General features: G+C 45.4%; 49 protein-coding genes, 3 pseudogenes and 1 riboswitch (2 of these 53 running past the window's edge). Of the genes and pseudogenes, 11 read left to right on the plus strand and 41 right to left on the minus strand.

What is annotated here, in order from left to right; all coding sequences use genetic code 11:
• From DMB88_RS22755 to DMB88_RS22775, 5 genes are all read right to left on the minus strand, one after another.
• A protein-coding gene (locus tag DMB88_RS22755; RefSeq protein WP_128103182.1) for a GNAT family N-acetyltransferase crosses the window boundary here: on the minus strand, nt 1–505 show its 5' portion. Its footprint begins 254 nt before the window's first position; 505 of the gene's 759 nt are visible here — the first part of the coding sequence; the start codon lies at nt 503–505; its stop codon lies off the left edge, out of view.
• A gap of 158 nt (nt 506–663) precedes the next feature.
• On the minus strand, nt 664–1,296 hold the full coding sequence (locus DMB88_RS22760) for a stalk domain-containing protein (protein ID WP_128103183.1): 633 nt from the start codon (nt 1,294–1,296) through the stop codon (nt 664–666).
• Nucleotides 1,297–1,450: 154 nt separating this feature from the next.
• Nucleotides 1,451–2,674, minus strand: a complete 1,224-nt coding sequence (locus DMB88_RS22765) for an amidohydrolase (protein ID WP_128103184.1) — start codon at nt 2,672–2,674, stop codon at nt 1,451–1,453.
• 234 nt (nt 2,675–2,908) lie between these two features.
• Nucleotides 2,909–3,463: a methylated-DNA--[protein]-cysteine S-methyltransferase gene (locus DMB88_RS22770; RefSeq protein ID WP_128103185.1), complete on the minus strand. Its 555-nt coding sequence runs from the start codon at nt 3,461–3,463 to the stop codon at nt 2,909–2,911.
• A gap of 46 nt (nt 3,464–3,509) precedes the next feature.
• The gene (locus tag DMB88_RS22775) at nt 3,510–4,208 is read right to left on the minus strand and encodes a DNA alkylation repair protein (protein ID WP_128103186.1); all 699 of its coding nucleotides are present in this window, start codon (nt 4,206–4,208) and stop codon (nt 3,510–3,512) included.
• 234 nt (nt 4,209–4,442) lie between these two features.
• On the opposite strand from DMB88_RS22775, the gene mgtE reads away from it, so the two are divergent.
• Entirely contained in the window at nt 4,443–5,813 is a 1,371-nt protein-coding gene (gene mgtE / locus DMB88_RS22780) for a magnesium transporter (RefSeq protein ID WP_128103187.1), read from the plus strand.
• 194 nt (nt 5,814–6,007) lie between these two features.
• Here the strand turns inward: mgtE and mmsB are convergent, their stop codons facing one another.
• The 6 genes from mmsB to DMB88_RS22810 form a co-directional block, all read right to left on the minus strand.
• Complete coding sequence (mmsB, locus tag DMB88_RS22785) at nt 6,008–7,171, minus strand: multiple monosaccharide ABC transporter permease (RefSeq protein WP_128103188.1); 1,164 nt, start codon at nt 7,169–7,171, stop codon at nt 6,008–6,010.
• Nucleotides 7,146–8,705 carry a multiple monosaccharide ABC transporter ATP-binding protein gene (mmsA, locus tag DMB88_RS22790; protein WP_128103189.1) on the minus strand — a complete coding sequence of 520 codons (1,560 nt, stop codon included), beginning with the start codon at nt 8,703–8,705 and terminating at the stop codon, nt 7,146–7,148. The genes mmsB and mmsA overlap by 26 nt, the downstream gene beginning before the upstream one ends.
• A gap of 21 nt (nt 8,706–8,726) precedes the next feature.
• Nucleotides 8,727–9,812: a multiple monosaccharide ABC transporter substrate-binding protein gene (gene chvE, locus DMB88_RS22795; RefSeq protein ID WP_128103190.1), complete on the minus strand. Its 1,086-nt coding sequence runs from the start codon at nt 9,810–9,812 to the stop codon at nt 8,727–8,729.
• 325 nt (nt 9,813–10,137) lie between these two features.
• Nucleotides 10,138–11,391 carry a response regulator gene (locus DMB88_RS22800; protein WP_128103191.1) on the minus strand — a complete coding sequence of 418 codons (1,254 nt, stop codon included), beginning with the start codon at nt 11,389–11,391 and terminating at the stop codon, nt 10,138–10,140.
• A complete protein-coding gene (locus DMB88_RS22805) occupies nt 11,388–13,262 on the minus strand; it encodes a cache domain-containing sensor histidine kinase (RefSeq protein WP_128104569.1) in 1,875 nt (624 codons plus the stop codon). Before DMB88_RS22805 ends, DMB88_RS22800 begins: the two co-directional genes overlap by 4 nt.
• Before the next feature lie 91 nt (nt 13,263–13,353).
• Entirely contained in the window at nt 13,354–14,361 is a 1,008-nt protein-coding gene (locus DMB88_RS22810; RefSeq protein ID WP_128103192.1) for a substrate-binding domain-containing protein, read from the minus strand.
• A gap of 206 nt (nt 14,362–14,567) precedes the next feature.
• On the opposite strand from DMB88_RS22810, the gene DMB88_RS22815 reads away from it, so the two are divergent.
• A complete protein-coding gene (locus tag DMB88_RS22815; RefSeq protein ID WP_128103193.1) occupies nt 14,568–15,152 on the plus strand; it encodes a LysE family translocator in 585 nt (194 codons plus the stop codon).
• A gap of 15 nt (nt 15,153–15,167) precedes the next feature.
• Nucleotides 15,168–15,944 (plus strand): AraC family transcriptional regulator, encoded by a 777-nt coding sequence (locus tag DMB88_RS22820; protein WP_128103194.1) that lies wholly within the window; start codon nt 15,168–15,170, stop codon nt 15,942–15,944.
• Nucleotides 15,945–16,000: 56 nt separating this feature from the next.
• On the opposite strand, the gene DMB88_RS22825 is transcribed toward DMB88_RS22820, so the two are convergent.
• Both DMB88_RS22825 and DMB88_RS22830 read right to left on the minus strand, forming a co-directional pair.
• Nucleotides 16,001–16,564: a hypothetical protein gene (locus DMB88_RS22825; protein ID WP_128103195.1), complete on the minus strand. Its 564-nt coding sequence runs from the start codon at nt 16,562–16,564 to the stop codon at nt 16,001–16,003.
• A gap of 174 nt (nt 16,565–16,738) precedes the next feature.
• A pseudogene (locus DMB88_RS22830) lies at nt 16,739–18,153 on the minus strand (glycoside hydrolase family 1 protein).
• 117 nt (nt 18,154–18,270) lie between these two features.
• On the opposite strand from DMB88_RS22830, the gene DMB88_RS22835 reads away from it, so the two are divergent.
• The 3 genes from DMB88_RS22835 to DMB88_RS22845 all read left to right on the plus strand — a co-directional run bounded on the left by DMB88_RS22835 (nt 18,271) and on the right by DMB88_RS22845 (nt 20,805).
• On the plus strand, nt 18,271–19,218 hold the full coding sequence (locus DMB88_RS22835; RefSeq protein WP_254438315.1) for a helix-turn-helix transcriptional regulator: 948 nt from the start codon (nt 18,271–18,273) through the stop codon (nt 19,216–19,218).
• Nucleotides 19,219–19,307: 89 nt separating this feature from the next.
• Nucleotides 19,308–20,123, plus strand: coding sequence for a class I SAM-dependent methyltransferase (locus DMB88_RS22840; protein WP_128103196.1), 816 nt, complete (start codon nt 19,308–19,310; stop codon nt 20,121–20,123).
• A gap of 64 nt (nt 20,124–20,187) precedes the next feature.
• Nucleotides 20,188–20,805 (plus strand): hypothetical protein, encoded by a 618-nt coding sequence (locus DMB88_RS22845; protein ID WP_128103197.1) that lies wholly within the window; start codon nt 20,188–20,190, stop codon nt 20,803–20,805.
• A gap of 376 nt (nt 20,806–21,181) precedes the next feature.
• On the opposite strand, the gene DMB88_RS22850 is transcribed toward DMB88_RS22845, so the two are convergent.
• Nucleotides 21,182–21,976: a hypothetical protein gene (locus tag DMB88_RS22850; protein WP_128103198.1), complete on the minus strand. Its 795-nt coding sequence runs from the start codon at nt 21,974–21,976 to the stop codon at nt 21,182–21,184.
• A 101-nt stretch (nt 21,977–22,077) separates the two neighbouring features.
• Nucleotides 22,078–22,494, minus strand: coding sequence for a hypothetical protein (locus tag DMB88_RS22855; protein ID WP_128103199.1), 417 nt, complete (start codon nt 22,492–22,494; stop codon nt 22,078–22,080).
• Between the two features lie 304 nt (nt 22,495–22,798).
• Nucleotides 22,799–22,880: riboswitch (ZMP/ZTP riboswitch) on the plus strand.
• 59 nt (nt 22,881–22,939) lie between these two features.
• On the opposite strand from DMB88_RS22855, the gene DMB88_RS22860 reads away from it, so the two are divergent.
• The gene (locus DMB88_RS22860; protein ID WP_128103200.1) at nt 22,940–23,536 is read left to right on the plus strand and encodes a DJ-1/PfpI family protein; all 597 of its coding nucleotides are present in this window, start codon (nt 22,940–22,942) and stop codon (nt 23,534–23,536) included.
• A gap of 18 nt (nt 23,537–23,554) precedes the next feature.
• Entirely contained in the window at nt 23,555–24,028 is a 474-nt protein-coding gene (locus tag DMB88_RS22865) for a GNAT family N-acetyltransferase (protein ID WP_128103201.1), read from the plus strand.
• Between the two features lie 159 nt (nt 24,029–24,187).
• Here DMB88_RS22865 and DMB88_RS22870 read toward each other — a convergent pair whose 3' ends face one another.
• A complete protein-coding gene (locus DMB88_RS22870; protein ID WP_128103202.1) occupies nt 24,188–25,468 on the minus strand; it encodes an XRE family transcriptional regulator in 1,281 nt (426 codons plus the stop codon).
• A gap of 201 nt (nt 25,469–25,669) precedes the next feature.
• Here DMB88_RS22870 and fabV point away from each other — a divergent pair, with 201 nt between their 5' ends.
• Entirely contained in the window at nt 25,670–26,860 is a 1,191-nt protein-coding gene (gene fabV, locus DMB88_RS22875) for an enoyl-ACP reductase FabV (RefSeq protein WP_128103203.1), read from the plus strand.
• Nucleotides 26,861–26,981: 121 nt separating this feature from the next.
• Here the strand turns inward: fabV and DMB88_RS22880 are convergent.
• The 6 genes and pseudogenes from DMB88_RS22880 to DMB88_RS22900 form a co-directional block, all read right to left on the minus strand.
• Nucleotides 26,982–28,042 (minus strand): annotated as a pseudogene (locus tag DMB88_RS22880) (NAD(P)/FAD-dependent oxidoreductase).
• A gap of 27 nt (nt 28,043–28,069) precedes the next feature.
• The gene (locus DMB88_RS22885) at nt 28,070–29,053 is read right to left on the minus strand and encodes an ABC transporter substrate-binding protein (RefSeq protein ID WP_164848775.1); all 984 of its coding nucleotides are present in this window, start codon (nt 29,051–29,053) and stop codon (nt 28,070–28,072) included.
• Nucleotides 29,054–29,149: 96 nt separating this feature from the next.
• Complete coding sequence (locus DMB88_RS30345; protein ID WP_164848776.1) at nt 29,150–29,314, minus strand: hypothetical protein; 165 nt, start codon at nt 29,312–29,314, stop codon at nt 29,150–29,152.
• Nucleotides 29,311–30,786 carry a helix-turn-helix domain-containing protein gene (locus DMB88_RS22890; RefSeq protein WP_128103205.1) on the minus strand — a complete coding sequence of 492 codons (1,476 nt, stop codon included), beginning with the start codon at nt 30,784–30,786 and terminating at the stop codon, nt 29,311–29,313. The genes DMB88_RS30345 and DMB88_RS22890 overlap by 4 nt, the downstream gene beginning before the upstream one ends.
• A 23-nt stretch (nt 30,787–30,809) precedes the next feature.
• Entirely contained in the window at nt 30,810–31,052 is a 243-nt protein-coding gene (locus tag DMB88_RS22895) for a hypothetical protein (protein WP_128103206.1), read from the minus strand.
• Nucleotides 31,053–31,195: 143 nt separating this feature from the next.
• On the minus strand, nt 31,196–31,801 hold the full coding sequence (locus DMB88_RS22900) for a restriction endonuclease (protein ID WP_128103207.1): 606 nt from the start codon (nt 31,799–31,801) through the stop codon (nt 31,196–31,198).
• Between the two features lie 441 nt (nt 31,802–32,242).
• On the opposite strand from DMB88_RS22900, the gene DMB88_RS22905 reads away from it, so the two are divergent.
• Complete coding sequence (locus DMB88_RS22905; RefSeq protein WP_128103208.1) at nt 32,243–33,511, plus strand: outer membrane protein assembly factor BamB family protein; 1,269 nt, start codon at nt 32,243–32,245, stop codon at nt 33,509–33,511.
• 182 nt (nt 33,512–33,693) lie between these two features.
• Here DMB88_RS22905 and msrA read toward each other — a convergent pair whose 3' ends face one another.
• From msrA to DMB88_RS22930, 5 genes and pseudogenes are all read right to left on the minus strand, one after another.
• Nucleotides 33,694–34,209 carry a peptide-methionine (S)-S-oxide reductase MsrA gene (gene msrA, locus DMB88_RS22910; protein ID WP_128103209.1) on the minus strand — a complete coding sequence of 172 codons (516 nt, stop codon included), beginning with the start codon at nt 34,207–34,209 and terminating at the stop codon, nt 33,694–33,696.
• Nucleotides 34,210–34,432: 223 nt separating this feature from the next.
• Nucleotides 34,433–34,690 (minus strand): GlsB/YeaQ/YmgE family stress response membrane protein, encoded by a 258-nt coding sequence (locus DMB88_RS22915; protein ID WP_056701367.1) that lies wholly within the window; start codon nt 34,688–34,690, stop codon nt 34,433–34,435.
• A 314-nt stretch (nt 34,691–35,004) separates the two neighbouring features.
• Complete coding sequence (locus tag DMB88_RS22920; RefSeq protein WP_128103210.1) at nt 35,005–36,312, minus strand: AAA family ATPase; 1,308 nt, start codon at nt 36,310–36,312, stop codon at nt 35,005–35,007.
• Nucleotides 36,312–37,774 (minus strand): annotated as a pseudogene (locus DMB88_RS22925) (RtcB family protein). The gene DMB88_RS22920 and the pseudogene DMB88_RS22925 overlap by 1 nt, the downstream one beginning before the upstream one ends.
• A gap of 586 nt (nt 37,775–38,360) precedes the next feature.
• Nucleotides 38,361–39,179 (minus strand): TerC family protein, encoded by an 819-nt coding sequence (locus DMB88_RS22930; protein ID WP_128103211.1) that lies wholly within the window; start codon nt 39,177–39,179, stop codon nt 38,361–38,363.
• 422 nt (nt 39,180–39,601) lie between these two features.
• On the opposite strand from DMB88_RS22930, the gene DMB88_RS22935 reads away from it, so the two are divergent.
• Complete coding sequence (locus DMB88_RS22935) at nt 39,602–40,702, plus strand: glycosyltransferase family 4 protein (RefSeq protein WP_128104571.1); 1,101 nt, start codon at nt 39,602–39,604, stop codon at nt 40,700–40,702.
• Nucleotides 40,703–40,760: 58 nt separating this feature from the next.
• Here DMB88_RS22935 and DMB88_RS22940 read toward each other — a convergent pair whose 3' ends face one another.
• From DMB88_RS22940 to DMB88_RS23005, 14 genes are all read right to left on the minus strand, one after another.
• A complete protein-coding gene (locus DMB88_RS22940; protein WP_128103212.1) occupies nt 40,761–41,123 on the minus strand; it encodes an HIRAN domain-containing protein in 363 nt (120 codons plus the stop codon).
• Between the two features lie 43 nt (nt 41,124–41,166).
• Nucleotides 41,167–42,132: a helix-turn-helix transcriptional regulator gene (locus tag DMB88_RS22945; RefSeq protein ID WP_128103213.1), complete on the minus strand. Its 966-nt coding sequence runs from the start codon at nt 42,130–42,132 to the stop codon at nt 41,167–41,169.
• 258 nt (nt 42,133–42,390) lie between these two features.
• Nucleotides 42,391–42,912 (minus strand): hypothetical protein, encoded by a 522-nt coding sequence (locus DMB88_RS22950; protein ID WP_128103214.1) that lies wholly within the window; start codon nt 42,910–42,912, stop codon nt 42,391–42,393.
• A 240-nt stretch (nt 42,913–43,152) separates the two neighbouring features.
• Complete coding sequence (locus DMB88_RS22955; protein WP_128103215.1) at nt 43,153–43,785, minus strand: 50S ribosomal protein L25; 633 nt, start codon at nt 43,783–43,785, stop codon at nt 43,153–43,155.
• Nucleotides 43,786–44,004: 219 nt separating this feature from the next.
• Nucleotides 44,005–44,508 (minus strand): hypothetical protein, encoded by a 504-nt coding sequence (locus DMB88_RS22960; RefSeq protein ID WP_128103216.1) that lies wholly within the window; start codon nt 44,506–44,508, stop codon nt 44,005–44,007.
• 248 nt (nt 44,509–44,756) lie between these two features.
• Nucleotides 44,757–47,630, minus strand: a complete 2,874-nt coding sequence (gene pulA / locus DMB88_RS22965; RefSeq protein WP_128103217.1) for a type I pullulanase — start codon at nt 47,628–47,630, stop codon at nt 44,757–44,759.
• 341 nt (nt 47,631–47,971) lie between these two features.
• On the minus strand, nt 47,972–50,038 hold the full coding sequence (pulA, locus tag DMB88_RS22970; RefSeq protein ID WP_128103218.1) for a type I pullulanase: 2,067 nt from the start codon (nt 50,036–50,038) through the stop codon (nt 47,972–47,974).
• A 183-nt stretch (nt 50,039–50,221) separates the two neighbouring features.
• A complete protein-coding gene (locus DMB88_RS22975) occupies nt 50,222–51,736 on the minus strand; it encodes an extracellular solute-binding protein (protein ID WP_128103219.1) in 1,515 nt (504 codons plus the stop codon).
• 302 nt (nt 51,737–52,038) lie between these two features.
• The gene (locus DMB88_RS22980) at nt 52,039–53,148 is read right to left on the minus strand and encodes a glycoside hydrolase family 88/105 protein (RefSeq protein ID WP_128103220.1); all 1,110 of its coding nucleotides are present in this window, start codon (nt 53,146–53,148) and stop codon (nt 52,039–52,041) included.
• 23 nt (nt 53,149–53,171) lie between these two features.
• On the minus strand, nt 53,172–54,671 hold the full coding sequence (locus DMB88_RS22985) for an extracellular solute-binding protein (protein ID WP_128103221.1): 1,500 nt from the start codon (nt 54,669–54,671) through the stop codon (nt 53,172–53,174).
• 69 nt (nt 54,672–54,740) lie between these two features.
• Complete coding sequence (locus tag DMB88_RS22990) at nt 54,741–55,613, minus strand: carbohydrate ABC transporter permease (protein ID WP_128103222.1); 873 nt, start codon at nt 55,611–55,613, stop codon at nt 54,741–54,743.
• 44 nt (nt 55,614–55,657) lie between these two features.
• Nucleotides 55,658–56,611: an ABC transporter permease gene (locus tag DMB88_RS22995; protein ID WP_056701329.1), complete on the minus strand. Its 954-nt coding sequence runs from the start codon at nt 56,609–56,611 to the stop codon at nt 55,658–55,660.
• A gap of 348 nt (nt 56,612–56,959) precedes the next feature.
• Nucleotides 56,960–57,472, minus strand: coding sequence for a helix-turn-helix domain-containing protein (locus DMB88_RS23000; RefSeq protein ID WP_164848777.1), 513 nt, complete (start codon nt 57,470–57,472; stop codon nt 56,960–56,962).
• Nucleotides 57,439–57,671, minus strand: partial view of a PDC sensor domain-containing protein gene (locus DMB88_RS23005; RefSeq protein ID WP_128103224.1) — the 3' end only. It continues 1,624 nt past the right edge of the window; 233 of the gene's 1,857 nt are visible here — the last part of the coding sequence; its start codon lies off the right edge, out of view; it ends in the stop codon at nt 57,439–57,441. Before DMB88_RS23005 ends, DMB88_RS23000 begins: the two co-directional genes overlap by 34 nt.

Consider the following 57,671-nt stretch of genomic DNA (forward strand, 5'->3'; position numbering starts at 1 on the left):
CAACTATACGTTCCGTATCTTGCTCAACCAAAATAGAAGAAGCACCGCGCAGTTCATCCTGCTCATAATGATCAAAATAATATGTGAGGTCATTCTGACAATGATCCATTGACTGTTCTTCTACTCCGCCGCGATAAGCCTCGATCATGATCTCAGCTAGTTTGGGCATGTGAACTCGTTCAGGCCGGATACGTTTTAACTTCGATGTCAGAGGGTTTTCCAATGTCTCAGTGGGTCTGATCATACATTTTCGAGTGCTCAGCTTGTTGAATTCAGCATGTTCAAATAACGAAATATGTTCAGGCATAACATTATAGACATGTAATTGATCAGGTTTGCTCTTCTTGCGAATCATATAATCTTTCAGAAATTCAACAGTTTCCTTCGTTAACGTATGCGGTGGAATCATAAATAAGGAACCTAGCTCATCATCAACCAAAGAAATTCCAGCAATCCGATGCTCTGCACTATAGATCCAATAACAATCCGTTGCTTCAAGCATCATAGAATGAATGTCCGACCAGCTCGGTCTGAACCAGACATTTTTGCGATATGTGGCGAAGTACGCTGCATATGTAGATGAGTCTGCTTGGATTAAACGATAGGGTATGTTCGGTCGTATGCTGCACCTCTCTTAAGATTTTATTTGCAAACGTATTTCTTCTACCCCTCAGGGTAAGTCACAATGTGATGACCGGGAAAAATATCATATGCTTTAATCCAGTGCGTTCCAGCTCCTGCGACAGTAATGATCTCCTTGATTTTGTTCTGCTCTCCATCTACTATGACATCCATCCAGCTTGTGTATAAGGTGTTACTGTCCTGATAATAGATCACACAGCTTACTCTCACCCGATAATCAGAACCTTCCATCGTCACATCCTGATAAGTCAGATCATGAAATTGCACGGCACCCTCACCGTAGGTACTCTTAAATTCTTTTGTCGTATACTTCCCGATCTCCGGATCGTTTTCTTCCAAAGCCATAAAATATTTGGCAATCACATTTCTGAGCTTAATCCATTCCTCTTCGTGAAACTTAAAATAATCCCCATCCCAGATGTTAGGCTGTAGCTGTACAACACCTTGGTTCCGATCATACTTAAAATCCATATTTAGCGCCTTGGCTACTTCATTCAATGGAACCATCACTCGGCCATCTACAATCTTTGGCTCGACATTAGGTCGCTCCATCCCTTTAATGACTAGCTTCAAATGGGTCTTGGCTAACGTAATCGTCGAGATGCTTAGTAACAATACAACCAAGAATGAAGTTAATATCATTTTTTTCTTCACGAAGATTCCAGCTGCCTTTCATTGAAATATTTCATATACTTCCATCATAACCCAGATAATCATTTATGGACATATAATATATGGAACAAAAAAACCACGGTTTCCCGTGGCTGATGCATTCTCCATCTCTATATCATGCGTTGATCATTTTTGTTTATATCGATCCACTCACCAATTGCCCTTCATACCATACGGTCTGCCGTTTGGCTCTTCGAGCAACCGCCTCGGCGGAACAACTCGCGTGAACCAGCATAAAGCTGGCTGTATCGCCTACCTTCGGCCAAACCTGATTCCCTTGAGCATCAATTGGAGTTATGCCACCCGTAACGAATCCTAGCGATTGAGCTAAGGAAAGTTCATCCGAATATCCGTACAATTCTGCGTAACGTCCCGCTTTCTCCAATTGATCTCCATTTCCAAAAGGTGACCAGTGATCCGTCAAACTATCGGTTCCCAGCTTGACCTTCACCCCATGGCGGTGAAGCATCGGGAGAGGCATCATCGTTCTGCCGATTGGCACAGTAGATGCCACACTCATACCGAGGGATGCCATCTGAATGGCCATCTCTTCCGCTTCCTGCACGTCAGCATGAGCGAACCAGAACGCATGACTCACCGTGACTTTTCCATGAAGCCCTGCCTGTTCGGTTAGCTTAACTAATTGTTGCAACGTTTGTTGCCCAGCTTCATTACGTTCATGCAGATGGATATCAATACCTGCCTGATAACGAACAGCCAGCTCGACCATCGTATGCAACGATCTCTCAACATCTCCGTCCACAGTAGCTGGATCTAGTCCACCTACATGCGTTGCGCCTTCAGCCATGGCCTGATCCATCCATCCAACAGAATCGGAGCGAAGAAGTCCATGTTGTGGAAAAGCTACAATTTCGGAAGAAAGCTTGCTCGAGAATGCATCCAATGCCTGCTTGGTTGCTTCTAATCGTTTCAGTCCACTCACCGGCTCAATGTTACAGTGACTCCTTACATGCGTAGAGCCTAAGCGCTGAATAAGCTGTAAAATATGCTCTGCCTGACTTCTAGCTTCAGGCAGTAGTTTCGGGAGCAACTGCCGCTCCTCCTCAATACGCTCGAAGATGCTGCCTATCCGCTTAACCGCCTGCCACGGTTCTCCGTAATAGGTTTTGTCCAGATGAATATGAGCCTCTTCGAACGAAGGAAGCAACAACAGACCGTGACAATCGTATTTGGGTAGTGCACTTTGAAGCGCTGTTTCAATACCTCTGATCTCTGCAATAACTCCGTTCTCAATGCGAAGGTGACATAAGCTTGTCCGTGTTCCGGTCACTTCTTGTCCATCCATCACATAACTCTGCTCCAAATTTACGTTCGTTAACCAATAGGCATGATTCAACATATGACGCTTCACTCCCACTCAATTTTATGTAATATTTATCGTAGCATAATGGTTAACGCAGCAAAAATATGTATAACGTTGGCATACCATACGTTTAACGTTTGGAGTTAGAGTCACTCTTAATAGACAGAAATACAGGCATGATTCATGCCTGTATTTCTAATTATTCATCCTATTTTTCTAGTGGATATATCTCATGTCTAACTCCGATTATGCACACACCAGCATAACGATCTAGAACCTAAACCTCGCATGACCACCGTCAGATACACCCTCGATCTGTTCAATATCCAGCAGTCTGCGTTTCATGTCTAGCCCGCCACGAAATCCTGTCAACTTGCGGTTTGCACCAATAATGCGATGGCATGGCAATAGAATTGGAATGGGGTTAGCTCCGTTCGCTGCACCGACTGCACGAACTGCCGATGGTCTTCCGATCGCAGTCGCAATATCACCATAAGTTCGAGTCTCACCATAAGGAACTTGTCCAAGCTCTGTCCATACCTGCTGCTGAAATGCTGTTCCAATCAGGTCCAATGGAATGTCAGCTGTGAATGCTACCTTTTCGCCGGCAAAGTACGATGTCAGCCACTCGGTAATACCTGTCTGCTTGATCGTCTGTTCATCCTCTATTAATTCAACTCCAGGAGCTATACGAGCAATCCAGCCTTCCCAATCCTGCAATGTTTCATTAGGCATAATAATACGACCTACGCCCTTCTCTGTTGCAAGTACGATCCAGGGCAGACCATCTAGTTCCAGCGGGGTCCACATGATCTTTTGCCTCATATCCATCATCCTTCCGTATCATGTTCCAATTGTATTCTTATGCGAATCAAACTGACCGCTTCAGCTTACGCTTCATCCCACGAATAACTTGTTTCGTCTGCGGATCAATACGAGTAGATTCCGTTATTTTCTGGAGTGCTTTGTTATACGTAAAATCATCGAGCGTATTGTCCTTAAGATAACGCATCGTAATATCGGGCAATTTAATGTAAGCAATCGAAATCGCCCATGCAACAGCCATTTTCACATAATATCCTTCATGTCTGATTTGATCCAACGAAGCAAGCATCTTATGGATATACGGTTCTTCCATATAATAGTTTAAGCACATCACAACGCCGAAGCGAATATCGTACTCAAGCTCGGACGCCAAGTAAGGCTGTATAAATTGCCACACCCGTTCTTGTTCTTTCTTCGTAAATTTCAATCCACCACAGAAGCTATCGCATACAGACCAGTTATTGATTTTGGGGACAAACCAAGCAATATGCCGTAGCCATTCTTCTGGATCTGTGCGGATATAGCCAATAACCAGTGCCTGCAACATCACTTCTTCAAAGTAGTCATCGTCTGCGTTCTCCAGATAGACACGCCAATCTGCTGCAACAATCTGTTTCGCCAGCTTACGTAGTGCGGGTATTCTAACACCCAACAGATTCGTAATGTTAGGAATGAGTGCTGCCGTAAATTTCTGATACTCTGGCTCAGCCAGGCTGAGCAACTGTGTTCTAATATCTGCTTCCACTAGTGCATGTCCCCCTCGTTTGTTGCTATACATCAAGTATATCCTTGCAACGCATGTTTGTAAGCCCATATTGCATGTTTGAGCAAGATTTCCATATCCTAAGACATCCCCTGAGGACTTCGGTTTCCCTGATCTGTTCCAGACAAAACGTTTCCTTTTTATTCATGCCTTGTTTAACTGCCAATCTATTTCGTTTAAAAATATGAAGTTGACCATACAGAAAGGAGTGTCGATATGAACGGAGCTCATACCAAGAAAGATTTCTCCGTAGAGGAGATCACCGGACAACTTGTCCATCATGTGCAGTCCCAAAATCTACCTGAATTCTATAAACTGGTGAAGGAACTGCATCCCTATGATCTTTCACTTATATATAAAAAGTTCCCTGAAGAAGAGAGAAATCGGTTTCTGTTGCTGTTCAAACCTGATGCGCTAGCCGATCTGGCGGAGAACCTGAAGCTGCATGAACAGATTCAGCTGTTCGAACGACTCGGGCCAGAACGAACGCTTGAAGTCATGCAACAGATGGACAAAAGCGACCTGATCCGGTTCATGCACGATATCCCAGCCAAACGTAGGGAAGAATTGCTGTCGGATATGAATCTCGATCACTCTGCCATCATCCGGTCTGTGTTGAATTATCCGCCGGAGACGGCTGGCCGGATTATGACAGATCGGTATCGAACCCTGCTCATCCATGAGACCGCCAAGGAAGCGCTAAGACAATCGCAAGGCACCATGCATATCTCCGCCTCCAGTTATCTCTATGTGACCGACAATGAGGGTAAACTCGTCGGTGTCGTAAGTTATCGCTCCCTTGCTTTGGCAGATGACAAGACCAAGGTTGAAGAGCTGATGACCAGGCGTGTGATCCACGCTACGGTTGATATGGATCAGGAAGAAGCCGCGCAACTGCTGCAACGTTACGAGTTCATGGCACTTCCAGTCGTAGACGAAAATCACAGGCTGTGCGGGATCATTCAGATGGATGATGTTATTGATATTATTATGGATGAAGCGAGTGAAGATATAGCCAAGATGGGGGGCGGTGGTAAAGATATTGATTTTGATACCAAACCACTGGTTGCGGTCAAACGCAGACTTCCCTGGTTGATCTTGTTATTACTAATCGGATTAATATCCGGAAGTATTGTAGACTTTTTTGAAGATACGTTAAACCAAGTCGTTGCGCTCGCCTTCTTCATGCCCATGATTGCCGGGATGACAGGCAATACAGGGACACAGTCCCTGGCTGTCGTTGTACGCGGACTGATCGGACGTAAGTTGGACAAGTCAACGGTGCTGGCACTGATTGGTCGGGAGATTAAGGTGGGCACGATGATTGGTTTAGTCTGCGGAATCCTGATTACCATCATCGCTTATTTCTGGCAAGGAGACTGGCTGCTTGGCGCGATTATCGGGGTATCTCTCTTCTTCACTCTCGTGATTGGTACGCTGACTGGAACGTGCATCCCACTCCTACTCAGTCGCTTCAAGGTAGACCCCGCTGTTGCCTCAGGGCCGCTGATTACAACGTTAAATGATATTCTGTCGCTCTTTATCTATTTCGGCATTGCCACTCGCTTCCTTGGCGCACTGATGTAAACGCAGCAGGAATGCAACTGTAATAAAATAAACATGTAAAGCAATAAACAGACCCTGATCCCGTGATCCAGGTCTGTTTATTGCTTTGCGAATCTTAAATGATGAGCGTAATATCAGCTGTATTCATACATATAACACACGATTAGATTGAGCATCGGTTTATAACCCCGACATCAGCCATAACCATTTTACACTTAGGCAGCTCTTTTATTTTTGTTATAGATATCAAACGCAACGGCGAGCAGCAGCACGAGACCTTTGATCCCCTGTTGCCAGTCAATACCGAGACCAATCAAGGACATCCCGTTATTGAGTACACCCATAACCAGACCGCCGATAATGGCGCCGAAGACAGTCCCAATGCCTCCGGAAGCTGAGGCTCCACCGATAAAGCAGGCAGCAATCGCATCCAGCTCAAAGTTGGTACCTGCCCTTGGTGTAGCTGCATTCAGACGCGCGGCGAAGATTAAGCCTGATACTGCCGCAAGTGTGCCCATGTTTACAAATACCCAGAACGTTACTTTCTTCGTTTTGACGCCTGACAGACCTGCTGCCTTCTCATTACCTCCAAGAGCATATACGTGACGGCCCATCACCGTACGGTTCAAGATGAATGAGTAGACAACGATCAAGACAAACAGCAGCACCAATATATTCGGAATACCTGCGTAACTTGCAAGCACCAAGGTGAACAGGTTCGTTACCACTGCAACCACAATCAACTTAAGCAGGAAGAGTCCCTGAGATACAACTTGGAAGCCGTATTTGCGCTGTGAACGACGTTCACGTAGTTCATTGAGGATGTACCACAAGGTAAGCAGAATCCCCACAATAATGGACACCAATCCAAGCCCGGAGAATTGAATATCCGGTAGAAAGCCTGAACTTATTTTCTGGAATCCACCTGGAAAAGGAGAAATTGATTGACCCTCTAGCACAATCATCGTCAACCCTCGGAACAACAGCATACCCGCGAGAGTTACAATAAAGGCGGGAATTCGCACATATGCGATCCAGAAGCCCTGCCACGCACCGATCAAGGCTCCTACCAGCAAAGACGCAATCACCGCAAGCCATGCCGGAAGCTGCCAATCGACCATCATAATGGCTGCAACTGCACCAACAAAGGCTGCAATGGAACCAACGGATAGATCAATATGACCAGTAATGATGACCAGCACCATCCCGATGGCCAGTACTAGAATGTAGCTGTTTTGCAAAATTAGATTGGTTATATTGATGGGCTTAAGTAACAACCCATTGGTAAGTACCTCAAACAAAAGCATAATGACGACTAAAGCAATGATCATACCATATTGGCGAATGTTACCTTTAAACAGTTTCGTTATTGATTCCATGCTTCCCGCCTCCAGACTTGGTCATATATCTCATCAACGTTTCCTGCGATGCTTCTTCACGACTAACTTCTCCGGTCATTCTTCCAGCATTCATCACGTAGATCCGGTCACAGAGGCCAAGAACCTCCGGCAGTTCGGATGAAATAACCAGTACACCTTTACCTTCAGCGGCGAGACGATGGATGATGGTATAGATTTCAAACTTGGCTCCCACGTCGATGCCGCGTGTTGGTTCATCCAGAATGAGAATATCTGGTCCGGCAAAAATCCATTTGCTCAGCACCACCTTTTGTTGATTGCCCCCACTAAGGTTACCGGTCTTCTGCAAAATATTAGGTGCCTTGATGTTCATACTCTTTTTCATCTCTTCCGCTACGAGCACTTCTTCATGCTCATTCACAACCGCATTTTTCGTTAGTTTGTTGAGGCCTGTCAGCGAGATATTGCGTTTGATATCGTCCATCAAAATAAGCCCGTATTCCTTGCGATCCTCGGTGACATAAGCAAACCCATTTTGAATAGCCTCGGTAACACTATTGTTTTGGATGGGCTTGCCATCCTTTATGAGTTGTCCTGATATATTGCGTCCATACGATTTGCCGAATATACTCATGGCAAGTTCGGTACGTCCAGCGCCCATTAGCCCCGCAATACCCACAATCTCACCACGTCTAATATTCATGTTGATCTGATCCAGTACTTTTCGTTCAGCATGTTGCTCGTGGTACACGGTCCAATCCTTCACTTCCAGAACGATGTCGCCAATGGTTGCATGACGCTCAGGATAACGGCTCGTGAGATCCCGTCCGACCATTCCACTAATGATCCGGTCTTCTGTAACCTGATCTTTTCTCATATCCAGCGTCTCAATGGTCTTGCCATCCCTCAATATGGTTACGGCATCCGACACTTTGGAGACCTCATTAAGCTTGTGAGAGATGAGAATGCAGGCGATGCCCTGCTTCTTGAATTCCAGCATCAATTGCAGCAGGTTTTCACTGTCGTCCTCGTTCAATGCAGCCGTGGGCTCATCCAGAATAAGCAGGCGGACCTTTTTGGAGAGTGCTTTGGCAATCTCAACCAGCTGTTGTTTCCCCACCCCGATGCTGGATACCAGCGTATTCGGATCTTCACTTAAACCTACTTTGCTTAACAGTTCACGCGTACCTACAAACGTTTCCTTCCAATTAATAATTCCTTTGCTTGCACGTTCATTGCCCAAATATATATTCTCAGCTATGGAAAGATAGGGGATCAGAGCTAACTCCTGATGAATAATGACGATCCCCAGATCTTCACTCTGCTTGATGTCTTTAAACTCGCACGGTTTGCCTTGAAATAAAATATCCCCTTCATACGTGCCATAGGGGTACACACCGCTAAGCACCTTCATGAGTGTCGATTTGCCTGCCCCATTTTCGCCGCATATCGAATGAATCTCACCCTCACGAATTTGCAGATTGACATTTTCCAGTGCTTTGACGCCAGGGAATGTTTTGGTAATATTTTTCATTTCCAGAATAATTCCGGCCATGGGATATGCTCCTTTCGTTCCTTATTTCAAGCCGATTTCTTCCTTCGTGTAATACTTACTGCCAACAATATCCTGCTCTACATTGGTTCGGTCCACAGAGATGGGATCAAGAAGATATGCCGGAACTATCTTAATTCCGTTGTTATATGATTTCGTATCATTCACTTCCGCCTGTTCACCTTGCAAAATGCTATTAGCCATTTCCACCGTTTGCTCCGCCAGTTTCCGTGTATCCTTGAATACCGTCTGTGTCTGCTCCCCGGCAACAATGGACTTGATTGAAGCAAGCTCGGCATCCTGCCCTGTTATCACAGGTAATGGCTTGTTTGTTGTTCCGTAACCGATCCCTTTCAAGGACGAGATAATTCCGATACTAATGCCATCATATGGAGATAGGACTGCATCGAGGTTGTCACCAGAGTAATAGGCACTGAGAAGATTATCCATGCGTGACTGTGCAAGTGCACCGTCCCAGCGTAAGGTGGCGATCTGTGCCATCGTCATCTGTTTACTACGAACAACCAGCTTGCCGGAATCCATGTAAGGCTTCAGTACAGACATTGCACCGTCGAAGAAAAAGTAGGCGTTATTGTCGTCCGGCGATCCGCCAAACAGTTCAATGTTATATGGCCCCTTCCCTTCCTTAAGCCCAAGCTTCTGCTCGATGTAGGAGGCCTGGAGCACACCCACCTTAAAGTTATCGAACGTGGCATAATACGTCAGATATGGGGTGTTTCTAATGAGCCTGTCATACGAAATGACCTGTATCCCTTCATCATGCGCTTTCTTGATCACATCGGTTAGTGTGTTGCCATCCACAGATGCGATGACCATCACATCCACGCCCTTCGTGATCATGTTCTCAATCTGTGAAATCTGATTTTCGACCACATCCTCAGCATACTGAAGATCGGTTTTATAACCTTGCTCCTGGAACAGTCGTACCATGTTCTCTCCGTCCCCAACCCATCGTTCCGATGATTTGGTCGGCATCGAGATACCGACATAACCTTTTTCCTTGCTGCCCAGATCACTTTCAGCTAGATTACAAGCCGAGAGCATCAAGGCCATCACCAGAAGCCAGATCCATATCGCTCCTTTTTTCATATGAAGTTCCCCTTTCCTCAGATCATACGATTGTTCACAATAGCTGAGATAACGCTTACAACGAATGAAGTGTAGTATGTGCCTTGTCACTTCCTGTTCGAGAATTATCGTAGCATTTCAGCAGCAGGCAGGTCTTTGCAGGTTTTCAACCTTTTTTATAAAAATTTAACTTTTGATGGAAGTGAAAAAGAAGCCATCGTTATATTTTTGGAATCTTGCAAAACAATCTACAAGGTAAAACAAAAACAAAAAAGACATGTTCCACTTCACTTCACCGAAGTAGAACATGTCCTTGTGATCGCTAATCATGTTTTAACTTTCAAAATCACTGTACCGAAGAACGATCGCCCGTTCCTCCGTCCTTTCGATACTGAGCCGGCGAGATGCCCATCGCTTTCTTAAATGCAGTACTGAAATAGTGCTGCGTGTCATAACCTACCCGCTCCGCAATCGTATGAATGGGTAGCGTTGTTGAGTCAAGCAGTTGCACAGCCTTGCGAATGCGAGCTTGTGTGACGAGTGTAACGAAGGAGTTGTCCAGCTCTTTCTTAAGCACTCGGCTAAGGTATACAGCGGACACTTGCAGTCTAGAAGCGAGCGACTCCAGCGTTAGCTCCCGCTCCGCGTATTCTTCCTGAATGAGTTGTCTTGCTCTGCGAACTAGCGGAGACAACCGAACTTCTCCATAGACCCGCTCACGGCAAAGACGATACGTATCCGGGGTTTCCTCTAGTGTTCCTGAATGAAGCTCTACATGGGCATGAATGGCGATATTTAAGCAAGAAGTGATCTGTTGTTCTAACAGCGTAGCGATTTCCTCCGGGGCTTCTTGCCACACACATATGCCGATTAAACCGCTGGCGTCCCGAAATAAGACATGTGGGCGGTCTTCCAGCAGTTCACTAATAATATTCTCCACAGCATAAAGGAACAGTTGACGATCATTCTCTCTCATGACGTTCTTGCGCGCTTCAGCGGCAGGCCAACGCACAGCTCCAATCTGTACAGGTGGCGTGGAAGGCAGACGCAGAAAGGTAAGTTGCTCCATCAGATCTCTCTCTCCAATCTGCCCTTCAAGCCATTCCAGACAGAAGCGCTGTCGTAACAGCGGAATGTTGCGCTCAATCTGATCGGCTGCCTGTCTTACGTAGGCTGTCCGCTGGTATTCTTCATCCAACCGCTGACGCAGGCGCCCAAGTGCAGCGTACAATTGCTCAGCTTCAACGGGCTTCAGAATATAATCCTCCACCCCCAGACGAACAGCCTCTTGCGCATACGCAAATTCATCATGTCCCGAAATGATCAAATAACGACATCTTGGACACGTTTGCTGAAGAGCCCGAATCAGTCCGATTCCGTTCAGAAATGGCATATTCATATCAACTAGTACGACATCAACATGCAAATCGACCACACGTTCCAGTGCTTCCTCACCATCCTCGGCTTCACCAACAACTTCCATGCCGAGAGTGGCCCAGTCAATTGCATCCCGAATGCCCTCCCGAATGATTGGTTCATCATCCGCAATCAGCACTCGGTATTTTGGGGTTATCGCTGTTGGATCCATAGGCTCCTTCATTCCGTCTCCTGTCTCTCTTCATTATTAAGTCGCTGCGCTGGTGGGAGTGATGGCAGCTCTCGCATCAGCGGATGAACAATAGTTACACAAGTTCCCTCGCCTTCCCGGCTTGATAGTTCGATTCCGTATTCATCACCGAAGGACAGTCGTAATCGGGCTTGTACGTTCAACATCCCATAGCTTTTACCGGTCATGCTCGGAGAGGCTGACTCCAAGCTCTCTAGGGGAACATCAAGCAATTCTACCATTTCTGCAAGTCGTTCCGCGGACATTCCCGCTCCATCGTCTTCCACCATAAGAAGTAATTTGCCACGTTCTACCCTGGCCTCCACACGGATCAGGCCTGGCCCGCGACGTCCTTTGATCCCATGGTAGATTGCGTTCTCCACCAATGGTTGAAGCAATAACTTCAACATGTACAGGTTCTGCAGTTCCTCAGGAACATTCAGTGTGTACTGCAGTCGATCACGATATCGTGTCTGCTGGATCTGCAGGTAACTGCTAATATGCTCAAGCTCGGAACGCAGCGGAATGTAGTCCTGACCTTTACTAAGCCCAATTCGAAATAGTCGAGACAGCGCACCCACCATGCCCGATACATCATCTGCACCCTCTTTGCGAGCCATCCAGTGGATCGTATCCAGTGTATTGTATAAAAAATGGGGTTTAATATGCTCCTGCAAACTGCGCATCTCCGCTTCCCGCTTCTGTCGCTCCCGTAGTTCATTCAGCGATATGAGCTGCCGAATCTGTATGAGCATTCGATTGAAGCTGTTCCCTAGCATGCCAATCTCATCGGCACGATCGCTCCAGCGACCTGCTCTAAGATTGCCAGTCTCTGCTCTACGCATATAAGACATTAAACGAAAAATAGGCTGGGCAATAGAACGTGAGAACCACAAAGAGGCACTTAAACCAAACAAACACACTACAAATACAAAACTGACTACATAAAACTGTATCTGGCGTACCTCCGTAATGGACTCCCTTGTTGGAAATACCCCTACGGTTCTCCACCCGGTAAAGGTGGAGGACTGATACATGAATAACAAAGTGCCACCATCTGTCTCAGCGGTAAATGTCCCGCTGTCCTCGGAGGGAAACCAATCCGCAGAGATATCTTCAATCAGGGGATGCTGAGGTTTATACACGCTCTGTCCCTCTGCATCCGTTACCATGACGTACCCGGATTTACCCAAGGTTACGTTGCGTGCGGCCTGCGAGACAGATCTCAGCTTGAGATCAATCATGATGACTCCTCGAACACGTCCCGATTCTTCATCTGTAATGGAGCGTGCAACCGATACAATCTCATCATCCTTGTAGCGAACATGCGTCGTAATATTACGCTCTTTAGGCTGACCAAGTACAGTAAAAATGCCTGGATGAGCTGAAGCTTCGCGGTACCATGCCTCTTCGGTCAGCCCCTGCTCCGTCCGGGGATACATCTCATTGCTAATATAGTCCCCGCTACCATTGACGAGCACGATGCCAGCGATTTCCGGGTACAGCGTTGTGAATCCCTGTAAGGTTTGTTTGATGTCATACAGTTGCTGCTGCTCTAATTGGGCACTCTGAGCACTCTCTGCGTTGCTTATCGAACCCAGATCCCCATCCACATCCGAAGGCGTATTTCCGTGCATAAATGCATCGATATCCGGGTCAAATGCAATCAAGTAGGTCATATTCTGCAAATTTTCCATTTTGGTGTTCAGACCTTCATTCACTTTGCCAATAAGCTGCATCGTATGTCCCTCAACTTGTCTCTCTACCACCCGCTCTACCGTCCAGTTCACGAGCAATCCGAGTCCAACGGAAGGTACAATAGCAAATAACAAAAACAGCAGCATCAACTGGTAGCGAAGCGGCATGTTACGCAGCCATAATCGCTTAATACCGTTTCGGAGCGAAGAGCGCCAAGTTTGCCGATTCCAAGCACTATTTTCCTCAACATGTTCCTTGTTATTTGGCATAATAATCATCCACATTCGAGCGTGTCACCACAGAGATCCCCGTGTCTACCATTACCGGTAACGGCGCATTTTCACCAGAAGAGGATGGAGCAGGCACCGTTAACTGATGATGCAGATGGAACAAATATTGTAGCGACCAATAGCCCATGTTCCAGGTTCCCTGCGCAATCGTGGCTGATATCGTACCATTCTTGATCATGTCGAGTGTGACTTTGTTTGTGTCAAAAGAGATGATTTGCAGCGCATGACCTTGCCCTGCATTTTGCACAGCCTCACCGACTCCTGCCCCTCCTGTTGCCTCGGTTACAAAAATACCTGCCAATTGCGGATGAGCCTTCATCATCCTTAACGTCTCTTCTCTAGATATCACCGCATCTCCATGTCCATCCGCAATTTCAACGACCTTCATGGACGGGTATCGTTCCTGAATCGTATCCCGGAATCCCTTCGTCCGCTCTTCATGATTTTGTTGTCCGGGTAGGGTCAGAACGGCAACCTCTCCCTCACGCCCCAATAACTCAGCCATTTTATCCGCTGCCGTTACACCAGACTTGTAGTTATCCGTCCCGAGGAAGGAATAGGCCTGGCTATCGGGAGCATCTGCATCGAACAGGATGACGAGAATGTCCGCTTCGATCGCCTTATTAATCGCCGGGATCAACGATTGCGGGTCAATGGCAGATATAGCAATACCTGCGGGTTTACGCGCGATTGCCTGCTCAATTACGGTTGTCTGCTCTTTCGCGTCATATCGGGTAGCTCCGCGGTATTCAACAGTCACACCAAGCGTATCCGCGGCGTCCTCGAAGCCTTTGAGCGGACTCTTCCAATACTCTAGCCCGGATTGGAACGTTATCATGATGTATGTCTCACCAATATCACCACGCAGCCCCCGGTTCTCCCAAGAACTGTTCGCCTGGCTGGTGTATTCAAATCTCAGAACATACAATGCAAATGCTGCAATAAGCAAAATGTATACCAACAGCATTTTCTTCATTCCGTTCACTTCCCTTAAATGGTCTGATCACCTTACACTTCGTTCTAAATTGTAAACGCAATCATTCAAAAAGAAAACCACTCTTCAATTTTGGAAATAAACTGCTGCTGCTCTCGTCGATGATTCTGCTGCAATAATGTACTATAAGCTCGCAGCCTCTCTGCCATATGATCATAGAACCATATTACTTCTAGAGGGGACTTCAGATGAATATTACATCCTTTTTGATCTATTGCATTATCGTTACCTTCACACCTGGCCCTAGCAACATTGTTATTCTATCTTCTACGCAGAAGAATGGCGCACGCAAAACGATGAACTATGTGTGGGGTGCCACAATTGCGTTCGGTCTGCTGCTTGCCGCTTCCGCCTTTCTTAATCATCTGCTGGCAGGGGTTCTACCCAGTATGGTGAAAATAATGCAGATCGTAGGTAGCCTATACATGCTATACCTCGCTTACCAGGTGTACAAAATGGGTTCCAGTGCGGAAGCACCGAAACAGGTTACTGGTTTCCTGAATGGGTTCATCATGCAATTTCTGAATCCCAAAGTCATTCTGTTTACGTTCACCGTCATGCCTAGTTATGTATTGCCCTATTATAATAGTTCACTATCTTCGTTTATGTTCGTTATGCTCATTACACTCATTGGATTTTTGGCCTACTCCAGTTGGGTCGTGTTCGGGTCTATCTTCAGAACGTTTCTTAATCATCATCAAAAAGCAATGAGTATCCTCATGGCCCTATTTTTGTTATACTCAGCCATTATGGTATCGGGAATCATCTCGTGATCGGAGGTTAGCTTGGTGGAATTGTTTAATTACAAAAAAACAGAGGATGTGCTGGCTCTATCCGCCAGCTTTACGGATTTCACTTACAAAAAACATTGTCACGAGGAATATGCCGTAGGCGTAACCCTTCGAGGCATTCAACAATATAATCTGGATGGTCATTATCAAGCTTCTCACAAAAATGGCGTCATGTTATTTAATCGAGAGCAGACGCATGATGGTAGCTCCTATGACCGTGAAGGAATCGATTATGTCATGTTATATTTCAAGCCAGATCTGATGTCTGAGGTGCTGGGAAAGAAGGAACTACACTTCTCAACACCCATCGTTTATAACCCTGAACTTGCGCGAGCAATCCTCAGGGTAAACGATGCTGTTCAGCATGGCCGAGATGAAGCTTTATGCAGCGAACTACTGCTCAATCTAGCAAACCTACTAGCTAGAGAAAACGAAGTAAACGTACCGCATAAAGCTACGAGCAGCCTTGTGAGTACAGCAAAAGAAATGATGTTTTACAGCATCGACGATGTGCTTAAATTAGACGATCTCTGCACCCAACTCGGCATGTCCAAATACCAATTCATTCGTGAGTTCAAAGCACAAGCTGGCATATCACCGTACCAGTTTTTCCTGAATTGCAAAGTAGAGCGCGCACGCCAATCTTTGGAGAACGATAAGGACATCTACGCTGCTGTAGCTCAGTGCGGTTTCGTCGATCTCACGCATCTTAACCGTCATTTCAAACGTTTCTTCGGCATTACCGCCTATGAATATATGAAACAACTGAATTAAGGCTTGTCTACACACTCTCGTCGTTCAGAGTTTTCAGACAAGCCCTAGAGAAACCGTTACTTCTGTCGTCTACGGACATATATTATTGCTACAACAATAACGAGAAATAGACCTATACTACCTAGAATGAGTGGGAATAAATAATTAGGAGATGAATTCGTTGAACCTGAGTCATCTTCAGTGACCCACTCTCCTGCTCCTAGTAATTGTACATCTTCATCCGCTTGGGAAATGAGTTTATTACCACTGCATAGCGTCGTTTTCAGTGTATGGTCTTTTTCATCCGAGGAAGCAAATACGAGATAGGTTTCACCTTTGGTAAATTGGAAGCCACATGATGAGGAACCATGATCCAGACTATGAATCGTAACCTTCTGCCCATTCACTCCCTTCCATGCTCTTACTGCTTCAAACGTATATTTGCGATATTCGCCAAATCCGAACTGGCTTCGGGCGCCTTTTTCAGTGACCTTCCCCTCAAATACCGCCGAGTAGGTATCTAGCTTTTCTAGGGCTGTGCTGTCTACACAGCTGCAGGCATAAGCTTTCTCTCCCGGGTAGACGGTAAATCCTAACGTAACGAGGACAATGAGTATGGTTAGAAAGGATATTCGTTTCATAACTTTCCTCCATTTCCTTTTTTTCATGATTATACCATATGGTTGAGAATCTACTATCTATGTATCTCTAGAGTACGGTAGAGTAACGTAACTATAGACTAATAAACCCGCCCATCCCTATTACAGGATAAGCGGGTTTCATTTTGTTATCTTATCGTCAGCCAATGAATTGAATTACAGTTGTTCACCATTGGATTCAATCACTTTTTTGTACCAGTAGAAGCTCTTCTTCGGTGTTCTGCTCAGATCACCATTGCCATCATTGTCTTTGTTGACATGGATAAAGCCATACCGTTTTTTCATTTCCCCTGTAGAAGCACTCACAAGGTCGATACATCCCCACATCGTATAAGCAATAAGGTCTACGCCATCTGCTACAGCTTCTTTCATCTGCTCGATGTGACCTTTCAGATAGTCAATTCGGTAGTCATCGTTAATGGAGCCATCTTCCTCTACCACGTCAACCGCGCCCAGACCATTCTCTACTACCATCAGCGGAACCTGATAACGGTCATACAGGTGGTTCAGCGTGTAACGCAGTCCTTTCGGATCGATCTGCCAGCCCCAGTCGGAAGCTTCCAGATACGGATTTTTAATACCGCCGAGTAGGTTTCCTTCCGCTCTTTCCAGCGTCTCATCTGCACTTTCAACCAAAGACATGTAATAGCTGAAGGAGTAGAAATCTACACAACCTTCGCGCAGTGTCTGTGCATCATCTGGATGCATTTCAATGTGGATACCTTGCTCCGCAAAGAAACGTTTAGCAAATCCAGGGTATGCGCCGCGAACCTGCACATCTCCACAGATCATGTTCGAGATCTGATCTTTCTTCTGTGCAAGCAGCATGTCATCCGGGTTACATGTATTCGGATATGTCGTCATGAAGGCGATCATACAGCCAATTTGGAAATCAGGATTGATCTCATGAGCAAGCTTAACTGCTTTGGCACTCGCAACGAACTGATGATGCAATGCTTGGAAACGAGTCTGTGGCACATCTACTCCATCCGTCAGCGTCTCTTTGCCTTCAAATCGAATACCACCAGCCATATACGCACCAAGCGGCATTGTCAGACAGTTAATTTCATTGAACGTCAACCAGTACTTCACCTGATCCTTGTAGCGGTTGAAGAGGGTTGTACAATATCGAATGTAGAAGTCAATCAAATCACGGGATGCCCAGCCATTATACTTCTCAGTTAGACCAAATGGTGTCTCATAGTGAGAAATCGTCACGAGTGGTTCAATGTTATATTTTCTCAGCTCAGCAAAGACATTGTCATAGAACTTCAATCCCTCTTCGTTCGGTTCCAGATCGTCACCGTTAGGATAGATTCTTGACCAGTTGATGGACATACGGAACATTTTGAAGCCCATCTCAGCCATAAGTGCAATGTCCTCTTTGTAATGACCGTAAAAATCAACCGCTTCATGGCTCGGATAATACGTTCCCTCTTCCAATACAGATGTAATGCGTCGTGGAGTCGTGTGCGTACCCCTGTCATCATATCGGAAGTGCTTGGCCCTTTGCCGTCCTTATTCCATCCACCTTCAAATTGATTGGCAGCCGTAGCGCCACCCAGAAAAATCCATCATTCATTTTCATATGTTCGTTCCTCCCCTGTTCGTCTCTATTCGTTTAGCAACACTATATATCTAGTCTAACATCCATACCCTGACACCTTCTGTCATGGTATAATCACAACATGGAAAATAACCGACTATTCAGAATGCTACTGTTGTTATTGGAGAAAAAGAAATCGACTGCGCCTGAGCTGGCACGGCTGTTTGAAATATCGGTGCGCACCGTGTACCGCGACATTGATCGATTAAGTGCGGCAGGCATTCCCGTGTATACCACAACCGGTAAACATGGCGGTGTACATCTCATGGACAACTATGTCATGGATAAGTCGCTTCTATCTGAAGATGATCAGAATGAGATTTTATTAGGTCTTTATAGCGTGAGTGCCATCCCGCATCTGAACAGTGCACATATGTTGAAACGGCTCACCGCCATGTTTGACCATGAGCTGGACTGGATTGAATTTGATTTTTCCCCTTGGGGTAGTATTCCCATGCAAGAGAGAGAACTATTTAATCAGGTGAAGCTCGCCATCCTAAGCAAGCAGCTCATGACATTTCATTATGTCGATTCAGACGGCGAGTCTAGTATAGAAACGATTGAACCGATCAAGTTAATTTTCAAAAACAATACTTGGTACTTCAAAGGCTATGACCGGAATCGCCCTCACCACACCGAAGCCCAGACGTATAAAATGAAACGCATATCTGAACTCAAGCTGCGATCCACGCTTATGGACGAGAACACAACGATTGAGGGCTCGGGCACAAAAGACCACATTGCCAACACGCCTATTTCGTTAAAGCTACAATTCTCAAGCGCAATTGCGTACCGGGCCTATGATTATTTTGACCCCTCCCGGATTGAGAAGCTGCCTGATGGTAGATTGCTTGTGTCGCTAGAGATTCATGAGGGCGAACGCTTATATTTTTTCCTTATGTCATTCGGTGCTGAACTCACGATTCTGGAGCCAACGTATATCCGGCAGGAACTGCTCCATCGCCATCGCATGGCTGTCGCACATTTGCAGGGACAATGCACCGATCAATCCAGTCTAGATCCGGAATGAATGGTATACTGTAAGAGATTGGGTTGGAAACATTGTAGTTGATTATGTTGTGGTATCTCATCCATCTATTCTCAGAAGGAGGTTTGTCCATGCAAGACATCAGACGTAACAATGTAGATCGATTTACCGGCTTTGGTGCGTTATACGACCAAAATCGCCCTTCTGCTCCCACCGAAGTTGTAGAGATTCTAACGACGTACTTAGGTCATAAACCGCGTATGGTCGCAGATGTAGGCTGCGGAACAGGGTTATCCTCATGGATCTGGCTTCATGAAGCAGATCGTATTATCGGATTTGAACCAAGTGATGATATGCGGGCAGTAGCCGAGTCCAAATGGGAGTCTGCAGGCAAACCGGATAACCTCCGATTTGTGTCTGGCTTATCGCATGAGCTTGGCTTACCTGACGACAGTGTAGACATACTGACCTGCTCACAATCCTTTCATTGGATGGAGCCTCAGTCCACGCTCTCCGAGTTCGCTCGTGTGTTACGACCGGGAGGCATCTTCGCCGCTTACGACTGCGACTGGCCTCCAATGCTGGATTGGCAGCTGGAACAGGCGTACCAGCAATTAGTACTTACCGCAGACAACCGCGCATTGCAGCTATCAAGTCCAGAGAGTCAGGCTTATAAATGGAGCAAAGACGGACATTTAGGGCAGATTCAGCAATCGGGATTGTTTCGCTATGTTCGTGAGATTGTATTCCACCATCGCGAAACATTCGACGCAGAGCGGTATGTCAATCTGGCTCTTAGTCAAGGTGGATTGCAAACTGCTCTGAAGCTTGGCGCAGATGAGGTTCGGACTGCCGAAGATGAGTTCAGACAACTGGCAGTGAAGGTATTCGATGGGCATGACAGATCAGCTTTATTTTCGTATCGCATGCGCCTGGGCATCTTATAATATTCATGAACGAGAATACGTAAAATTATGTACAGATCTGAATTCATAAGGAGGTGTGTACAACATGCAGCAATTGGAGCAGGATCGCACCTTCATTGTGAATACGTTGGAGGCTTATTTTGACACCCCACATCGGGATATCCTGATGTCTCATCCTGCCAAAACGTCTGAGGATGATTATGGTGTACCTCATGAGATGCAAGTGGGTGAGGTCGATGAAGAGGGCTGGGTTCGTTGGAGGATGATCCCTTCCACAGTGACTGAAGAGCAGGTTCGAAGATTGGAACAATTGCATAATCTTCCGCTTCCGGTTCCCCCATTGTATTTGGCCTACCTTACAACCCGGCATGTCCTAAATGTGTATCTGCGCTATGATCACTTCATGGTTGGGCTCCCAGACTTGCCATCAGACAATCCATTGCGGAGTTTACATACGTTATGGGAAACATGGCAGCCCTTGATTGCGCAGGGGTATATTCCTTTTGCAACCTATGCAGATGATGCAGGGCCCGTGTGTTGGGATACTCAGAATCCCACTGAGGATCAGGATTATGCCGTTGTTTGGTTTGACCACGAGGCTCTGGTTGGCCAGCCATCATGGACTCGTACACAGCTTGCTCCATTCGCACAGCCTTTGTTTCCTTCATTTCGAATGATGCTAACCTCGCTACATTCATCATAAATCGAACGGATGACGTGGCTATGCAGCCTTATATCGAGCAAGGCTAATTGATATAGTGAACACAGCTTCATTTTCTGTTTGTTCTAAGACAAATCCCCGAGTGCTCTCTTCATGCTCAAAGAGAACATCCGGGGATCATTATTTTTAAGTGCGTGTTCAAAAAGTGTTCAAAAAGGATGGTTTTCAGTACCGAGAAGATGGGATGAAGATAGAAATGGAGTAGCGGAGCGTAGGCAAAACTACGTGAGCAACTACATTGTTTCCGAAGGAAACAAGCTTCGTAAGCATCCACTTATTTCGGCTGAATTCCATATTCGATGCTGAGATGCCATCAGGCATTCTTCTTAATCAAAAGCAGACTTTTTGAACAACCCCTTTAAGAGGAGAACAGCGTATTCATCTGATCTTCCTGCACATTCAAAGCGAGCACTAACTTCGAAGGATCTTGCTTGGAATATATGACGTTAATGATGTGCCCTTGTTGTACCTGTGGCAGTGCCGAAGATAGTAGCTCTTTTTGCGTTGTAACGTTAAATGTCTCTCCATTCGTCTTCGTCACACTTAGTGTAAGCTGTAGCTTCACTTTCCCTTCGCTTGCTCCCCCTAGTGGAGTAACATCGAGGATTTTGGCCATCGCTTTCTCGCCTGTACGAGCGATATCCATCATCTCAGGAGACACGCCCTCCTTGATCATTTTCTCATTCAGTAATTCCTGCATATCCTGCTGCGATAATTGTCCATTCAAGTCTAACCCGACCTTACGTTCATCCTTCTCCGAAACAAGCAATGGAATGAAGCTGCCTGGCTGGAACTGCGCCATCGAAGTCAACGGAATGATCGTTTTGAACGTTGTATCGTACTTCTCATGACCTTTACGGGAGACGGTCACACTGATACGTACTTCAGGTTGCTCGTTAATATATGTACCCGTCTGTTGTACACTTGTAATGACTCCAAGGGCAGGTATGCCTGTCTTCACACGGCTTCTGCCGAACATAGCGCTTAGAATTGCAGGGACAAAAATCAACGCAAATCCCGTATAAATCGCAGGTCTATACCACCAAGCCTGCATCGTAATAAACGGATCATTCCACAACTTTTCCGCCAAGAATGGCGAGAATCCAACACCAAATACAAGTAATAACCCAATAAGTCTCAAAAATCCTACCATCAGAAACACCCTTCCCATATCTAAATCTAGTTGTTAAACGTACTTTTGATCTTTGTTTATACTTCAATAAAATCTACTTACTCCTTAATGACTTCCATACATTAGACCGATGTTAATCCCATATAGATCAATTCTGTCGGGTTTGCCGGGTTCTGTCCCAGCCCCACTTGATCACCTACACGAGGAATCTGCATTTTGGATACCAGTGTTTCCAGTGTTCGCTGATATTGCTTCCCATTTGTCTCCGTCACATCAAGCACAAGTATAACGATGGGGTCAAAATTAATTAGTTTACCGGTATCCGTAATCTTCAACACTGTAGCCGTGGCAGTCAGAGGTAGTGAACCCGTTGCCGCCCATTGTGCTTGCTTCGCCGTATCTAAACTCTGATTAATCGCCTCTCGATGTGCCTTTGGAACCAAACCCTTCATCATCATACCTGTAAGTCCTTTATTCATCATGTTGTCCGCTTTAGCAATGGCATCTTCCTGCTTGTTCTTTTTACTGAACCATCCCATAATAAGCACCTCTTTTGTTTGTGTTATTTGTTATATATTAAGTATAAACATAACACCCCGTGCTTGAATACACTTCTAGGCACATGCAAAAGAAACGACGAATGTGGAGATTCTATCCTTTAACTCATCGCTTATATGGTGAACATATTGAAGATTTCCACAATAAAATGAGTGCTATACTCAACTTCATTTCATGTTTTAGAGTAATTTTTTGTGCTCATACTCTAAACGAGAGGGAATTTATATATTATTTTTATATATATTTACAAACAAAATGGACGTCATGTATACTTAGCAGCAAATACCATGTATGTGTGACTGGCGTAGACGTGGAGCAAACCACGAGGGAGCACATATTTCATATGCCGTACGCCTGGGCTAAGTGTTTGATCTAATGATCAAACACTTTTATTCATTTTTATGAGATGAAAGGACGGGATCAGCAATGAAAATGGCATTTGTGATATTTGATGGAATGACAAGTATGGATTTCGTTGGATTTTATGAAGCTGTGACCTGGCTATCCATACTAAAAGCAAAGGAAAACGTATCATGGACATTTTGCTCGGACAAGGAAGAGATTAGGGATGATCGTGGACTGAAAATGAAATCCGATGCAGTACAGCCTAATCTGGGGGATTATGATCTCGTATTTTTCCCTGGCGGCTTATCCACCAGAACGCTTCGATTCGACGAGAATTTTATGGATTGGGTTCGAACGGCGGAGCCTGTATCGTATAAAATTTCTGTATGCACCGGGGCTTTAGTATTGGGTGCGGCTGGTTTTTTGAATGGAAAAAGGGCTACTACCAACTCATCCGCATATGAGCTACTAGCTCCCTACTGTGCGGAAGTCATATCTGCGCGCGTCGTACGTGATGGTCATACGATCACAGGCGCCGGCGTTACAGCCTCCATTGACCTGGGATTATACTTGGTTGAAATGCTGACAAATACAGAGACTGTACTTCAAGTTCAGCAGAAGCTAGAGTATCCATACTACCAAGCAGGTAAACTTCAAGATGTATACATGCCCACTTGACCCTAGGAGGACAAGATTATGAATATTCGCCTTTTGCAAATGCATGACCAACCAGCAGTACTAGCAATGATGAAGGATCATGACTTTCAATTCCCATTGTTCATACGTGAGCAATATCCTGAACGCTGGGAGACATATGTAAATATGATGGATGAGTATTTCAGCGCTTATTATGTCATGACTGACGAATCCGATGTTGCTATAGGTCATGCTGGCTATATATTTCAACCTAATATAAATAGCTATGAAATTGTTGGCGTGGTTACCAGTAAAGCACATCTTCGACAAGGTGTTGCGTGTGCTCTGATCTCCAAAATTTGTACAAAAATAAACGAATTCGGCTGTAGCGAGGTCGTACTTTATACACTTGATCATGAAAAAAATCAAGCAGCGCTCTTATTCTACGAACGACTGAACTTTCAAAGGGAACTTCTTGATATGAACTATTATGCCTCCGGGTTTCATCGACTCGCACTTGTTAGAACGCTTTAGGATTTAATTACACAAACAAGGATGGATAAAATGGATAAAAAACCAATGCTCAGGCGGTATTCACTGTGCTAACGGAAAGCATTGGTTACACAATAAGAGCAGGCTGTCGTAAGCAGACTGCTCCTTTTTTCGTTGTGCTATCCCATTCGAAGAGAAACCCTATTTATTACGCAACAGATAAACCAGCTTCTTATAATATATCGCCGCTTCTTTGTACTTTCGCTGATCCTCTGACACAACAGCTAGCCCTTCATATAAATGCTCCAGCCTTAGGAAATGCTGTGCGGATTCAAAATAAGGTAGACATGCCGAAGCTCGTTCCATAAATACACTTTGATCCCCATGGGATAGCGCAAGCTGGCTTTGATAAAAGATTCCACTCATCTGCTGATCCTGCGTCGTCGCACAGTGCAGCAGTTGATCCACACTTAGCGCAAGCATGCCCCAATCTTTGCGTGCCAAGGCGATTTCACAGCGATAAATGAGAATGAGCGGCTTCATACCGTGCTGCGTTTCTTCTGATTCCTGTTGCAACAGCGACTCGAATCTTTCAATTTCAGTCATGGCCTGATCCAGCTCACCTGATATCGTCAGCATGACGATCCGATTGTTCGCAATAGCGGTCATCAGCTCCCCCTGATTGCTGGTGTACACCAAGTTTGCCTCCGCCATCGTCAGCGCTGAGAGTGCCTCTTGCACAAGCCCCATGGTGAAGCAATATCCACTATAAGCCACATATAGTCCAGATAAACGATGAAATAATCGCTGATCTACGACATGACGCATCGTCTGCTCAAACACCTGCTTGGCCTCTTCATACTGTCTGACCTGAATGTACGCTTCCATCTTGATGTTCTGCATTGACAACCAAAACTCGCTTCCTTGAAGAAGCAACGAACTAAGGCGAGTCGCGTGTGTAAGAACCTCCACAAAAGCATGTTTAGAACGATAATATTGTATTTTGTAATATAATAATGCCTTGTATAATGGGCGCGGTAGATCCGAATCATCCGGACGACCGTACTTCTCCAGATAGAAGTTCAGATATGAGCTATGTATATATTCATGTGCAGACGCATCGTTTAATTGCTGGTAATAGACTGCCTTCATTAACGCAGTGGTTAACTCCACCGTAAGTGTATCATCTCGGTCATCCAGTTCATGCACCTTCTCCTCTGGGATCGCCGAGGCGGCAACCGACAACTGGTCAAAGATCCCTTCGGCACGCGAAAGTGTCTCTTCATCCTGTGCAGCAGCTAGTAATAGGTACGATGGCTGTACCCCCAACCGCTCTGCGATGGCTTCTGCCAAGTCTTCAGGAAGTGCGTAGCGTTCTGCCAAAATATTAGCAAAGTGTGCCTGGGTGACCAGGCCATCCACAAGATCCTTGCGCGAGATTTGTTTCTTTTTACTTAGAAATTCAATTCGTTCCTTGAGCATAATTTTATATATCCTTTCTATCATTTTGACAAATAAAATAGATGAATAGTCGTCTTCATGCTATGCACTATCATCGCAAACTTAAACGCCGAATGCCACACTATTCCTAAAAATGAATCAAACGGTTTCCGTTTCGGAGCCAATTGTTTTACAATAGGGAGGTATGTAACATTTGAGCTGAATATGAAAGGATGCCAATATATGATTATTAAACCAAGAACACGTGGTTTTATCTGTACAACTTCCCATCCTGTAGGCTGTGCTGCACAGGTGCAGGAACAGATTGAATACGTTAAATCCCAGCCTGAAATTAAAGGTCCGCGTAATGTGCTCGTCATCGGCGCTTCAACTGGATATGGACTGGCTTCACGCGTGGTCTCTGCCTTCGGAGCAGGTGCCAATACAATCGGTATTTACCGCCCAAGCACGTCCACAGACAAACGTACAGCTTCCGCAGGTTGGTACAATTCTGCCGCGTTTGAGACAGCAGCCGAACAAGCCGGTCTTCAATCGTACAGCATTACGGGCGACGCATTTGCAAACGAAACGAGAGAGAAAGCTGTTGAACTGATCCGTAGCGAATTCGGTCAAGTGGATCTCGTTGTATACAGCGTTGCTTCCGCACGCCGCGTTGATCCCAATACAGGTGAAGTGTTCAACTCCGTTCTGAAACCGATTGGACAATCGTACACGAACAAAACGGTTAACTTCCATACGGGTGAGGTTAGTTCAGTTACCTTGGAACCAGCAACCGAAGAAGAAGTTCGCCAGACCGTAACCGTCATGGGCGGAGAAGACTGGGAACTGTGGATCGATGCATTGCAACAAGGCGGCGTACTAGCTGATCATGCTACAACGATCGCGTTCTCTTACATCGGACCAGAACTTACGCAAGCCATCTACCGTGAAGGCTCCATTGGTCAGGCGAAAGATCATTTGGAAGCGACAGCGCACAAGCTGAATGATCGTTTGAGTACTACGGGTGGGCGTGCTTACGTTACCGTTGCCAAAGCATTAGTAACTCAATCCAGCTCAGCTATTCCGGTTGTACCGTTGTATATTTCCGCATTGTACAAAATCATGAAAGATAAAGGATTGCATGAGGGCTGCATCGAGCAATTACAGCGTCTCTTCGCGGATCGTCTCTATGCAGGTGGCGATGTGCCAACCGATGAACAAGGTCGCATTCGCATTGACGATTGGGAGATGAGAGACGACGTGCAGGAGGAAGTTGCGAAGATCTGGAACGAGCTGACCACCGATAATATCTATGATCTGTCTGATCTCGAAGGTTACCGTAAAGAGTTCTTCCAACTGTTTGGTTTCGAAACCGACGGCGTAGATTACGAAGCAGATGTTGATCCTAATGTAGAGGTTCCACACCTTCGCTAATTGAAAATTGATTTATTTCATCCCGTACAATCTCCAGTAACAAACTCTAGGTTTTAGTTAAAGTTATGATCATACCTAAACGGCAGTCCAAGATGCTATTAGCACCTCGGACTGCCGTTTATTATTTGATAGGTTTATTTCTTTTATTTAACCATGCCTGATTTCGCTCATTAAATACGCCATTATGTGAAGAAACATAAGCTGTACTTGCGGATTGAGGATCAATATATAGCTTGGCTCCATTTACAGCTACAGCAGCATCGTTGAACGCCCCAGCAATAAGCTTCAGCTTATCGGGTAATAGGCCATGTCACCCGCTACGAAAATCCCTGATAGATTCGTAGTAAGCTGATCATATGCATAAACACTGCTCAATTCCATATCAAGTCCCCAGTTTAGCAAGTCCGCATGATTTCCTGATGAGCCATGATTGATAATGACATCATCTACGGCAATGTTCAGGGTTTCGTCTGTATGATCCCCATTGTTATCCACCCCCGCAAGAGTAACTGCGTCAATTGCATTTCCCTTCCCATGGAGCTGTGCGATTTGATAGGGATGAAGCACTTGGATGGATGATTGCATGACGTAGCTCACATTTTTTTCATGACCACCCAGACGCTCTCTACGGTGAACCAATATGACCTCTGACGCAATGTTCTCCAAGGCCATCGCCCAGTCTACAGCCGTATCGCTTCCACCCGATAACAGTACGCGTTTGTTTCGAAATCGCTCCAGACTGGTGACCGTATAATGCAGATTCGTCACTTCGTAACGATCCGTCCCCTCCAGTTCCAGCTTAGTGGGCTGCCAGACACCGTAACCACCTGCCAAGATGATTGTTCGTGTATAGTGACGTTCACCCGAATGGGATGTCATCAGCCATGTGCCGTCATGCATTCGTTCAACATGGGCAACTTGCTGTTTGAGTACAATGGTGGGATCGAAAGTCTTTGCTTGCTCGATTAATTGCTCAATCAATTGGTCACATCGAATTGGCGTTATCCCGCCCACATCCCATATGATCTTCTCGGGATAGATTAGCAGCTTACCACCCAGCTCATTCTTCGCTTCAATCAGCTTTGTTTTCATATCCCTCATCCCGCTGTAAAAAGCGGCATATAAACCAGCCGGGCCTCCTCCAACAATGGTTACATCATACAACTCATCTTCATGCTGCATCGCGTTTCTCCCCCTTCCTCCCTGACATTAATTAACTGCTCCTGTTAACACGTGAACCGCTTCTTCCAACGTCACGCCTACCGAGATCGGATCATACGTAAACCAGGTTTTTGCGGGTATTTCATATACTTTATTATTTTTGACCGCCGGCAACTCTGACCAGATCGCAAGTTTTTGTGCTTCTTTATACGCGTTATCACCATCAGAATCGGTGACCACTACAACCATCCGATCGGCAGCATATTTCGCAATTTCTTCAAGTGAAACATCCTCTGTGCTAGTGAAGTTTGGATTTTTCTCCATCTCTTCCAAAATGAGCTCAGATGGCTTTATACCCAACCCATTGTAGAAGGCATGACCGATATCTCTTCCTCCGTACACACGAATGGATTTCCCGAAGAATCGAATAATGGACAATGTTTCATCAGCCTGAATAACATCCTGTACACTCTCTTTCGCTGCAACAGCTTGCATATCATAATCTTTAATAAAGTCCTCAGCTTCTTTTTCCTTACCGAATATATTGGCAAACGTACGCAAATTGTTCCATACATCATCACTGCTCCATGGGACGATTACAGTAGGAGCAATTTTGGCATAGGTCTCATAATCGATCCCGTCAAAGTCAGTAGCTATAATTAAATCGGGCTGGAGTCCAGCGATGGCCTCGAGATTCGGCGTTTCGCCTATATCCACCACGCCTTCGGTGAACTTGGCCAGATTGGGACTTGCTTCGCCTAATAGGCGGGTAACCGTTCCAACCGGTTTAATGCCTAAAGCGCTCAATTCACCTACATAATATGTGGCAACAACACGCTGCGGAGCCTTTGGAATAAGCACCTCTCCGTTCACCGTGTTTACACTTTTCATTGCGGTCTGTTCTACCGCTACAGAGTCATTTCCGGTTCCATTTGTTACGGTACTTGTTGTCTCAGACCCAGTGCATGCTGAAATAATCAGCAGAAGTATTGCCATACAGCCACCAAAAATCGATTTTTTTATCCAATGCATTCGTCTATCCCCATCCATTCAATAATGATAATCATTATCATATTATAAAAATAGAACAGGTTCACCGCTAGATCGAATCGTTCACTTTAACTGGTCCTATTGTTCGATTAATGGACGCTGATCAGCCAAAATAGATTGTACCTTTTCCAACTGGATGGCGATATTAATCGGATCATAATGCAGCCATTCACGGTGATCCAAGAAGATGATCGACTGATTGACTGCAACTTCAAAGCTTCGCCAATGTGCGTTTGTTCTCAAAAAGTCAATTTGCTCCTCCCGCCAGGGTACAATACAACAACATTCAACTGTCCTCTAAAATCAACCATTTGTTCCATGCCGATCTCTACGCTATGAAAATTCGCGTTCTGATCCAAACACCGCCGAACGTAGGGATGCGGTTCATACTCCAAAAGTTCATAGAAAATGCAGCCTACATCACGATTACCGTATAGGTAACAATGCTCATGGGCGATTTTGAACACGCTAATCCGGGTATCAGGAGAGATACGGGAGTGGAGCTGATTGCGAATATGTGCCGCCCGGTTATCCAGTTCCTGTATGTATTCAGATGCGTTGCTCTCCTTGCCAAAAAGTCTAGCCAACGTCATCATGTGCTCACGCCAATTCATCGAAAGCCAGGGAACATGTACAACTGGAGCTAGCGCTCGTAACCGATTTTGCCATTTTTCATTATCGTAGCTTAAAATAATCTCCGGAGCATACTGCGCCAAAAACTCAGCCTGCGCTTGGACAGATAACGTTCTTGGTAATTCTGCTACCAGCTCACGGACCTTCTCATCGAATTCCTCACCCATACTATTAAAGCTAGCCACTTGGGGAAACACACCACACGCGAACAAATGATGTGTAAGCGGGTAGCTAAGAGATGCCACAAGTTGAGGCACAAATTGTTGTTTAAAAGCCGAAGGGGAAATGCCCATCATTTTACGAAACCGTTTGCTCAAATACCAAGCATCGCTGAACCCAGACAATCTCGCAATTTCCGTAAGATCGGTATGTTCTCCTTCCAATAGTAGTTCAATGGCGCGATGCACACGTAAGCGATCCAAGTAAATCGAAGGCGTTACATCAAAACTTTTTTTGAATCTAACCGAGAAATAGGCTGGTGTAATTCCTGCTTGAACGGCCAGTTCGTCTCTAGTAATGATATCCATGTAATGGTCTTCCATAAAGTGCTTAACCTCAACCATAACCTGATCCGTGGTCAGAAGAGAGGCTTGTTCTTTTTCCCTATGATCTATCCACCATAGAAGCATTTGTTGCAAAAGAATATGCGCTTCCAGATAGCCTCGCTCAGTCTCGATCTGTTCGATGGCAAGAGTGTGCAGACGATTAGAAAGCACCGCCAGTTCTTCTGCATGAACAACATAGCAGCTAGTTGGACGATCTGTTTCTCGTTCCCATGTATTCCTCTTCTGCGCCTCATTCGGTTGGTTCATAAGCTGAAGTGGGGCAATCTCCACCCAGATCATCTCCCACTCTCCACCATGCTTCATGGTCTGCAGTTCGATGGTTCCCGGCTCTCCAAGAATGGCGCTGTCTGGAATCAAAGCATAGCTGTGATGTTCTGTATGCACCATACCGCTACCTGTTACCCCCACAAGCATCCACGGAGAAGCCGTCTGAAGATGCTGCTTTCCTTCAAGCGCCAGCCTCTTCAAACGTCTGATTGATTCAAGCACATACACCTTTTTACCGTGAAACTGCATCTCACTGCCCCTTTCCTAACACCTTATGCGGCTATCAGATTTCCGTCGTCCGGTGAACCTACAAAGATAAAAAAAGAAGCACCACCCTCTTGGATGAACTGCTTCTTATGTTTGATCTTTTGCAATTGCTCCTGTTTGGTCGGTTTAACTCTGACATGCTGGGATAATGCTCCGTAGTTTGCGTTAACTCTGCGGCTCTGCTCCGGACAATAGACGCCAGCGCGCTCTGCTTTGCGTAATGCCTTTTTTGTTTGTGTTCGTGCCATGATGACAACACACTCCTTGAATTGGGATATCCCCAATATATCATGTGTATCAGGAGAATGTGAAGGCATGAATGCCCGGAGGCAGTACATCTTACCGACACATTCAACAAACTATTACTCTTTAGACAGGAAGCCAGTGATGGTTATTTTGCTGCTTTGGTCGCTTTCTTTTGCCGGGTTTGCCACGTTTCAATCGGTTCGTGATCCTCTTCCTCAATTAATTCCATCGCCTCTTCGATTCTTCTCGATTTGAACAAAGTAATTAAGTCCATTAGATCTTCTCGATCCAGTAACTTTACACCATTCACAGCAGCGAGTGTGCGACACGCCTCCGTGTATCTAGCCGACGTCAATACAACCGAACGATCAGCTTCATAATAACGCATGGATGTAAAGATCTCCTGCACAGCACTTAGCCCTACGGGATGGTTAGCGCCATATCGCTTCGCTTGAATGACATTTCTTCGACCCAATCTGTCGGTAAACACGAGGTCTGCTCCAAAATCTCGGCTGCTTGTCGTCTTGTGCACCTCGTCATATCCCATCTGTTGAAATAAATGAAATAGATACAGCTCGAATTCCGATCCATCCTGCATTTTATCAATGTCTCGAATTGTAATTTTGCGGGGATTGGCTTCTCTGCGTATGCGCTGCCCTCGCCCAATAATACGGCGAATAATCCATACAAATAGAAGTAATGCAGCGATACAGCCGATGACCCAGATGGTCCAATTTTCGTTCCAATTCATGTCTGTTCTCCTTGTCCATTCCCTTATAGAGGTTGTTCAAAAAGTCCGCTTTTGATTACGAAGGATACCTAACGGCATCTCAGCGTCGAAGATGGAATTCAGCCGAAATGTCCGTTGCTCACGTAGTTTTCCCTACGCTCCGCTACTCCATTTCTATCTTCATTCCATCTTCTCGGTACTGAAAACCGACCTTTTTGAACACACACTTATAAAATGATGCCAAATCTATGATTCCTCTTCACCACCGGACTAAATATATCAGACTTCCATCTCGACCGAAAGAAGATGAATTCCTTGTAACCGCCAAAATTCTGCAAACAACTACAATTACCTATTTATTGTGATAAAAGGTTACAGCGCATTAGGTTGAATTCAACTAGATATAAATGGTAGAATTCAACAATCGGTTCTATTGCGAACCGCAGAAAGGTGGTTTATAACTTGCACACACTTAACAAACGAAATACCAAAACATGGGCTGCCCTCATTCTTAGCGGCATGCTCCTCTTCAGCATGAATACACCAAGCTACGCAGCAACTTCGTCGGAAGCGTTGACCAAGCCTTCCTGGACTTCCTCATCGCTCATGCTCTCTGAAGTGAACGCTCAGGAAGACGTTAGAGTTAAGGAGATTCACGCCGTGCCCTCCAAAAATCTCGTGTACGTGCACTCTTATCAGCCTGTAACCAAAATCAACAGCAAAACGACGCTGGATTGGAATCTGGACTCACTCCAGGCACTGGATGCTACAACAGGTAAACTGAAGTGGAATGTTATTTTCCATGAGAAAAGTGGCCCTTATACTACATACTCCAATTCATTGTACGCCGATAACGGAACAGCCTATGTATACATGGAATATTCCGATGGAACGAAAAAAGTGTATTCCTACAATACATCCGGTAAAACGAACTGGGTCAAAACGGTAAACGCGCCATCTAACTTATATCTAATGAATAATGGCACGTTAATGATCGCTTCCAGCACGGGGCCTCTATCAAATGGTTCTGTTCGTTCATCCATTTCACTCTATGACGCAAAGGGCAAGCTGATCACAGCGAAAACCATCAATGGGGCTGTGCTAAAAGCAGGGAATGACCGCATCGTTGTAGACGCCAGCAAACAGACCAAAGTAGGCAACAACTGGCAGCAAGCAGGGAATCCGAAAGTTGAAATTTATGATCTCACGTTGAATCGTCTTTCCTTCTATCAATTCCCTGCGAACGCTAACACGATCGGAGACGGTGGCGGCGAATCGCTGGCAATCCTGGAAGATGGCTCAGTGATTATGCGTGCCAATTTCGACAATACAGGCAATAAACTCATGGGCTTTGGTTCAGATGGTAAACTTGCCTGGGGTCGATCCATTGCCGGCAATGCCTTTGTGCAAACGGCAGGTAACGGATATACCGTGTTTACAGGACAGAAGCTTGAACTGTATACGATGAAAGGCAAAGTAACGGAGCGCATGTTCAAGGATCAGCAAGATGTATTAACTGTCGTAGAACACACACAGGATGGAAATTACAAGATTGATTTTGCTAACACAGGGTATATTCTTGATCCTACGACGTTGGAAAGCATTCACGAATATACATTTACCTCATCTCCTGAAGATATGAAGGGTTACTCCACCTATACGGATGATATGATATATACCTTCAAGGACGAGGCACTGTCTAAGTATGTCCTGAACACAGCGAGTAATTAATACGTAAATGTTTATAAGCATCTGTTTCCTGTCTACTACATTTATAATGAAGTAACAGAATATTTTACAGGTAAGTCATCGTGCAGATGCAAGCAAAAATCCAGGAGCGTTCCAACCGGAACTCCTGGATTTTTCACTTTTCGTCGCCCTTTACTCTTGTTCACCTTCAGATTACCACGACGTTATTTCCAATTCTCTTCAATGAATTCATCGCGCCCAGATATCGCACGGTCTTCTTTATAATGCTTCTCGTTTTTCTTGTGGTAGTCTTGATGGTAGTCCTCTGCTGGGTAAAACACTACTGCATCACGAATCTCTGTTACAATCGGTTGATTGAAGCGACCGCTGGATGCTACCGCCTGTTTGGATTGTTCTGCAAGTTCACGTTGACGTTCATTATGCACAAAAATGGCTGTTCGGTATTGTGAACCCCGATCCTGGAACTGTCCGCCATCATCGGTAGGGTCAATCTGAGGCCAATATAATTCCAGTAATCGTTCATAAGGGAATACCTCAGGATCAAACGTGATTTCCACCACTTCAATATGTCCCGTCTCTCCTGTTTTGACCTGCTCATATGTTGGATTATCGACGTGACCGCCGGTATAGCCGGATATGATACCATGTATGCCCGGTTGCTCTTCAAACGGTGTAACCATACACCAGAAGCAACCTCCAGCAAATGTAGCTTTCTCCACTCCACCTCATCCTTTCTAATTAAGCAACACGCGCCCTAACCAAAGTATAAGAAATACATCTATTCAAGTAAATATAATAACAAATAAGAGGTTGATGCAAATCCACTAATGTGGACTTCCATCAACCTCTTCGTCGTCATCCGTTATGTTATCGAGCCCTTGCGTTACCTACTACACACACCTTCATGCGTGTTTGCAAGAATTCGCAGTATCTTGAATTTCGTTACCCGCGGCTACGACCCATAGAACGGAAGATCAAGCTCACGATGGCTACCAGAACGATAGCACCGATTAATGCCGGTACGATGAAGAATCCGCCCATTTCTGGACCCATATCTCCCAGAATGACTCCACCTAACCATCCACCGATGAAACCAGCTACGATGTTACCAATTACACCGCCGGGAATGTCACGACCAACGATAAGTCCTGCCAACCATCCAATGATACCACCGATAATTAATGACCATAACCAACCCATATCATTCACCTCTAATTAAAAGTTTTTGTTGTTGTCTGTCTACTATTAACCGCTACGGAAGCATTTAAACACCTATACGAAATTTGTTGTATATTACCTTATTTCCATAACATTCATTTCTAGGCTGCCACCCACGACGGTATCAGATTCATTCTTGATATAACTTCCGGTAACGGATTACTTACACAGCAGAGCTGTTTGCTACCTCCCGAAAGTCATTGTATGTCTTACCAGACAACGTTAGTATAACCAATTGAGATTTATAATATTTTGGGTGCCATCCGATCATGATCGTACAACAGGATAGGGGCAGATCAATAAAAACCAGCACGTCCTTTGCCAGGCTGCGTCATCCAATTATGCTTGTGGCTCTTGTCCAACTCACCACGCATGGCTTGAATGATCTTCACCATATCTGTCTCTCCGTTCTGGTGCCATTCCAATGCTGTACTAACATACAATTCTCCTAGCTGTGCGAGTGAAAAGGTATCCGTCAAACGCGCTGCTTCCTTCGTGCCTTCCTCACCAGCGAACACTGCGAAGCCCCGCTGCTGCAAATATTGCAGGCGCAATGCTTCATCTGGCATTGGAATCTCATACGCACGGTCGAAACGTCCGGCACGGTTCATCAGACCCGGATCTATTTTCTCTGGATAATTCGTTGTCCCAATTAAGAAAATACCTTCTTTGGACGTCGCACCATCCAGCGTGTTCAGGAAGAATGAACGTACCTCCTCCGGCATGGAATCGATATCCTCAATAATTAGTACCATCGGTGCTAGACGCTTCGCCGCATCGAACACATCACGTACCGATTCACTATTCGTGTATTCCGTGATCTGCCAATAAGCGGCAGGCCCTGGAATGCTTCCCGCAATCGATTTGACCAATGTCGTCTTACCGTTACCCGGATGACCGTAGAGGAGAATTCCACGTTTGTAAGGGATATCGTAATCCCGATAGAAGGAGCGATCCGCTTCGAAGAACTGATCCAATGAGCGGAAAATATCTTGTTTGATCTGTGGCGATAATACCACCTCATCTCTGGTCACTGAACGAGTAATCGACTCTGAATGACGGTCACTGCCATTGCGCGCATCGGTGTACACCGTTACTTTTTTCATATTTTGCTGTCGTTCACGCTCACGCACACTGCCGAGAAATTGCTTCAGCTCTTCTTCGCCGATGGCAAAAACAAAGTCCTCGTTATATATTCCATTGTCCCGGAAAAAAGGAATGCGTACAAGCGCCACACCCCAGCTTGGATAAGCAAACACATTGTTGCGGATGGAGTAATGCACACCATAAGATGGCATATCTCCCTCGTCATCATAATGCAATGTACGCAGCTCCAAATCATCGAAGATTCGAGCGACAAGCTCCACTTCAGAATTCTCGCTACGTAGATCCTCTTTCAGCAGATCCCAATATTCACTATTGGGATCATCGCTCGCAAACAGTTCATAACGAGTTCCATATCGCTCATAGAGCGCCTCCGAAATGCCGCGAATAAGACGTGCATATGCTGAATATCCTTCAATTCTACCATCATTATGTTCGTCGAAGGCATAAATTGCTCTCGTTGAATTTGTTTCCTTCACATGTTCCTTGTGTACTGTCATTATTTAGCTCCCTTCACAGCGGCAAGCGGTTTACATTTGGCAACAACTTGAGCCAATCCCGCGCCGGTGACGCTATCAATAATTTCATCAACATTTTTATAGGCCTGTGGTGATTCATCAATAATTGATTCAAGTGAACGCTGGTTGACCACAATCTCATTCTCTGTCCCTACACCCAGCGCGCGTTCAAAATCCGCCAAAGTGACTAGACGCTTCGTTGCATTACGTGAACGGATTCGCCCCGCACCATGACAGATGGAATAGAAGTTATCTGCTCCTTGCGGTTGACCCACCATGATATATGAAGCTGTGCCCATGGAGCCTGGAATTAGCGCAGGGTGTCCAGTGGCGAGATATGGCTTCGGATTATCAGGATGATGCGCTGGCAATGCACGTGTTGCCCCTTTGCGATGTACGAAGACTGAGCCTTGATCTGCATGGGTTTCCTCCCAAGCATAATTGTGCATCAGATCATACAGTGTTCGGAATTCGCATTTGGAGCCAAATACTTCACGGAAGGCTTCACGAATCGAGTAAGCAATCAGGTGACGGTTCACCACAGCGTAGTTTAGTGCAGAATACATCATATTCACATAATGACGGCCTTCGGCATGTTCTAATGGGGCAAAAACCAATCTTGGATCAGATGTGCCGAGCCCATTTCGCTGCATCATTTTGGCGATTGCAGTTGAACTGGTCTGACTTATATGCCCTCCCCAAGTGCGAGAGCCCGAATGGATCATCACTACAATTTGTCCGTCAACTAGCCCCCATGCTTCAGCAATATCACGATTTTCCTCGGCGATCTCAATCGCTTGAATTTCGGCAAAATGATTCCCTCCCCCAACGTACCTAGCTGGCGGTGAGAACGATGCCACGTCATATCCGGGACAAGATTCAGCACTTCCTCGTCAAATGTGAACTTACTGCTCTCCACATGAGTAATGGACGTAGACTTCTTAGGGGTGTAGCCGTCCGGAATATATTTCTTCGGTAATCCATGTAATCCTTTGCGAACAATATGCTCTAATCGAATATCCGAATAATGCCCCCGCTGGTTCGCTTCCATTGGCAATACCTTTTCAATCGCCTTGACAAGTTTTCGCCGTAATTTTACATCTTTCAAATCATCTTTATGCAAATTGGTCATATGCACTCTCATGCCACAGCCAATGTCGCTGCCTACAATCGAGGGAGATACATAGCCATTGGTGGAATCCCATACCGCTGTTGTTCCAATACATGTTCCTACACCGACATGAACGTCAGGGGTATAACTCATATACGAAATTCCAGGGATCTGTAGATTGTTATTGGCCATCTCGAACACTTTATAGTCTAGAGAGGAGAATAGCTGTTGTGCGGCATATACCGTTAGATCTCCCGCCGGCAACTTGACCTCATGCCGGTATCCGCCCAAGGAATCATTGGCATCCGCAAATAAATTAGGTTGTGTATTCATAAAATTGGTTTATTCCTTTCATTTATCCGTAGTTTTAAACATTTTCTATATTGCCGTTATATCCAGATTCGTTGTCCCTCTTCTGCAAAAGGCACAAAAAAAGAAGCCATGGACAGAACGCCCATAACTTCTTCATCACCATATCGGAAAACAGTTGCAGCATGAAGAAGCTGCGACTCTATTTTCCATCGCTAAATTAGCGGAGAACAGCCTATCCATACAGAGTCGTTCTGACTCTTCACAGATACGCTCCATCTCCTATGTTGCCCGTATGAGGCCGATGAGACAATGAGCTGGATATGCAATTGTGTGTGAACTGCGTTGTGATTTCTGTTGCGTGTTATTCCAATTGTAGCCCAGCGTCATGACTCGCGACCTCCCTTCGTAAATGATATATACAATATTAAGCGGATTTCTTTCCATGTGTCAACCCTATTCTTGGAAATTCTAATAAGCTCTGCGATCGGAAACCGTATCCAGTGGTGTAGCTCTTTAACATGATGCACAACAAAAAGGCAAGATCCGCTGTAAGCGAATCCTGCCTCTTTACTGTCCTTTATACCTGTTATTTCAAGAAAACTTAAGCTTACTTTCCTGCTTGTTGCTCCAACTCTTCGACCGGATTTTCGTTCTCTTTTTCCGGTACTTTGGAAGAGAAGAACCAGCCGCAAACGGCAATCGCAATCAGGACAATATAGAATCCGAATTTCCAAATTTTATTTTCCGGGAAATGCTCATCCAGTACACCGAGGGAAGGATGGGCAAGTGTGATAACTGAAAGCTTAACCCCAACCCAACCTACGATGACAAACGCAGCTACTTCAAGTCCTGGACGGGAGTGCAGCAATTTAACGAAGAATGAAGCTGCAAATCGCATAATCACGAGACCAATGAATCCGCCCAAGAAAATAACGATAAACTGTCCGCCGTCGAGACCACCAATTGGTGCTAATCCACTTGGCGGCAACGCAACAGCAAGAGCAACAGCGGCCAAGATCGAGTCTACAGCAAATGCAATATCTGCTACTTCAACTTTGAAGACGGTCATCCAGAAGCCAGCTTGTTTCTTGGGTTTCTTCGGTGTCTGATCTGCCGCTTCATCTGTTTTGTTACGACTACCCAAAATCTTCTTGACGATATGGTTGATGGAGATATACAAGAGGTACAGTGCACCAATCGCCTGAACCTGCCACACATCAACGAGGAACGAAATTAGGAACAACGATCCCAAACGGAATATAAATGCTCCTAACAAACCATAAAACAACGCCTTTTTGCGTTTATCATCTGGTAAGTGTTTGACCATGATTGCGAGCACTAATGCATTATCTGCTGCCAGCAATCCCTCCAGGACAACTAAGACGGCGAGAACCCATCCATACTCCAATAATAATGATAACTCCAAAATTGACTCCTCCTTAGTATCCTTATGATGTACAAAAAAAGGACCTTTACCATCGCTGGTAAAGATCCTTTTTATCCACAAAAAGAGACCTTTACCCAGCATGAAAACTTGGTAAAGGTCTCGCTAACAACAAATTGCTGCCAATAAAGCCGGGGATAAATCCCGAATTGACGACTTTACTGTGAAAGCTACTCCCCTTTAACATCAGGATATGTAGTTTTAGATGAAACAGGCTTAAATAACCTGTTCTCATCATATTCATAACGTTAATTAAAGTCAAGCTTTATTTAACGAACCATTTTTCGAATAATCAATCCGTTAAAATGTTATCTACGGTATACGCTTCTGAACCAAAAGCTTCATCTGAACATAGGATATGACGAAGATTGTTTAAGCTGGAGGGACAAGGAGGAGACAGGTTGATGAAAATAGCTATGGTTGCACCAGAAAAACTGCCTGTACCTGGAAACGGATCTGTCGAGATCTGTATCTTAGGTATCGCTCGCGAACTCGCCCTCCGACATGAAGTGACCATCATCAGCCGTGAAATGCCCGGACTGCCGACAACGGAATATGCCGAGGGAATGACTATACGGCGTTTACCTGCCTCCAGTACAGAGAAATATACCCAAGCAGTTATTCGTTTATTGAAACACCACAATTTTGACCTGATTCAAGTCGACAACAGGCCGCGCTGTATGGCTGCCATTAAACGAAGCCTTCCTCACATTCCTGTAGTGCTCTATCTCCATTCCCTTACGTTCGCACAGCCTGGATCAGCACGTCTTGCTTTGATGCGACAGGCCGATCTGATTGCTGTCAACAGCCTTTCACTCAAACAGCGACTCAGCCGTAGATTCCCCCAATTAACAAGGCTCATGTCTGTCATTCCGTTAGGTGCCGATCTGGAACGCTTTAAGCCTGCTACAGCGATTGAACGACTATACCTTCGAACAGAATTTAATATATCAGAGCCTTTCTCCGTCCTCTATGTTGGCAGACTCATCCCTGGCAAAGGAATCGATGTACTGATTCGTGCGATAGCACTCCTGCAACAAGAAATATCGGTCAAACTCATTATTGCAGGCAAAGGGCCACCCCAATACGTTCGTAAACTTCGTCAACTAGCCAAAAAAATGAACGTACATGCTTCTTTTCGTGGACAGATTGCGCATAAACGCATCGATCGTTTATACCGAGCTGTAGACTGCCTTGTGTGCCCCTCTCAGCAACATGAAGCTTTTGGACTGGTGAACGTTGAAGCTATGGCCTCAGGTATTCCTGTTATCGCCTCAGACAATGGCGGAATACGAGAGATCATTGATTCTGGGCATAATGGTTATTTAATATATCCATATAACAGACCCGAGCCTTTTGCTACAATCCTATATAAGCTAGCTGATAATCCTTCGCTGGCTCGTTCCTTAGGGGAAAACGGAAGAGAGCACGCCGTTCAAAAGTTTAGCTGGGAGCGCACGGCATTACATCTAGAAGCTGCCTATACCCGGATGATTCGCGAATAGTTCTGTTTATGGCATCAAAAATCGAGGCAGACTTTCACATTGAACGAAGCTTGAGAGATCAAGCCTTTTCACGTGATTGCCAGCCTGTTATAAAGGTATCCATGTGTGGAACGGGTACCTGCACAATCTCGATTAGCTCAACGATTATCATATCCTTCATCGCAAATCTTACCTTAGCGCAAGTCTGTTGACTGAAGATATCATAGAAGTCTGAACCGCTCCAACAGCCGTGAGGAATTAGATGCGGATCGTTAACAATATATCCTACGGTTCCAATTGGTGGCATGACAACCTTGATTGCGTGTTGATCCCTACGATTATCAGGATCTTTGACCAGAAACAACATGTCTCCTACATGTAAAGCTCCAACACCGTGATAGTGTTCCATCCCATACATGGCTGTAAATAACTCTTTACTCATGAATTATACTCCTTTATGTTTTTTCATCATTTCACTTGGGAACTTACGCTTCCCTATCATAAAGCTCCAACCATTGATTTAATTGATTACGAATTTCCTTTCGGAATTCACGGGGTTCTAACACCTCGGCTTGAGGCCCGAATTGATACAGCCACTTCAGAAATTCACGACTGCTGTTCAACGTCACTTCGAATAACAACCCACCGTCAGGCATATCTGTCATACGTGGACGAACAAACATCTCCTCTTCCTTTATGTAAGGGGCTACTTTATCCGAAAATCTAACTTTAAAATGGATATGTTCGTCCCCACGGTCGATAGACCATGTATTCTTCATGTACTGCGTTATGTTGAAATCACTTTTGTCAAAATGATTGTTGATTCGAACTACGTCAAGAAATCGACTGATTCGAAATAAACGCACCTTTTGCAGCAAATGACAATAACCAATTAGATAAAAGCGTTGATCACGCGGTATAAGATAATAGGGGTCAATGTCCCGAATTGTGATTTCATTATTCGTCAGTGTATGGTACTGCGTTCGAATCGTTTGTTGATGAAGAATAGCTTCAATAATCGGAATTAACAAATTGGGATCTTTACCTTCTTCCCGATAGGCAGGAGTGCCCATACGAATAATACCTGCAATATTTTCCACAATTTCACTGCTTTTGGCATTTGCTCTGGAATGAGCGGACATCACTTTATCAAACGCAGAATCGAATTCAATAGGCAGCTTAGAGGTATCCACGACAGATGGAAGCATGGAGAAAACCATCGCTTCCTTTTCCGTAAAATCAAGAGGATACATGGAAAATCCCCCAATAAAACGGTAACCTTTGCCATAACCTTCATTTGTTATAGGGGCAACCCTGTCCAAAATCCGTAGGTCACGATATATCGTGCGTACCGTTGTATTACATTTTACAGCCAATTCTTTGGCTGTAATACCGGGATTTGCTTGTATAGCCTGAAGTATACGTAGCAGACGAATTAATTTCTCTGTCATGTAGTTTCTCCCCTTCGATACTTTATCGGCAAGGAAAACTAGTTCCTTTAGTACACTGGTAAATCTTTAGACCCAATTTTATTTCGCAATTTCACCACCAACATCTAGTTCTCTTGCACTTATAACGCTATTCCAATATACATTCTCTTACTTGCTTGCGTAAATTAATAATTCAAAGCCCTATTACCCATGTCTGATTACCTATATTAATTTTCACAAAAAAAGCCTTATCTCTGATTCAAGAGACAAGGCTTTAGCTTATAAGGTATGTAGCACTACCAATTGCGTTAGTACATGGATCATGTGCTCAGCAAGTTCAGGGATATCCCCCATCTGTTCCTCGTTCACGTTACGGTCAAAATGAACTTCGGCGGAGACATGATATACCCTCGGCACCTCTTCATATACGTACTGAAGCTTCAGGACAATGCTCTGCTGCGGCCAGCTCTGTTGCAACAACGTATGTATTCTCTCACAATCTGAGTCGGGCTGTACAACCTTCATACCAAACCGAAGTTGCAAACGACAACCGGGCACCCCATCAGGCTTCTCTAATATTTCAGCAGCAATGGCTTCAAGAGAACTGCTTAACACTACTTCCCCAGTCACTTCAGGGTGTGACCGCAAACTGAATTGCAACGTAAACTCTCTGGACATGCTCGCCATCTCTAGGCGATCTTGGCGATCCGTAATAAGAATGAGCTCATCCAGATTATCGAGGTCATAGAGCGTATTCTCGAAGCCTACTTTCAGATTATCAAATACGATTGGATCAAACATGATACATACCTACTTTCTTTTCCTTCAACTTAACTAGACTCAGCCATTCCCATATTATAAACGTATGAGCACCCTAATACGTTACTGCCTCATCGTTTCATCTGGCAGTGGTTACATCTTATCATCTGATGAGGGTTGTTCATACGTCCATTTTGCTCTCCTATCCATACAATTAAGAATAGCCCAGTCCAATGGACTGGGCTTGATAAGGTGGGAATCCCTCAGGATCTTACACCTTGCTTATTCTTCAGTAGACTTCTCTTCCTCAGACGCTGGTTCTGCTTCATCTGCAGAAGCCGTAGGCTCTTCCTCAACCGCTTGTGGCGGCATCACGGAAGCGATAATAGAATCAGGTGACGTAATTAGCGTCAAGCCCTTATCTAGTTTGATATCGGCAGCTGTTAGACGATCACCGATCTCCAGTCCACTTACATCTACCTCGATAGAAGTAGGCAAGTCAGCTGGCAAGCCTTCAACCTCCAACTGAGTTTCCTGTGTCTGGAATACGCCGCCTGCCTTTGAGCCAGCCGCTGTACCTTGGAAATCAAGAGATACACTTACGCTGATTGGTTTATTCTTAGAAATCTGCAGAAAGTCTACATGCAACAAGCGTCCGTTACGTTCCTGTTGATCCTTGATCAACACTGGAACTGTTTTGCCACCCTCGACATTGAGGTTGAACATTTCGGAGCGTCCTGTACGCGCTACCTTCAGCATTTCTTTTTCATCTACATGTATTGAGGTGCCATCTTGTCCTGGTCCATACACGACAGCCGGAACTCGACCGCCCTGTCTCAGCAGGCGCAAGGCTGCACCTTTCTTTTCAGTTCTTGGGGTTGCCGTAAGTTGAGCCATTTTTCCGTTGGATTTCATGATTGAACATCCTCCTTCAAGGGATCCCTACTTCATATTGGTTTGAGGAAGCCAGATGCTTCGCAATTAAACCAAATGGGTCTTTATATTCTGTGGCCTAATTAGGAGCCATATCTATATTTACCCCATTGAAAGAGGTTCTCAAACATGACTTGTACATTTTTTTTATTTTTTGGCTATCATGTCCTCCCATCCCTACAACCAATTATGCTTATTTCATCATTGGATTGTGTCTGCTATTTTAATTAATGTTTCGTAGTCATATAAGGGTTCAAGATTGTTATTTTTTCCTGCAACCAGTGAGTAGGTTAACCCCTCATTCCTCCAATAGATCGCACTTACATGCTCATTTCCTTGATCCCATGTTTGCGAGCCGTTGGCTAGTTTTAACCCTATCTTTCCATTAGGAGACGTATTAACCTTTGAGTTGGTAATCATCATAATCAGGTTTAATCCCTGGTCTGTATTGGCATACGTAATTTCTACAGCATCATATGGCTCATTGGCCGCTAGAACTCTTGTTGATTTTTCAGTCACTTGAAATGGAATTGAAGGTTGTTTGATCTCAAATGGAATCTTCGCCTCTGCCTCTTCAAATGGAATTTCGACTGGAGGATTCAGATCCGAATCATAGGTCAGTTGAGGACTTTCTGTGTTATGTAAACAAGAAGACAGCAGGATAGGAATCATACAGAGTAGCAGCAGCTTACTTATAGCCTTCATTACATCACCTCAATTATAAAGTCGTTACTTTCATTACGTTCCCAAGCACTAAAAAGTTCCATAATTTTACCAATTAAGGTTAAAACGAGTACTATACATCCAGAATTATTGTGGTCATCTTTATTCTCTTCAAGCGATTAACCATGTATCTATATTGCATTAAAAAGCAGCCGGAATTCCTTCCGACTGCCTGCACGTTATGTGGTTTTATGTTTTGTTTACACCTTGTCGATTACAACCTGATTAAATTATGCACTATCCTGTTTTTCTTCAGCCGTTGCCCGAATAACCTGCATCTGATCTGACCCACTGCGCACGATAATTTGCACATCTCCATCTTCAGGCACGATATCCACATAGCGGTCTCCGCACGTATCTTTGGCCTCCCACTCGTTCAATCGTATGATCAAGCCAAGATGATGCAGACCTGCGGCAACACGGAATCTAGCTTCTGCCGCATTTCCTACACGTTCTAGAGGAACAGCTCCATCTTTCATACCTGTGCCCCAGACCCATACATCCCATCCTTCATAGCGCTGATCCTCTCGTTCATATCGAAGGGTAACAACGCGTGAAATTTGCTTATGCACCTTTGTCGTCACCGAGGCACGAATGCCATCAGCCTCTGCAACGATGTCGCTTGATCCAGGCGTTAGCGCACGTACAATGCCAGCAGTACTAACTGCCGCTACTTGTGGATTCGATGAACTCCAACGAAGTTTGCTTCCTTGAAGCGGTTGCCCAAATTGATCCAGCACCAATGCTCGAAAACGGCTAATGCGCGTGGTGTACATAATCGGCTCACCCACGATCTCAATTCGCTCAGCATAACGTTGCTCCACCTGCAATGTACAGGTCGAGGTAAGTTCGCCAGAATGAACAGTGATGGATACTTCTCCTGTCTGCACGGCCTGGATTGCACCATCAGGCTGGATACGCATCACATCAGGATTAGAAGAAGTCCACCGTACCGCTGTGTTCTCCACAACATTGCCTAGAAGATCCCTCACGATGGCTCTTAGCTCTGCTGTCTCCCCAGGACTGTACACCTGGCGTGGACTATTAATCTCAATCACGGCTGGTTCTGCAACACATGCACGCTCTGTATCATATAGCACCATCAGCGACCACCGCTCAACAGAGACGGTTGTATTAACGGTTGTGATTGGCTCCGTACCCGCATGTTGATCATCCACCACAACATGCCAGTTTCCTTCCGGCAGATGAACCTGCTGCTGATTAGCGGAGCCGTTATATATAACGATGATCTGATTCCACGTATCTTGATTCGCTCCATCGTGGAGCATAAAAACAACGACGTGGCCTTCAGCACGCATTATGCGCAGATGATTTCGTACCTGCTGGGCTTCGATCATGCGAAAAGCCGGATGTGTACGACGTAGATGAATTAATCCACGATAATAATCAAACACAGGACGGAACCTTACTTTATTAGCCCAAGTAATCGTATTAACCGCATCTCCGCTACGATAGCTGTTCTGATCCCCTGCTTTGGAACGGAGCATTTCATCCCCAGCATGCAGAAAAGGAATGCCCTGAGAGGTCAATAGAATACCTGACGCTAACAAGGAGCGACGAACCATCTCATGATCCAGGACATGATTCTCATCAATATATCGGTAGGGGGCAGCTGCTTTTACCGCAGATTCGGCACTGCCACCTTCTACAGGCTGACCATCTTTCCACGTCGGAAAACCAAGTTCATGACGGAGGTTCATCGTGGTTGCGATTTTGTCCCATAAATTGAGGTTATCATGAGCCGTTACATAGTTGACCGTTTCTATAGGAGATGATGTAAAATCATCCAATGCTCCCGCTACTCCTGTGATCAGATCATACTCTTTTCCAGCAGCCCCGGTGGCAAATCCGGTACCCGCTGCGTCACTATCCCCTTTAATGGCACTGCGAAAATGATCATTGAACACGGCAAACCCCTGACCCCGCTGCGTTCCTTTAAGTGTTTTTCGCTCTAACGGTGAGTCTCCTCCCGTCCAAGGTTCACCGTAAATTAACATCGACGGGTCGATATGCTCTCGTAGCTCACGTGTTAATTCATTCATCGTTTCTGTATCAATCAGTCCCATGAGATCAAAACGAAAACCATCGATATGATACTCTTCTGCCCAGTATAAAAGAGAATCTACGATATATTTTCGCACCATAGGACGCTCGGTAGCCAGCTCATTCCCCACGCCTGATCCGTTGCTAAGCGTACCATCCCCATGATGACGATAGAAATATCCAGGTACGATGCGTTCGAACGGGCCTTCCTCTACGCTATACGTATGATTGTATACGACATCAAGGACCACACGTATCCCTTGCCGATGTAGCGACTGTACCAAGGACTTGAACTCCCTAATCCGAACTGCTGGATCATGCGGATCAGTCGCATAAGAACCTTCAGGTACATTATAATGCTGTGGGTCATATCCCCAATTATACGGAACCCTAGCCCCCGGAGTAACTTCGGAAGTAAGCAATTCATTGACCGTCTGATAATCGGCTATAGGCAGCAGGTGTACATGTGTAACGCCTAATTCAGCAAGGTGATCCACGCCGATGGAATTGCCCGCATTGTCCGTCAGTCCCGAAGCCGTAAATGCAAGATACTTCCCCTTATACGGAATGTTGGCATGTGGATCTGATGAAAAGTCTCGTACATGTAATTCATAGATCACGGCATCTACCGGGTGCAGAAAAGTAGGCTTCACATCCTGCTCCCAATCCATTGGGTGTGTATCCTCTAGATCAATAATTGCTGTCCGCTGTCCGTTAGCAGACACAGCCCGAGCATAAGGATCAGCCACCACTTCTATGCGTTCATCGGCGTGAGTGACCTGATACATGTAATAATAGCCCGCCCAATTCCCTTCAAGACTCAAGCTCCATATTCCATCTGCCTCTCGAGCCATTAAATACTCTTGACCATCTGTATGTTCAGTTACTTTTCCCTTTGCATCATAGATCCCAGCATCTTCAAAAAGGAGTAGTGAAACCTGTTGTACCGTTGGTGCCCACAGTTTTAAAAAACTAGCAGCACGAGTATATGTTAAGCCAAGATCGTTGCCATCATAACGAAAAGATGTCCATTCCGGCATCGTTCCCACCGCCTTTATAAGCTTGAATTTCATATTGTCCCGATGTTACGAAGTGGGACGCCATTTGTCAACCCAGGGTTGTCTGATACTCAACATATCGGTTTATGTTCACTTTTGATGAAGTGCAAATCTGGACAAAAGTTCCATCGTCCGCAGCAATCGCTTTCAAAATACAGCATATGTAAACAAGCGCCATAGATTGACAGCATTTGTACCTGTCCAGACGAAAAAGGCATGAAATGTTCAATACAATTCAGCACTCTAATATCACAACCGAAAAAGCCCCTCTTTGAAGAAAGAGAGGCAGATCAATTCTATACCAATTTTGTTAGCGGTTAAGATTATGAGCAATACATGACCGTCATTGAAATTGCCGGAACGCTGAGTTCTCCGCCCATCATTGTACGAATCGTATCCGTACCTGCTCGTCCTTGCTCCACGACCACATGCCACTCTGCTGAGGGAATGGACAATGTTCGCGTTTGTTTGGCAGCGTTATAGGCAACGATGACTCTCTTCCACGAATCGCCTGATGCTGTTCCGAGTAGCTCATATGCCAGGACACCGTTTCCTTGTTCAAGCAATCGTATATTCTGCTCAATCTCCTCGCGGGTACGAAGCCGAAAAACGGGATGTTCGCGCCGCAGACGAATCAAACCTTGATAGTATTCAAATACTGGCTTGAACTGCTTTTTGTACTCCCAACGGATAGCATTAACTACATCCCCGCTCTCGTGGCTATTAGCGTCACCAAACTTGGTACGCAGCAATTCATCACCAGCGGCCAGAAAGGGTACACCTTGAGAGGTCAATACAATGCCATTGGCAAGCAGACATCGCCGTACCGTTTCATTCTCTAGAACATGTCCAGCCTCGATCTGCTTATACGGGCTTGCTTGTTGTACCGCTTGCTGTACATTGTCGCATCCTTTGACATTACCGTCCTCATCATAGCTGATAAAACCGAGTGCATCCTCCAGTTCTTGCGTATAGGCAACCTTGTCCCACAAATTAAGATTGTCATGCGCGGTAACATAATTAATCGTTTCTGTAGGAGTTGCGGTAAAATCGGTAATAGCCCCCCTCACTCCTACCCACACGTTCTCCTCCGCTCCTTCTGCACCGGTTGCAAACCCTGTTCCGGCACCATCACTATCCCCCTTGATAGCTCCGCGAAAATTATCATTAAAGACAGCAAATCCAGAATCACGTTGGTCGCCCTTAAGCGTCATATCGTCTCCGAGAGGCGATTCAAGTGCACCCCAAGGTTCTCCATATAACAGGATGGATGGTGAAACCTTCTCATGTAGGTCTGCTGCCAGACTTTTCATCGTTGCTGTATCAATGAGCCCCATCAGGTCAAACCGAAACCCGTCCACATGGTATTCCTCTGCCCAGTATCGCACAGAATCCATAATGAATTTACGCACCATATGACGCTCTGTCGCTACTTCATTGCCTGTTCCCGATCCATTACTGTATGTACCATCCTGCAATTGACGGTAGTAGTATCCTGGATAGAGCTTCTCAAACGAACTTCTCGCAGTGTCGAAGGTATGGTTGTAGACCACATCCATAATGACGCCGATCCCCTTTTGATGCAGAGCCATCACCATCGATTTGAATTCTCGAATTCGAGTCTCTGGTTCATCCGCGCGTGTTGCATAAGAGCCTTCTGGCACATTGTAGTGGAGAGGATCATATCCCCAATTATAATTAGATCGATCGGAATTGGATGTATCCACCTGAGCTTCATCTACTGTGGCAAAATCAAATACGGGGAGCAGATGCACATGCGTAATGCCAAGCTCAGCCAAGTGATCAATACCGATGGAATTACCTTCCTGATCAAGTAAACCCGTCTCGGTAAAAGCAAGATATTTACCTCTATATTTCATTCCAGATGAAGGGTGGATTGAGAAATCTCGTACATGTAGCTCATACAGCACCGCATCCACCGGGCTCGCAAGTTCTGGCCGAACATCTTCTTTCCATCCCTTGGGGTCTGTATGCTCCAGTCTGACGATCACCCCCATTTCTCCATTCATGGTGACAGCCCTGGCATAAGGATCTACGGCAATCTCGCGTCGTCCGTCACCAAAGGTAACCTGAATCATATAACGGTAACCATACCAATCTCCACTGATCTCGGCGTGCCAGATGCCTTGAGCTTGTTTATGCATGGGAATTTCATTGGGTTTGGATTGTCCCGAGCGCTCGGAGTATTCCTCAGGACTCCCATCTGTAGATGGGGGATATAACAGCAGATGAACCTCAGCAGCCTTCGGTGTCCATACTTTGAAGCTACATGACCCTGGTTGCACCGTAACGCCTAGATCGTCTCCCTCATATGTATCATTTACATTCTCATCAAACCGTTGATCCTCGTGTTCTTGTTGCTCAATCATGACTGTGTACTCCCTCTGTTGACATCAAGTTGATTAGGCTATAAGTGCTCCTCTACTCTTATACCCCTTCCACAGTCCATTCATAATAGAAAACATAAAAAAGGTTACGAACCCGAAGATTCGCAACCCTTACTTTAAAATGTAGATGGTAAGCGTAAGAGTGATACGCCACCATTTTATTAACTACTTACCGTTCAATTCTTTATACGATGCCTCAAACTCGGAGATCAGTTGGTCACCACCGGACTTTTTCCAGTTTGCCACTTCCTGCTCCCAACCCGCATCATCTAGTTTGCCCATGATGTACTTGGTCTGAGCATCCCAGATCATCTGATCTAACTCTTGACCTCTCTCCGTATAGATCGCTGATGAGAGAGTCAGTGCAGGGTTCGGAATCGCATATTGCTCATTCTCACGTGCCATCTTCGTACCTTTCATACCAATTGGTACGTCTACCAGTTCTGCTACATTGTAGCCTTCAACACTTAGCAGATTATCACGGTAAGGCTTCACTTCCCGTTGATATGCATCAAAATCCTTCAGCTCCGTTTTACCATCAGCAGTCTCGGTATAGTGTACATCCTTCAAACCGCGCAATTGTAACGTACTAAGCTCTTCATCCATGAGCTGATCAAGGAAAGTGAGCACCTTCTTCAATTGCTCTTCATCAGGTACGGCCGCTTTCGGAATAACGAGCATACCATAGTTGCCTGGCTCCCCAGCGATGCGAATACCATCTAATCCTTGGAATGGAGCTACATCGATCTCTCCATCCGGTGCATTAGGTGTAAGACGTTGCTGGGATGACTTGCCGTTCTGGGCTACCCCGTTCAGCTTCATACCGATGAGCCCAGAATCCATCTTTTTGTCCGCATCGGATGGATCAAGCGCTGGGAAATCACTGTTAATGAGTCCCTCGCTAAACAGCTTCTTGAACAGCTTCATCGTGTCCACATATTCCGGAGTCAGGAATTCTGGTGTCAATTTGCCCGAGTCATCCACGCCCCATTTATTTACGCCTCCAATGCTCACTGCAATACGTGTAAGTGGGGAAGATACGCCTTCATTGTACCGTTTGAACAGTAACGCACCATAGGTGTCCTCTTTGCCATTTCCATCAGGATCATCCTTGCGCATGGAATGCATCACGTTGTACCAGTCATCCAATGTTTTGGGTACTTCCAAGTTCAACTTGTCGAACCAGTCCTTACGATACACAATCGCGGTACGGCCGATGTCGCGGAAATTGGGGATACCGTAGATTTTGCCTTCTATTTTGATATTCTCAAAATACGCCTCGGATTGGGCAGACAGGTTTTTGTAATCCTTCAGGTAAGGACCAAGTTCCCAGAACAACCCTGTTTTGGCTGCATTAAACGTTGTCGGTACATAGTTCACCCGCATAATGGTAGGCATCTCGCCTGAAGCAACCATGACATTCACTTTATCATCAAAAGCAGACTGCGGAATCCATTGCACATTCACATCGGTACCCGTATATTCCTCAATCTTTTGCTCAATCCCGTTCTCCTTCGCAGGTACATCGCCTACCTGCATCAAAGAGATGGAAATGGGAAACTTGCCATCCCCTGTCGCAGCAGGTGATTTCTCTCCCCCACATCCTGCGAGCAGTCCTGCGGACATTGCACCGATGACAACCAATCCGCTTAAACGAGACATCCGTACTTTTGGGCTCATGAACCATCTCTCCTTTTGGATAACCTAATTATGACATGCCTCCATTAACTAGAAGATGCTCACGGGTGATAGGAGCCATATGATGGATTGAAGCAAAACCAATAAAATGAATGCGCTATCATAAATGTTCTGAAGAAAAGAACGGGAGTGTCTGAAAACTCCGAAGGACGCAGATTTTGCCGAATTTTCGTTCCAGGCCAGGAAGTTTTCCGCAGGCGTGCCGGGGCACGTCAAGGGAAAGTGACGCAGCAGGGGGCGAAAAGGCGGTAAAAGATGCACTTCAGCGAGTTTCCAGAAACGACCTAGCGTGTAGCTAGTTCCATCTCCACTCCTGCAAGAATAAACGGAGCGACCGATTTCGGATCATTAATGCGAATGGATTCTGTTACATAGTACTCATATGAACCGTCACGATAAGGACTTCCGCCAAGACCAGCTCCACCATTACATTGCGTTAAGGAGAGCACGCCTTCTCGATCTGTCTGCAGCAAATGCTGTAACAGACCCTGATATCCCTTTTCCGCAATCGCCTTGAATTTACCACTCAGATAACCTTTGCGTACACCTTTAGCTAAGGCATACACAAACATTGAACTCCCCGATGCTTCCAAGTAATTACGCTCACGGCCTGGTTGATCCAGAAGATGCGGCCATAATCCGGTCTGTTGATCCTGAACATGTACAAGCGCATTAGCCAGTCGTTCAAAGATACCTACAATCTGTCCACGCTGTTCATGATCAACTGGCAGGTAATCCAATGTGTCTACCACAGCCATGACATACCAACCGACAGCTCTGCTCCAGACATGGGGAGAACAACCTGTCTCCCCGGAGCTCCAGCGTTGCTCCTTACTCTCATCCCAAGCGTGGTATAACAGACCACTCCGCGGATCACGCGTACGCTGCTCTACCAACAGCAGCTGTAGTGCTGCCTTGTCGAACCACTTGTCTTGACCTGTGACGGCACCATATTGCGTCAGGTAAGGGGTCGCCATGTACAACCCGTCTAGCCACATTTGAAAAGGGTATATCTTTTTGTGCCAGAACCCACCTTCGCTTGTACGCGGCTGGCCTTTCAGCTGTACCATGAGCAGATCTGCCGCTTGACGATACTTCTCCTTTCCTGTTTTGTCCAAGAGTAGAAATAACGATTTTCCTTGATTAATCTGATCCAGATTATATTCCTCAACATTGTAGTTTCGAATCGTACCATCTTCCTGCACGAAATGATCCATCAGTTCCTGAATATAGTCGAAATACTTTTGTTCTCCCGTATGGGTATACAGCTCTTCTAAGGCTTTCAATATACAACCATTCTCATAGTGCCAGGTGGAGTACAAGTCATGGCTACGATAACTTTCCATGAACTGTTCAGCCATACGTACTGGCGTAAATTGTAACGTTTCCTTCATGGCGTTCCTCCGTTTCCAGCTCATTATTGAGCTTGCTTTTTGTAATCCTCCGCGTATTCTTCACGGATTTTGTTTCCGCCTGCATTCGCCCAATTCTCAATTTCCTTCTGCCAGCCTGCTTCATCGATTTTGCCCATAATGTATTTGGTCTGCGCATCTGCGATCATCTGGTCGAGATCCGCGCCACGGTCACCATACGTAGGGGAATACAACGTAAGTGCAGGGTTAGGAACTGCGTGCTCCGCAAGCTCTTTCGCCAGTTCAGTTCCTTTTTCACCCAGCTCGGTATCTTTCAGTTTCGGTACATTGTAACCCTCAACATATGGGAAATTATCACGATACGGCTTCACTTCACGTTGGAAAGCGTCGAAGTCGCTCATCTCAACCTGATCTTCGCCAAGCTTGGTGTAATGTTTATCTTCGATACCACGCATCAAGAGTGTAGCCATTTCAGGATCCATCAGCTTATCGATGAATGCTAACAAATTCTTCAGCTCTTCTTCCGATTTTACCGTGGATTTAGGGAATGCCAGAATACCCGAGTTACCCGTCTGTCCTGCGACACGATCTCCATTCGCTCCTAACAATCCAGCGATATCTACTACACCGTCAGGGTCGTTTTTGGATAAACGCTCCTGCTGACTTTTACCATTCTGTGCAACACCTACACGCATACCTACTAAACCTGAATCGTATTTCTTCTCAGCTTCTGTGGAATCGAATACTGCGAAATCTTGGTTAAGCAACTTCTCATCATACAAACGCTTCAGAAGATCCATAACTTGTTTATATTCAGGCGTCATAAATTCCGGAGTAAAGCTTCCATCGTCCTCCACTTTCCACTTATTTGGCGCGCCAAAGCTTACACCAAGACGAGTTGTGAAGGAATATTGATCCTCGTTGTAACGCTTGAACAACATCAGACCAAATGTATTATCCTGACCATCTCCATCTGGATCAGAAGTGGACAACGTTTTGATTGTCTCGTACCATTCATCTGGTGTTGTTGGTACTGTGAGATTCAGCTTCTCAAACCAATCTTTACGGTAAATGACGGTTGCCCGGGCAATATCGGAGAATACAGGTACGCCGTATATTTTCCCTTCAACCTTGATGTTGTCAAAAAAGCGCTCATTCTGTGCAGACAGATTTTTATAATCTTTCAGTAACGGCCCAATTTCCCAGAACACATCATTACGCATCGCACTCGTTACCGTTGGGTTATATTGGACTTTCACAATTTTGGGCATATCGCTGGAAGCGATCATGACATTAATTTTGTCGTTATATGCTGAAGCCGGAATCCACTGGACGTCCAGTTTCGTATTGGTGTACGCTTCGATCTTTTTCTGAACCTCATTGTCCTTGCTAGGAACATCCCCTACTTGTGCGATCGCAATGGATACATTTTGCACGCCGCCTTCGGCAGCCTGCCCCTCATCTGATCCGCATCCCGCCAGCAATCCTGTAACCAGTGCAAGTGTGCTCAGAACGGCTACGGCTTTCTTTTTTGTTGCTTTCATTGAATGAAACCTCCCCTTTTTATGCAGCTTTAACTGTTTTAAAGTTCCGATTTCTTAACATGTGCCAACTCAACCTTTCACCGAACCTAGCATCACCCCTTTAGCAAAGTGTTTTTGCAGGAACGGATAGACGAGCATAATTGGAATGGTCGAGAACACGATAACCGCCATACGAATGGTGAGTGGTTGAATCTCCGTTTCCTCGATGCTTGTATCCCCAATCCGGCTCTGTGCCAGAATGACAATCTCACGTAGCCAAACCTGTACTGGCCATTTCTGACTATCGTTAATATAAATAACTGCGCTGAAGAAACTGTTCCAATGAGCTACGGCATAAAACAAGGAGAACGTTGCCATCGCCGGCATGGATAAAGGCAATACGATTCGGAATAATACGCCGACGTCGTTACATCCATCGATTTTGGCCGCATCCTCCAGTTCATCTGGGATGGCCTGGAAGAAGTTTTTAAGCACGATCAGGTTAAACGCACTAATAGCCGTAGGCAGCATGAGCGACCATAACGTGTCTGTAAGATGCAGTGATTTCACGACGAAGTAGGTCGGAATCATGCCTCCGCTAAATAACATGGTGAACAGTACACCTAGCAAAATCGGTTGACGTCCACGCAAGTATCTTCTTGAGAGCGGATATGCCATAAGTGATGTAAATAACAAGTTAATCAGTGTTCCAACAACGGTAATGTAGATGGATACACCCAAACTGCGAATTAAGGTATCTGTGGAGAAAATATAGCGATATGCAGCAAGTGAGAATTCTTTAGGAAAAAGGATGAATCCTCCCTTAGCTACTTCACTCGGGCTAGTAAAGGAGACCGCCAAAATATAAATGAATGGGATGACGGTCACAATTCCGATTAACAACAGCAAGCCATGATTGAGAAAGTCAAAAATCCGGTTGCCCCACGTTTTATCCTGTTGCATCTTAATGTTCACTCCTGTCTGGTGAAGAGCGCCTGCTCATTATGTCAGTAGACGCCTTCCTCCCCGAATTTTTTGGCCAACTTATTGGCACCTAATACAAGCGCCAGACCGACGACCGACTTGAACAATCCTACGGCAGCACTGTAGCTGTACTGTGCTTGTGTCAGACCTTTGGTGTATACGTAGGTGTCAAACACCTCGCCCACATCGCGGTTTGTCGGAGTCAGCATCAGGAAGATTTGTTCAAAGCCTGTATCCAGGAAGTTGCCCAGACGCAGAATGAGCAGAATGACAATGGTACTACGAATAGCAGGCAGCGTAATGTGCCACGTCTGACGCCAGCGGTTGGCGCCATCGATTCTTGCCGCTTCATAGAGCTGTGTATCTACACCAGAGAGGGCAGCAAGGAAAATGATTGTACCCCAACCGACTTCTTTCCAAATGGATTGTCCAACAATCATCGTACGGAACCAGCCTGGCTCAAGTAAGAAGGCAACTTTTTGTCCCGTCAGGTTGTAGAGCAATTCATTAATGGCACCGCCTTCGGTGGTGAACAGCATGTAGAATACACCAACAACAACAACCCATGATACAAAGTGTGGTACATAGACAAGTGTTTGTACGAATCGCTTGAAACGTTCACGTCGAACTTCATTCAACATCAGTGCCAGTACAATTGGCAGTGGGAAGAAAAACACCATGTTATAGATGGCAAGCAAGAACGTATTTCGGAATAAAGTCCAGAACTGCGGTTCCCCGAAGAAACGTGAAAAATGCTTAAATCCAACCCACTCACTGCCGAGGATACCTTTGTAAGGCGTGTAATCCTGAAAAGCCATCGTAATGCCATACATAGGTATGTATTTGAAGATAATAAAGTAAAGCACACCGGGTATTAACATAATATAGAGCCACCGGTTTTTGATGATGTCCCTCCACAGCAGGTTTTTGTCACTGCGGGTAGCGGGCCGTGTCTGAGCCGCCGTTTCGGCTTTCATAGTGTCTTCCCCCCACATTGGAAACGATTACAAAATATCACTTCCTGAATTCATGTCTTCATTGTGGAGGATAAACACATCACTGGCTATCGTCTCATTTTAGCTTCTTGTTTTTCCTTATGCAGCAAGGGTTTTCAGCTTTTGTGTAATTGGATTTCAACTATCAATGAACCGCTTTTAACCTCAATATCTCTGTCTTAACTCCTGCGAATAGACGAGGACAATCCTCTACAAAAGCCTGCGATCCTCTGATTCATCTTGTCCATGGGAAAAGTTAGCGTTGAGATCATTCGCATCACATTACCTCAAAAAAACCTGCCCGCCATAGCAGGCGAAGCAGGTCTATTTCTATCGTTGTTGCTCCCGATATTTCCCCGGGGTTGTGCCGGTAATTTTACGAAATGTGCGTATAAAAGCTGTTGGATTCGTGTAGTTTAATTTCTCTGCGATCTCTGATATTTTCAGATCCGTCGTCTGCAGCCAGGTCTTGGCTTTTTCCATACGATATTCAGCTAAATATTCTGTGAAATTCACCCCTGCTTCTTTCTTGAACACACGACTCAAATAAACAGGATGAAAATTCAACTCCTCCGCACAGGCCTCTAGTGACAGCTCACGATCATAACGTTCTTCGATTAATCGAATCATTCGACGAGCGATATTCATGTATTGGGATTCTTCCTGCTCCCGCCAGAAATGGATGACTGGTTGGAATAAACGTTTGCGGAACCAATTCGTCATCTCATCCAGTGTGGACAGCTTCAACAACCGAGCCATCGAGGCTTTCTCCCCCAACACTTCCGCTACATCTCCACCCTGTTCCTGTACTAATTGATATACACGGGACAACAATTGCACCATAATGGCTGGATACTCACTGAAATGCAGTTTCTTATCTGCGAGCAATCCCAGGTACTGTGTGAAGTAGGCATCCACTTTTTCCTCATCCCCTGCTTCAGCGCAGAAGCCAATTGATCCTCGATCATCCTTAACTGTGTGTATAAAGCGGCTTCCGTCTGACCTCGTGGCTGGATATCCTCATAATGCAAAATAATACGAC

Source organism: Paenibacillus sp. DCT19 (assembly GCF_003268635.1).
GTDB lineage: Bacteria > Bacillota > Bacilli > Paenibacillales > Paenibacillaceae > Paenibacillus.

Excerpts from the sequence above, each read along its gene's own strand:
- DMB88_RS22975 (WP_128103219.1), bottom strand. The coding sequence starts at position 51,736 with ATGAGCCCAAAAGTACGGATGTCTCGTTTAAGCGGATTGGTTGTCATC.
- DMB88_RS22810 (WP_128103192.1), bottom strand. The coding sequence starts at position 14,361 with ATGAAGAAAATGCTGTTGGTATACATTTTGCTTATTGCAGCATTTGCA.
- DMB88_RS22950 (WP_128103214.1), bottom strand. The coding sequence starts at position 42,912 with ATGTTTGATCCAATCGTATTTGATAATCTGAAAGTAGGCTTCGAGAAT.
- DMB88_RS22845 (WP_128103197.1), top strand. The coding sequence starts at position 20,188 with ATGCAGCAATTGGAGCAGGATCGCACCTTCATTGTGAATACGTTGGAG.
- DMB88_RS22770 (WP_128103185.1), bottom strand. The coding sequence starts at position 3,463 with ATGAGGCAAAAGATCATGTGGACCCCGCTGGAACTAGATGGTCTGCCC.
- DMB88_RS22890 (WP_128103205.1), bottom strand. The coding sequence starts at position 30,786 with ATGCAGTTTCACGGTAAAAAGGTGTATGTGCTTGAATCAATCAGACGT.
- mmsB (WP_128103188.1), bottom strand. The coding sequence starts at position 7,171 with ATGGAATCAATAACGAAACTGTTTAAAGGTAACATTCGCCAATATGGT.
- DMB88_RS22860 (WP_128103200.1), top strand. The coding sequence starts at position 22,940 with ATGAAAATGGCATTTGTGATATTTGATGGAATGACAAGTATGGATTTC.
- chvE (WP_128103190.1), bottom strand. The coding sequence starts at position 9,812 with ATGAAAAAAGGAGCGATATGGATCTGGCTTCTGGTGATGGCCTTGATG.
- pulA (WP_128103217.1), bottom strand. The coding sequence starts at position 47,630 with ATGCCGGAATGGACATCTTTTCGTTATGATGGCAACGATCTTGGCTTA.
- mgtE (WP_128103187.1), top strand. The coding sequence starts at position 4,443 with ATGAACGGAGCTCATACCAAGAAAGATTTCTCCGTAGAGGAGATCACC.
- DMB88_RS22840 (WP_128103196.1), top strand. The coding sequence starts at position 19,308 with ATGCAAGACATCAGACGTAACAATGTAGATCGATTTACCGGCTTTGGT.
- DMB88_RS22985 (WP_128103221.1), bottom strand. The coding sequence starts at position 54,671 with ATGAAAGCAACAAAAAAGAAAGCCGTAGCCGTTCTGAGCACACTTGCA.
- DMB88_RS22955 (WP_128103215.1), bottom strand. The coding sequence starts at position 43,785 with ATGAAATCCAACGGAAAAATGGCTCAACTTACGGCAACCCCAAGAACT.
- DMB88_RS22870 (WP_128103202.1), bottom strand. The coding sequence starts at position 25,468 with ATGCTCAAGGAACGAATTGAATTTCTAAGTAAAAAGAAACAAATCTCG.
- DMB88_RS22940 (WP_128103212.1), bottom strand. The coding sequence starts at position 41,123 with ATGAGTAAAGAGTTATTTACAGCCATGTATGGGATGGAACACTATCAC.
- DMB88_RS22835 (WP_254438315.1), top strand. The coding sequence starts at position 18,271 with ATGGAAAATAACCGACTATTCAGAATGCTACTGTTGTTATTGGAGAAA.
- DMB88_RS22915 (WP_056701367.1), bottom strand. The coding sequence starts at position 34,690 with ATGGGTTGGTTATGGTCATTAATTATCGGTGGTATCATTGGATGGTTG.
- DMB88_RS22935 (WP_128104571.1), top strand. The coding sequence starts at position 39,602 with ATGAAAATAGCTATGGTTGCACCAGAAAAACTGCCTGTACCTGGAAAC.
- DMB88_RS22895 (WP_128103206.1), bottom strand. The coding sequence starts at position 31,052 with ATGGCACGAACACAAACAAAAAAGGCATTACGCAAAGCAGAGCGCGCT.
- DMB88_RS22865 (WP_128103201.1), top strand. The coding sequence starts at position 23,555 with ATGAATATTCGCCTTTTGCAAATGCATGACCAACCAGCAGTACTAGCA.
- DMB88_RS22825 (WP_128103195.1), bottom strand. The coding sequence starts at position 16,564 with ATGAAACGAATATCCTTTCTAACCATACTCATTGTCCTCGTTACGTTA.
- DMB88_RS23000 (WP_164848777.1), bottom strand. The coding sequence starts at position 57,472 with ATGGTGCAATTGTTGTCCCGTGTATATCAATTAGTACAGGAACAGGGT.
- DMB88_RS22805 (WP_128104569.1), bottom strand. The coding sequence starts at position 13,262 with ATGCCGCTTCGCTACCAGTTGATGCTGCTGTTTTTGTTATTTGCTATT.
- pulA (WP_128103218.1), bottom strand. The coding sequence starts at position 50,038 with ATGATTGAGCAACAAGAACACGAGGATCAACGGTTTGATGAGAATGTA.
- DMB88_RS22945 (WP_128103213.1), bottom strand. The coding sequence starts at position 42,132 with ATGACAGAGAAATTAATTCGTCTGCTACGTATACTTCAGGCTATACAA.
- DMB88_RS22960 (WP_128103216.1), bottom strand. The coding sequence starts at position 44,508 with ATGAAGGCTATAAGTAAGCTGCTGCTACTCTGTATGATTCCTATCCTG.
- DMB88_RS22850 (WP_128103198.1), bottom strand. The coding sequence starts at position 21,976 with ATGGTAGGATTTTTGAGACTTATTGGGTTATTACTTGTATTTGGTGTT.
- DMB88_RS22885 (WP_164848775.1), bottom strand. The coding sequence starts at position 29,053 with ATGCATTGGATAAAAAAATCGATTTTTGGTGGCTGTATGGCAATACTT.
- DMB88_RS22900 (WP_128103207.1), bottom strand. The coding sequence starts at position 31,801 with ATGAATTGGAACGAAAATTGGACCATCTGGGTCATCGGCTGTATCGCT.
- DMB88_RS22980 (WP_128103220.1), bottom strand. The coding sequence starts at position 53,148 with ATGAAGGAAACGTTACAATTTACGCCAGTACGTATGGCTGAACAGTTC.
- DMB88_RS22815 (WP_128103193.1), top strand. The coding sequence starts at position 14,568 with ATGAATATTACATCCTTTTTGATCTATTGCATTATCGTTACCTTCACA.
- DMB88_RS22765 (WP_128103184.1), bottom strand. The coding sequence starts at position 2,674 with ATGTTGAATCATGCCTATTGGTTAACGAACGTAAATTTGGAGCAGAGT.
- mmsA (WP_128103189.1), bottom strand. The coding sequence starts at position 8,705 with ATGGCCGGAATTATTCTGGAAATGAAAAATATTACCAAAACATTCCCT.
- DMB88_RS22920 (WP_128103210.1), bottom strand. The coding sequence starts at position 36,312 with ATGACAGTACACAAGGAACATGTGAAGGAAACAAATTCAACGAGAGCA.
- DMB88_RS22800 (WP_128103191.1), bottom strand. The coding sequence starts at position 11,391 with ATGAAGGAGCCTATGGATCCAACAGCGATAACCCCAAAATACCGAGTG.
- DMB88_RS22990 (WP_128103222.1), bottom strand. The coding sequence starts at position 55,613 with ATGCAACAGGATAAAACGTGGGGCAACCGGATTTTTGACTTTCTCAAT.
- DMB88_RS22995 (WP_056701329.1), bottom strand. The coding sequence starts at position 56,611 with ATGAAAGCCGAAACGGCGGCTCAGACACGGCCCGCTACCCGCAGTGAC.
- fabV (WP_128103203.1), top strand. The coding sequence starts at position 25,670 with ATGATTATTAAACCAAGAACACGTGGTTTTATCTGTACAACTTCCCAT.
- DMB88_RS22855 (WP_128103199.1), bottom strand. The coding sequence starts at position 22,494 with ATGGGATGGTTCAGTAAAAAGAACAAGCAGGAAGATGCCATTGCTAAA.